58 protein-coding genes (1 of these 58 cut by a window edge) are annotated in these 55,477 nt (G+C 66.6%); 25 read left to right on the top strand and 33 right to left on the bottom strand.

Translation table 11 applies throughout. From position 1 onward, the window contains the following. Positions 1-817, top strand: partial view of a LysR family transcriptional regulator gene (locus WFK61_RS23635; protein ID WP_336814508.1) — the 3' portion only. It extends 143 nt beyond the left edge of the window; the window shows 817 of its 960 coding nt (coding positions 144-960); the start codon falls outside the window, past its left edge; its stop codon occupies positions 815-817. 62 nt (positions 818-879) lie between these two features. After that, positions 880-1,050 carry a hypothetical protein gene (locus WFK61_RS23630; protein WP_336814507.1) on the top strand — a complete coding sequence of 57 codons (171 nt, stop codon included), beginning with the start codon at positions 880-882 and terminating at the stop codon, positions 1,048-1,050. Positions 1,051-1,062: 12 nt separating this feature from the next. Here WFK61_RS23630 and sugE read toward each other — a convergent pair whose 3' ends face one another. The 7 genes from sugE to WFK61_RS23595 form a co-directional block, all read right to left on the bottom strand. Further along, positions 1,063-1,380: a quaternary ammonium compound efflux SMR transporter SugE gene (sugE, locus tag WFK61_RS23625; protein ID WP_336814506.1), complete on the bottom strand. Its 318-nt coding sequence runs from the start codon at positions 1,378-1,380 to the stop codon at positions 1,063-1,065. Positions 1,381-1,533: 153 nt separating this feature from the next. Next, positions 1,534-2,073 (bottom strand): MerR family transcriptional regulator, encoded by a 540-nt coding sequence (locus WFK61_RS23620; RefSeq protein ID WP_442896363.1) that lies wholly within the window; start codon positions 2,071-2,073, stop codon positions 1,534-1,536. Then, on the bottom strand, positions 2,070-2,384 hold the full coding sequence (locus WFK61_RS23615) for an integration host factor subunit alpha (RefSeq protein ID WP_047573001.1): 315 nt from the start codon (positions 2,382-2,384) through the stop codon (positions 2,070-2,072). Before WFK61_RS23615 ends, WFK61_RS23620 begins: the two co-directional genes overlap by 4 nt. Positions 2,385-2,573: 189 nt before the next feature. After that, the gene (locus tag WFK61_RS23610) at positions 2,574-3,551 is read right to left on the bottom strand and encodes a beta-ketoacyl-ACP synthase III (RefSeq protein WP_336814505.1); all 978 of its coding nucleotides are present in this window, start codon (positions 3,549-3,551) and stop codon (positions 2,574-2,576) included. 13 nt (positions 3,552-3,564) lie between these two features. Continuing rightward, the gene (gene plsX / locus WFK61_RS23605) at positions 3,565-4,623 is read right to left on the bottom strand and encodes a phosphate acyltransferase PlsX (RefSeq protein ID WP_336814504.1); all 1,059 of its coding nucleotides are present in this window, start codon (positions 4,621-4,623) and stop codon (positions 3,565-3,567) included. A gap of 114 nt (positions 4,624-4,737) precedes the next feature. Then, the gene (locus WFK61_RS23600) at positions 4,738-5,295 is read right to left on the bottom strand and encodes a YceD family protein (protein WP_336814503.1); all 558 of its coding nucleotides are present in this window, start codon (positions 5,293-5,295) and stop codon (positions 4,738-4,740) included. Then, positions 5,285-5,830 carry a ubiquinol-cytochrome C chaperone family protein gene (locus tag WFK61_RS23595; RefSeq protein WP_336814502.1) on the bottom strand — a complete coding sequence of 182 codons (546 nt, stop codon included), beginning with the start codon at positions 5,828-5,830 and terminating at the stop codon, positions 5,285-5,287. Before WFK61_RS23595 ends, WFK61_RS23600 begins: the two co-directional genes overlap by 11 nt. Before the next feature lie 138 nt (positions 5,831-5,968). Between WFK61_RS23595 and WFK61_RS23590 the strand changes: the two genes are divergently transcribed. Then, complete coding sequence (locus WFK61_RS23590; protein ID WP_336814501.1) at positions 5,969-6,463, top strand: outer membrane protein assembly factor BamE; 495 nt, start codon at positions 5,969-5,971, stop codon at positions 6,461-6,463. Positions 6,464-6,536: 73 nt separating this feature from the next. Here the strand turns inward: WFK61_RS23590 and WFK61_RS23585 are convergent, their stop codons facing one another. The 12 genes from WFK61_RS23585 to WFK61_RS23530 all read right to left on the bottom strand — a co-directional run bounded on the left by WFK61_RS23585 (position 6,537) and on the right by WFK61_RS23530 (position 18,693). Further along, on the bottom strand, positions 6,537-7,460 hold the full coding sequence (locus WFK61_RS23585) for a DMT family transporter (protein ID WP_336814500.1): 924 nt from the start codon (positions 7,458-7,460) through the stop codon (positions 6,537-6,539). A gap of 406 nt (positions 7,461-7,866) precedes the next feature. Beyond that, entirely contained in the window at positions 7,867-10,023 is a 2,157-nt protein-coding gene (locus tag WFK61_RS23580) for a sodium-translocating pyrophosphatase (RefSeq protein WP_336814499.1), read from the bottom strand. A gap of 213 nt (positions 10,024-10,236) precedes the next feature. After that, positions 10,237-11,037, bottom strand: coding sequence for a (S)-ureidoglycine aminohydrolase (allE, locus tag WFK61_RS23575; RefSeq protein ID WP_336814498.1), 801 nt, complete (start codon positions 11,035-11,037; stop codon positions 10,237-10,239). 30 nt (positions 11,038-11,067) lie between these two features. Beyond that, positions 11,068-12,270, bottom strand: a complete 1,203-nt coding sequence (locus tag WFK61_RS23570) for an MFS transporter (RefSeq protein ID WP_336814497.1) — start codon at positions 12,268-12,270, stop codon at positions 11,068-11,070. A gap of 36 nt (positions 12,271-12,306) precedes the next feature. Continuing rightward, positions 12,307-13,302, bottom strand: a complete 996-nt coding sequence (gene thiL / locus WFK61_RS23565; protein WP_336814496.1) for a thiamine-phosphate kinase — start codon at positions 13,300-13,302, stop codon at positions 12,307-12,309. A gap of 153 nt (positions 13,303-13,455) precedes the next feature. Then, on the bottom strand, positions 13,456-13,923 hold the full coding sequence (gene nusB, locus WFK61_RS23560; RefSeq protein WP_336814495.1) for a transcription antitermination factor NusB: 468 nt from the start codon (positions 13,921-13,923) through the stop codon (positions 13,456-13,458). Further along, positions 13,920-14,429 carry a 6,7-dimethyl-8-ribityllumazine synthase gene (gene ribH / locus WFK61_RS23555; protein WP_173046981.1) on the bottom strand — a complete coding sequence of 170 codons (510 nt, stop codon included), beginning with the start codon at positions 14,427-14,429 and terminating at the stop codon, positions 13,920-13,922. The genes nusB and ribH overlap by 4 nt, the downstream gene beginning before the upstream one ends. Before the next feature lie 34 nt (positions 14,430-14,463). Continuing rightward, positions 14,464-15,111 carry a riboflavin synthase gene (locus tag WFK61_RS23550; protein WP_336814494.1) on the bottom strand — a complete coding sequence of 216 codons (648 nt, stop codon included), beginning with the start codon at positions 15,109-15,111 and terminating at the stop codon, positions 14,464-14,466. After that, positions 15,111-16,280 carry a bifunctional diaminohydroxyphosphoribosylaminopyrimidine deaminase/5-amino-6-(5-phosphoribosylamino)uracil reductase RibD gene (ribD, locus tag WFK61_RS23545; protein WP_336814493.1) on the bottom strand — a complete coding sequence of 390 codons (1,170 nt, stop codon included), beginning with the start codon at positions 16,278-16,280 and terminating at the stop codon, positions 15,111-15,113. Before ribD ends, WFK61_RS23550 begins: the two co-directional genes overlap by 1 nt. Next, positions 16,273-16,767, bottom strand: coding sequence for a transcriptional regulator NrdR (gene nrdR / locus WFK61_RS23540; protein ID WP_257731624.1), 495 nt, complete (start codon positions 16,765-16,767; stop codon positions 16,273-16,275). Before nrdR ends, ribD begins: the two co-directional genes overlap by 8 nt. Before the next feature lie 41 nt (positions 16,768-16,808). After that, positions 16,809-18,107 carry a serine hydroxymethyltransferase gene (glyA, locus tag WFK61_RS23535; RefSeq protein ID WP_336814492.1) on the bottom strand — a complete coding sequence of 433 codons (1,299 nt, stop codon included), beginning with the start codon at positions 18,105-18,107 and terminating at the stop codon, positions 16,809-16,811. A gap of 133 nt (positions 18,108-18,240) precedes the next feature. Next, positions 18,241-18,693 carry a helix-turn-helix domain-containing protein gene (locus tag WFK61_RS23530; RefSeq protein ID WP_336814491.1) on the bottom strand — a complete coding sequence of 151 codons (453 nt, stop codon included), beginning with the start codon at positions 18,691-18,693 and terminating at the stop codon, positions 18,241-18,243. Positions 18,694-18,761: 68 nt separating this feature from the next. Between WFK61_RS23530 and WFK61_RS23525 the strand changes: the two genes are divergently transcribed. After that, positions 18,762-19,973 (top strand): MFS transporter, encoded by a 1,212-nt coding sequence (locus WFK61_RS23525; protein ID WP_336814490.1) that lies wholly within the window; start codon positions 18,762-18,764, stop codon positions 19,971-19,973. Positions 19,974-20,111: 138 nt separating this feature from the next. Then, positions 20,112-20,456, top strand: a complete 345-nt coding sequence (locus tag WFK61_RS23520; protein WP_336814489.1) for a hypothetical protein — start codon at positions 20,112-20,114, stop codon at positions 20,454-20,456. Positions 20,457-20,640: 184 nt separating this feature from the next. Here the strand turns inward: WFK61_RS23520 and WFK61_RS23515 are convergent, their stop codons facing one another. The 5 genes from WFK61_RS23515 to WFK61_RS23495 form a co-directional block, all read right to left on the bottom strand. Further along, positions 20,641-21,885, bottom strand: coding sequence for a L,D-transpeptidase family protein (locus WFK61_RS23515; protein ID WP_336814488.1), 1,245 nt, complete (start codon positions 21,883-21,885; stop codon positions 20,641-20,643). 305 nt (positions 21,886-22,190) lie between these two features. Next, a complete protein-coding gene (ldtR, locus tag WFK61_RS23510) occupies positions 22,191-22,703 on the bottom strand; it encodes a transcriptional regulator LdtR (RefSeq protein ID WP_336814487.1) in 513 nt (170 codons plus the stop codon). A 445-nt stretch (positions 22,704-23,148) separates the two neighbouring features. Continuing rightward, positions 23,149-23,589: a DUF6163 family protein gene (locus WFK61_RS23505; RefSeq protein WP_336814486.1), complete on the bottom strand. Its 441-nt coding sequence runs from the start codon at positions 23,587-23,589 to the stop codon at positions 23,149-23,151. 2 nt (positions 23,590-23,591) lie between these two features. Further along, positions 23,592-24,647 (bottom strand): enoyl-CoA hydratase/isomerase family protein, encoded by a 1,056-nt coding sequence (locus tag WFK61_RS23500; protein WP_336814485.1) that lies wholly within the window; start codon positions 24,645-24,647, stop codon positions 23,592-23,594. A gap of 84 nt (positions 24,648-24,731) precedes the next feature. Further along, positions 24,732-25,076, bottom strand: coding sequence for a hypothetical protein (locus WFK61_RS23495; protein ID WP_336814484.1), 345 nt, complete (start codon positions 25,074-25,076; stop codon positions 24,732-24,734). Between the two features lie 218 nt (positions 25,077-25,294). Here WFK61_RS23495 and hemB point away from each other — a divergent pair, with 218 nt between their 5' ends. The 11 genes from hemB (at position 25,295) to WFK61_RS23440 (ending at position 35,705) form a co-directional block, all read left to right on the top strand. After that, positions 25,295-26,344, top strand: coding sequence for a porphobilinogen synthase (gene hemB / locus WFK61_RS23490; protein WP_336814483.1), 1,050 nt, complete (start codon positions 25,295-25,297; stop codon positions 26,342-26,344). Between the two features lie 178 nt (positions 26,345-26,522). Continuing rightward, the gene (locus WFK61_RS23485) at positions 26,523-26,894 is read left to right on the top strand and encodes a GatB/YqeY domain-containing protein (protein WP_336814482.1); all 372 of its coding nucleotides are present in this window, start codon (positions 26,523-26,525) and stop codon (positions 26,892-26,894) included. Between the two features lie 159 nt (positions 26,895-27,053). Further along, positions 27,054-28,394 (top strand): branched-chain amino acid ABC transporter permease, encoded by a 1,341-nt coding sequence (locus WFK61_RS23480; RefSeq protein ID WP_336814481.1) that lies wholly within the window; start codon positions 27,054-27,056, stop codon positions 28,392-28,394. 43 nt (positions 28,395-28,437) lie between these two features. Further along, on the top strand, positions 28,438-29,682 hold the full coding sequence (locus tag WFK61_RS23475; protein WP_336814480.1) for a threonine ammonia-lyase: 1,245 nt from the start codon (positions 28,438-28,440) through the stop codon (positions 29,680-29,682). Between the two features lie 56 nt (positions 29,683-29,738). Then, positions 29,739-30,212, top strand: coding sequence for an RDD family protein (locus WFK61_RS23470; RefSeq protein ID WP_336814479.1), 474 nt, complete (start codon positions 29,739-29,741; stop codon positions 30,210-30,212). Positions 30,213-30,590: 378 nt separating this feature from the next. Further along, positions 30,591-31,355, top strand: a complete 765-nt coding sequence (locus WFK61_RS23465) for an arginyltransferase (RefSeq protein ID WP_336814478.1) — start codon at positions 30,591-30,593, stop codon at positions 31,353-31,355. A gap of 112 nt (positions 31,356-31,467) precedes the next feature. Next, on the top strand, positions 31,468-32,115 hold the full coding sequence (locus WFK61_RS23460; protein ID WP_336814477.1) for an RraA family protein: 648 nt from the start codon (positions 31,468-31,470) through the stop codon (positions 32,113-32,115). 154 nt (positions 32,116-32,269) lie between these two features. Next, on the top strand, positions 32,270-32,584 hold the full coding sequence (locus WFK61_RS23455; protein ID WP_336814476.1) for a UxaA family hydrolase: 315 nt from the start codon (positions 32,270-32,272) through the stop codon (positions 32,582-32,584). After that, on the top strand, positions 32,581-33,780 hold the full coding sequence (locus WFK61_RS23450) for a UxaA family hydrolase (protein WP_336814475.1): 1,200 nt from the start codon (positions 32,581-32,583) through the stop codon (positions 33,778-33,780). Before WFK61_RS23455 ends, WFK61_RS23450 begins: the two co-directional genes overlap by 4 nt. Before the next feature lie 280 nt (positions 33,781-34,060). Next, a complete protein-coding gene (locus WFK61_RS23445) occupies positions 34,061-35,014 on the top strand; it encodes a DUF2336 domain-containing protein (RefSeq protein WP_336814474.1) in 954 nt (317 codons plus the stop codon). Between the two features lie 91 nt (positions 35,015-35,105). Beyond that, a complete protein-coding gene (locus tag WFK61_RS23440) occupies positions 35,106-35,705 on the top strand; it encodes an outer membrane protein (protein ID WP_336814473.1) in 600 nt (199 codons plus the stop codon). A gap of 106 nt (positions 35,706-35,811) precedes the next feature. Here WFK61_RS23440 and parC read toward each other — a convergent pair whose 3' ends face one another. The 3 genes from parC to WFK61_RS23425 all read right to left on the bottom strand — a co-directional run bounded on the left by parC (position 35,812) and on the right by WFK61_RS23425 (position 39,506). Continuing rightward, the gene (gene parC, locus WFK61_RS23435) at positions 35,812-38,058 is read right to left on the bottom strand and encodes a DNA topoisomerase IV subunit A (protein ID WP_336814472.1); all 2,247 of its coding nucleotides are present in this window, start codon (positions 38,056-38,058) and stop codon (positions 35,812-35,814) included. Between the two features lie 121 nt (positions 38,059-38,179). Further along, positions 38,180-38,941 carry a DNA repair protein RecO gene (recO, locus tag WFK61_RS23430; protein WP_336814471.1) on the bottom strand — a complete coding sequence of 254 codons (762 nt, stop codon included), beginning with the start codon at positions 38,939-38,941 and terminating at the stop codon, positions 38,180-38,182. Between the two features lie 181 nt (positions 38,942-39,122). Beyond that, positions 39,123-39,506, bottom strand: a complete 384-nt coding sequence (locus WFK61_RS23425) for a tautomerase family protein (RefSeq protein WP_336814470.1) — start codon at positions 39,504-39,506, stop codon at positions 39,123-39,125. Between the two features lie 112 nt (positions 39,507-39,618). On the opposite strand from WFK61_RS23425, the gene WFK61_RS23420 reads away from it, so the two are divergent. Continuing rightward, a complete protein-coding gene (locus WFK61_RS23420; protein WP_336814469.1) occupies positions 39,619-40,458 on the top strand; it encodes a LysR family transcriptional regulator in 840 nt (279 codons plus the stop codon). 212 nt (positions 40,459-40,670) lie between these two features. Here WFK61_RS23420 and WFK61_RS23415 read toward each other — a convergent pair whose 3' ends face one another. From WFK61_RS23415 to WFK61_RS23405, 3 genes are all read right to left on the bottom strand, one after another. Then, positions 40,671-42,881: a RelA/SpoT family protein gene (locus tag WFK61_RS23415; protein WP_336814468.1), complete on the bottom strand. Its 2,211-nt coding sequence runs from the start codon at positions 42,879-42,881 to the stop codon at positions 40,671-40,673. Positions 42,882-43,042: 161 nt separating this feature from the next. Beyond that, positions 43,043-43,432, bottom strand: coding sequence for a DNA-directed RNA polymerase subunit omega (rpoZ, locus tag WFK61_RS23410; RefSeq protein WP_291651738.1), 390 nt, complete (start codon positions 43,430-43,432; stop codon positions 43,043-43,045). 103 nt (positions 43,433-43,535) lie between these two features. After that, a complete protein-coding gene (locus tag WFK61_RS23405; RefSeq protein ID WP_336814467.1) occupies positions 43,536-45,248 on the bottom strand; it encodes an ATP-binding protein in 1,713 nt (570 codons plus the stop codon). Positions 45,249-45,461: 213 nt separating this feature from the next. Here WFK61_RS23405 and WFK61_RS23400 point away from each other — a divergent pair, with 213 nt between their 5' ends. Together WFK61_RS23400 and acpS are read left to right on the top strand one after the other, a co-directional pair. Next, positions 45,462-46,214: a pyridoxine 5'-phosphate synthase gene (locus WFK61_RS23400; protein WP_336814466.1), complete on the top strand. Its 753-nt coding sequence runs from the start codon at positions 45,462-45,464 to the stop codon at positions 46,212-46,214. 70 nt (positions 46,215-46,284) lie between these two features. Continuing rightward, entirely contained in the window at positions 46,285-46,686 is a 402-nt protein-coding gene (acpS, locus tag WFK61_RS23395) for a holo-ACP synthase (RefSeq protein WP_336814465.1), read from the top strand. Positions 46,687-46,777: 91 nt separating this feature from the next. On the opposite strand, the gene aqpZ is transcribed toward acpS, so the two are convergent. Beyond that, positions 46,778-47,491 (bottom strand): aquaporin Z, encoded by a 714-nt coding sequence (gene aqpZ / locus WFK61_RS23390; protein WP_336814464.1) that lies wholly within the window; start codon positions 47,489-47,491, stop codon positions 46,778-46,780. A gap of 230 nt (positions 47,492-47,721) precedes the next feature. On the opposite strand from aqpZ, the gene lepB reads away from it, so the two are divergent. The 5 genes from lepB to WFK61_RS23365 all read left to right on the top strand — a co-directional run bounded on the left by lepB (position 47,722) and on the right by WFK61_RS23365 (position 51,466). Continuing rightward, on the top strand, positions 47,722-48,489 hold the full coding sequence (lepB, locus tag WFK61_RS23385; RefSeq protein ID WP_336814463.1) for a signal peptidase I: 768 nt from the start codon (positions 47,722-47,724) through the stop codon (positions 48,487-48,489). Continuing rightward, entirely contained in the window at positions 48,486-49,217 is a 732-nt protein-coding gene (gene rnc / locus WFK61_RS23380) for a ribonuclease III (RefSeq protein ID WP_336814462.1), read from the top strand. Before lepB ends, rnc begins: the two co-directional genes overlap by 4 nt. Next, positions 49,210-50,127 (top strand): GTPase Era, encoded by a 918-nt coding sequence (gene era / locus WFK61_RS23375; protein WP_257731593.1) that lies wholly within the window; start codon positions 49,210-49,212, stop codon positions 50,125-50,127. Before rnc ends, era begins: the two co-directional genes overlap by 8 nt. Before the next feature lie 17 nt (positions 50,128-50,144). Further along, entirely contained in the window at positions 50,145-50,690 is a 546-nt protein-coding gene (locus tag WFK61_RS23370; RefSeq protein ID WP_336814461.1) for a sugar O-acetyltransferase, read from the top strand. 140 nt (positions 50,691-50,830) lie between these two features. After that, the gene (locus WFK61_RS23365; RefSeq protein WP_336814460.1) at positions 50,831-51,466 is read left to right on the top strand and encodes a LabA-like NYN domain-containing protein; all 636 of its coding nucleotides are present in this window, start codon (positions 50,831-50,833) and stop codon (positions 51,464-51,466) included. A gap of 8 nt (positions 51,467-51,474) precedes the next feature. Here WFK61_RS23365 and smpB read toward each other — a convergent pair whose 3' ends face one another. Continuing rightward, positions 51,475-51,948 (bottom strand): SsrA-binding protein SmpB, encoded by a 474-nt coding sequence (gene smpB / locus WFK61_RS23360; protein WP_336814459.1) that lies wholly within the window; start codon positions 51,946-51,948, stop codon positions 51,475-51,477. A gap of 163 nt (positions 51,949-52,111) precedes the next feature. After that, the gene (gene dapA, locus WFK61_RS23355; protein ID WP_336814458.1) at positions 52,112-53,005 is read right to left on the bottom strand and encodes a 4-hydroxy-tetrahydrodipicolinate synthase; all 894 of its coding nucleotides are present in this window, start codon (positions 53,003-53,005) and stop codon (positions 52,112-52,114) included. Positions 53,006-53,273: 268 nt separating this feature from the next. Between dapA and WFK61_RS23350 the strand changes: the two genes are divergently transcribed. Beyond that, positions 53,274-55,349, top strand: coding sequence for a lytic transglycosylase domain-containing protein (locus WFK61_RS23350; RefSeq protein WP_336814457.1), 2,076 nt, complete (start codon positions 53,274-53,276; stop codon positions 55,347-55,349). Positions 55,350-55,477: the final 128 nt, after the last annotated feature.

Below are 55,477 nucleotides of genomic sequence, written 5' to 3'. Positions count from 1 at the left end.
GGCACTCGGCACCCGCCTGTTCGAACGCCATCGCAGCGGCTATGTCGCGACGCCGGCCGGCGAGGAGATGATCCAGCTCGCGGCCCGCGTCGACGACGACATCACCGCCTTCGCCCGCAAGCTCGCCGGACAGGAGATCAAGCCCGCCGGCGAATTGCGCGTCGCCACCAACGACTCCCTGCTGGTCGACCTGCTGACGCCGCTCTTCGCCCGTTTCCTCGGGCAATGCCCAGATATCCGGCTGGATATCCTGATCGGCAACCAGGCCGCCAATCTCTCGAAGCGCGACGCCGATGTCGCGATCCGCGCCACCGACAACCCGCCGGAAACGCTGATCGGCCGCAAGCCGGCCCGGATCGCCTGGGCGCTCTATGGCCGCGCTGCCGATTTCCCCGATGCGGAGACGCCCTCCCGCGAAAGCCTGTGGGAGCGCAGCTGGGTCTCGCTCGGCGACCAGTTCACCATGCTGAGCGCGGTACGCTATCTCGCCCGCCATGTCGCGCCGGAGCGCGTCGTCTACCGGCTCAACACCGTGCTCGGCCTCGCCGAGGCGGTCGAGGCCGGGATCGGCGTCGGCTTCCTGCCCTGCTTCATCGGGGATACGCGCCCGGCCCTGCGGCGCCTGGGGGAGCCGGACCCTGATCTGGCCGCCGACCTCTGGCTGCTGACCCATCCGGACATGCGGCACACCCCCCGCGTCAGGCTCTTCCTCGATTTCCTCGCGGTCGAACTCGGACGCTTGAAGCCGCTGGTGGAAGGCGGGCTGCCGATCAGGGGCGCCAAGGGGCCGGAGATTGCGTCCAAAGCCTCCGCCTGAGCAGCGATCATCGGACCAGCCGGTGATTGCAGCCCAACCACTCCACAGGTTAGGCTCCGGTCATGGAGATCGTCATCCCCCTCATCGTCGGCCTCAGCCTGATCTGGCTCATCGGCCGCGGCGTGCCCTGGAATGCGAAGCTCATGACCCTCGTGGTCACGCTGGCAATCATCGTCCTGATCGTGCTGGTGGAACGCGGCGGCTACTGGCCGGAATCCTGGCGCCGAAGCTGACGCCCAAGGCGTTCAGGCCGAAACCAGCTTGAGCCCGACGATGCCCGCAACGATCAGGCCGATGCAGGCCAGCCGCAACGCCCCTGCCGGCTCGCCGAGCAGGGCGATGCCGAGGATCGCCGTGCCGATCGTGCCGATGCCGGTCCAGACCGCATAGGCCGTGCCGACGGGCAGCGACTTCAGGGCAAGCCCGAGCAGACCAAGGCTGACGATCATGCTCGCGCCGGTGAACAGCGTCGGGACGAGGCGCGTGAAGCCTTGCGTATATTTCAGGCCGATGGCCCAGCCGACCTCGAACAGGCCCGCGACGAACAGATAAAGCCAAGCCATGTCGGCGCTCCCGAGTAATGAGACGCGACGATCCGCGCCGGATGGGACGCCGTCAGCGCGTCCCCGGCCTTGAAACTAGGGTCAGCAGTCGGGTGATCAACCGGCGCAACGCCTGCATCGGCGCAAACGCCGCAGGCGTACCCGCAAATCCGGTCAGGCCGCGTCAGGCGCGGGCTGCAGGGCCTGTTCGAGAATGCGTCGGCATTCGCCGAGCTCCTTCATGACCGCGGTCAGGATGGAGACGTCGTCGAGCCCTTCGGGCACGGGCTGCCGGTAAGGCGCCGTCCGCTCCGGCGAGGCCTCGGCCATGTCGCCCGGCATAGCGGCTGGGCCGCCTGGCGCGACAGCCGGCGCTGCGCCGCCCATGGCGCCGATCGGCGCACCGCGCCCGATCGCCTGGACATGGCGCGGCCCCTGTTCCTTCAGGATGCGCTGGAGGCCCTTGATCGTATAGCCTTCGCCATAGAGCAGGCGCCTTATGCCCTTGAGCAGGGCGACGTCGTCAGGCCGGTAGTAGCGGCGGCCGCCGCCGCGCTTCAGCGGCTTGATCTGGTTGAAGCGCGTCTCCCAGAAACGCAGCACGTGCTGGGGTATGTCGAGGTCTTCGGCGACCTCGCTGATGGTCCGGAAGGCATCAGGGCTCTTGGTGTCCAATTCGGCCTCGGTATCGCCGGCGTGGAACTCCAGGCTCACTCAGTCTCACCCTCACCCGTCTGCCCGTTGATGCGGGCCTTCATCACGTTCGAGGGTTTGAACACCATCACGCGACGCGGCTCGATCGGCACCTCAACGCCAGTTTTCGGATTACGCCCGATTCGCTCGCCTTTGTCTCGTACGACGAAAGAACCGAACGAAGAGAGCTTCACATTCTCGCCGCGCGCGACCGCGTCGCAGATCTCGTCGAGCACCGCTTCGACAAGCTTCGACGACTCCGTCCGCGACAAGCCGATCTTCTGGTAGACAGCCTCGCACAGGTCCGCGCGAGTGACCGTTTGCCCCGCCATTCATATCCTCCAAGGCGTATTGCAGGCAGCGGCTGAAACAGCCGGCCTTTCGCCATTACGGACGGCGGACGCTAGGCGCCCCCGTCGCGCGGGTCAATCCTCAAGCGGGGCCAATATGCCCGCTCAGGCCGGATTCGACCCGAAATGACGATGTTTCATGACAATTTTCGCGAATTCTCTACCGCAACGTCACCAGCGGATCAGGGCCGAGCCCCAGGTGAAGCCGCCGCCCATCGCCTCGATCAGCACAAGCTGGCCGCGCTTGATGCGGCCATCAGCGTGCGCCTCGGCCAAAGCCAGCGGAATCGACGCCGCCGACGTGTTGCCATGACGGTCGACCGTGACGACGACATTGTCGTGGCTGATGCCGAGCTTGTCGGCCGTCGCGTCGATGATGCGGCGGTTGGCCTGATGCGGCACGAACCAGTCGATATCGGCGCCCGACAGGCCGGTCTGCTCGAAAGTATGGCGTACCGTCTCGGCGAGATTGGTGACGGCGTGGCGGAAGACCTCCTTGCCCTCCATGCGCAGGAAGCCGACCGTCTTGGTCGAGCCGGCGCCGCCATCGACATAGAGCTTGTCCTTGTAGCGGCCGTCCGAGCGGATATGGGTGGTGAGGATGCCGCGATCGGCCAGCGTCCCCTCGCCCGGCATGGCCTTCAGCACGACGGCGCCGGCGCCGTCACCGAACAGCACGCAGGTGGCGCGGTCCTCCCAGTCGAGAATGCGCGAGAAGGTCTCGGCGCCGATCACCAGGGCGGCGCGGGCGCCGCCCGTGGTCAGGAACTTGTCGGCCGTCGCCAGCGCGAAGACGAAGCCGGAGCAGACCGCCTGCACGTCGAAGGCCGCGCCGCCGGTGATGCCGAGCGCCGCCTGGATCTGCGTCGCGGTGGCGGGAAAGGTGTGATCCGGCGTCGCGGTCGCGACGATGATCAGGTCGATCTCGTTAGGGTCGATGCCGGCGTCAGCGATCGCCGCCTGCGCCGCCTTCAGGCCGACGATGGAGGTCGGCTCGTCATCGGCCGCGACATGGCGCTGGCGGATGCCGGTGCGCTGGACGATCCACTCGTCGCTGGTGTCGACGCGCGCCGCCAGCTCGGCATTGGTGACGATGCGCGCGGGCAGATAGGAGCCGCAGCCGACGACTTGAGAGCGCAGGATGGACAAAGGAGGTTGTTCCTTACTCGGTCTCGGCAGGCTGCGCGGCCGGCAGTTCCGGGCGCGTGCTCGCTGCGACCATTTCGCGGACCTTCGCCATCAGGTCCTCGCGTGCCATTTCATAACCCAGTTCGGCGGCGCTGGCGAAGCCGATCGCATCCGTGCCGCCATGACTCTTGACGACGATGCCCTCCAGACCGAGGAAGACGCCGCCGTTCGACTTGCGCGGATCGAGCTTGTCCTTCAGCGCCGCGAAGGCGCCGCGGGCGAAAAGGTAGCCGATTTTCGACATCACCGAACGGCCCATCGCAGCGCGCAGATATTCGGCGATCTGTTTGGCGGTGCCTTCGGCGGTCTTGAGCGCGATGTTACCGGTGAAGCCCTCGGTAACGACGACGTCGACCGTGCCCTTGCCGAGATCGTCGCCCTCGACGAAGCCATGATAGGCGAGATGCGGCAGGTCGCTCTCGCGCAGGATACGCCCGGCTTCCTTGACCGCCTCGACGCCCTTGATCTCCTCGACGCCGACATTGAGCAGGCCGACGGTCGGGCGGTCGAGATCGAGCACGACGCGGGCCATCGCCGCGCCCATCACCGCGAGATCGACGAGATGGCGGGCATCCGCGCCGATGGTGGCGCCGAGATCAAGCACGATGCTCTCGCCGCGCGCTGTCGGCCACAGGCCGGCGAGCGCCGGCCGGTCGACCTGCGGCATCGACTTCAGGCAGAATTTCGACATCGCCATCAGCGCGCCGGTATTGCCGGCGGAGACCGTGACATCGGCCTCCCCTGTCTTGGTCGCATCGATCGCGCGCCACATCGAGGACTTGTAGCGGCCATAGCGCAGCGCCTGGCTCGGCTTGTCGTCCATCTTCACCGAGACCTCGGTGTGATGGAAGGTCGTGACCGCCTTGAGCTTCGGATGCTGGTCGATCAGCGGCAACACCTGCTTCTCGTCTCCGAAGATGACGAAGCGGCAGTCCGGGCGGCGCTCAAGCATCAGGGCGGCGCCGGGGATGACGACGGAAGGGCCGTGATCCCCGCCCATCGCATCGAGCGCGATTGTAACCGGTCTTGTCATGGAATTCTGGCGTGTCCCGGAAATGGCCGACCTTCGATCCGGGACGGCTCAGTGCCGGCCGGACAATAGCGACTTGGGCCAATGCCGCAAGCAGCGCAAGGGCCGGAGAGCGCTTCAGTCACCGCGTTTCAACTTTGCAAGCGCCGCGAAAGGCGATTCCGCGCCAGTGTCACCCGCAGATGACTCGAAGCTGGCTCCGGGCTTGCGCGGATAGGGATCGAGCGCCAGCGCGAGGAATTCCAACGTGATGCCGCCCAGGTCGATCACGCCGTCGACGATCGGCTCGGGCGGGTCTTCTTCGTTCAGCAGCACCTCGATGTCGATCTCGGCATCGTCGCGCTCGTTGCGGCGCGCGAAGGCTGCAACCTCCTCCTCGGGGGCGAAATCGAGCTGCACCGGCACGTCGAGCTGTACCGGGAACGGCTCGAGCGTCACCACGCAGGCCTGGTGCAGGCGGGCGGCGATGCGGCCGTCGAGCTTCACACGCTCGCCATTGCGCGAAAGCGTGTAGCGCGCCTCCAGCGACTCGATGGAGACGAGCCCGAGCTGCGCGGCGATGGCGGGCAGCTGCTCAGCCTCGGCCCGGACCACGACGTCGCCGCCGCGCGGGCGGATCGCCTCGACGCGGATCGGGTGCCTGAGCGGCGCAGCCGGCAGATGATCATGCGTCATGAGCGACCTCCGGGATCGAGAAGGCCGGGAACAGATCGTCCCGGTTCATGATGCCGTCGAGATCGACTGTAGCCAGCCTCTCCTGGGCAGCACGCACATAGGCAGCAAGCCCCGGCGCCGCCTCCGGCGCGCAGGCATTGCGGCCCAGCGCCTCGATCAAGGCCCCGGGGCCGGAATCTGCAAACGCCGCCTCATAGGCCTGCACGCGGCCATAGAACATCTGGCCGATCTTCTTCATCTTCTTGGGCACGGCGATGTCGCTGATGCCGCCATTGCGGAAGCCGAGTTCGAGATAGGCGAAACAGGCATCGACGAAGTCCTGCGCCAGATCGGCGGCCGGCGGCGGCAATTCGCGCAAGCGGCGCAGCACGAGAAAAACGTGCAGGGTCAGCGATTCGAAGCGCCCCTCGAAGCTGTCCGGAATCCCGCCCTCGATATAGAGAGCCGGCAGGCGCGAGGTCTCGGCGACCCGCGCGAACAGCGTGTCCACAGGGGAGCGCCGATTGGCGCGCTTGCCGAACAACCCGAAAATCACCTGTTTGCTCCCGCCCGCTCTTGCCCTGGGCGTCCTTGCCTTGCCAAAGCCATCCTCGGGCGTTACGCCAACCCTTACCCTTTTGACAAGCGGCTTGGGATCGTCCCGAGCCGTGCTCGCCTTTCGGATCGTGCCCGCATGACCCAGATCACCCGCCGCACGGCTCTGCTCGGAGCCCTCGCGACCACCTCCCTTGCGCTCGCCGGCTGCGGCCCCGATGCAGGCGGCTTCGTGCTGCCGACCTCGTCGGGCATCAACGAGGTGTTCAAGCGCGGCTTCGTGATGGACGAGGCGCTGATCGCGCAGATCAAGGTCGGCATGGACGTGCAGGCAGTGCTGACGACGCTCGGCACGCCCTCGACGACCTCGACGGTCGGCAATCGTACCTTCTACTATATCAGCCAGACGATGCGCCGCCGGTTCCAGTTCCAGGACCCGCAGATCATCGACCAGCAGGTGCTGGTGATCTATTTCAACAAGAGCTTCAAGGTCGAGCGCATCGCCCATTACGGCCTGCAGGACGGCGTGATCTTCGACTTCATCAGCCGCACCACTCCCACGGGCGGCGAGGAGCAGAGCTTCCTGCGCAACCTGTTCAAGGGCGTCACCAAGTTCAACCCGCTCGGCGCGTAAGCGCGGCGCGATCGCTCAATCAGAAAAGCCCGCGGCACCGGCCGCGGGCTTTTTGCTTTCAGGCAGCGTCGTATCAGGTCGTCGCGCGGCGGCGCAGCGGCAGCGTCATCGCCAGAACACCGCCGATGACGAGGACGAGCCCGGCCCAGGCCGTCGGCGCCAGCGTCTCCCCCAGGAAGACCATGCCGATCAGCACGCCCGCCGGCACCCGCAGATAGGCGACCGACGTCGTCGCGACCGAGCCCAGCCGCGCGATCAAGCGGAAATAGATCACGAAGGCCAGGGCGGTGGAGACCAGCGAGAGCGCGATCAGCGCCTGGATCGATTGCGTCGAGGGCGACAGCGTCCAGGGGCGATCCAGCAGGAGGCTGAGCGGCAGCAGGACGAGCGCGCCGCAGAGCAGCGATCCGGCTGCCGGCATGATCGGATCGAGCCCCTTGAAGCTGCGCCCGAACAACGCGGCGCCGCCATAGCAGAGGCTGGCTGCGACCAAGGCAAGCTGGGCCCAGAGCTGCTCGCCGAAGCCAGACATCGCCTGCGCACCGACGATGAGCACGGTGCCGGCAAGGCCGGCCGCAATGCCCGCGAGGCGCAGAGCCGGCAGGCGCTCGGCCGAGGCCGAGAGGCAGGAGAGCAGGACGACGAAGATCGGGCTGGTCGAACTCAGGATCGTCGCCAGCCCCGCATCGACGCTGCGCTCCGCCCAGGCGATCAGCGTGAAGGGCACGACGCTGTTGAGGCAGGCCTGCACGAGGAACAAGCGCCATGTCGCAAGATCGCGCGGCAGAGCGAGGCCGCGCCAGCGAATGACGACGAGCAGGACGAGGCCTGCGATCAGCGTCCGGGCGGTGATCAGGGTCAGCGGCGGGATCGTCTCCACGCCGAGCTTGATGAAGGTGTAGGAGCCGCCCCAGAGCCCCGCCAGCACGAGCAGCAGGGCAAGTTCCACGGCGCGGTTCGGCGCGGCGGCGGGTTGATCGAGCGTTTGCGTGGACATGGTTCCTCCCGGGTGTTGGCGGGACCATGCCAGCCGGGCGGCACCGAAGCATGCGGGAACGCTACGGAGCCGGCCGTAGCTTCGAAGCTTGATTCAAGAGCTTGCCGACTTGATTCAAGCGAAAGCCATAAATTATTGGCTTCAAAGGCTTTCTACCCTCGTCGGAGCTTTCTGTTTTCTGGCGGAACCGCGTCGTCATCCCGGACAAGCCGCGAAGCGGCGCCGATCCGGGGTCCATCGAAGAGTTCCGGAGCCCTCCGATGGATCCCGGGGCAAGCCCGGGATGACGCCGTGTTTCGGAGATGGATCGGGACGCTCTAGAGCTGTCGATCGGAGTCACGTTGCGCCCAACGAAAAGACCCGCGGCTTTCGCCGCGGGTCCGGATTGCATCGTCGATGCCTGCGCTCAGGAATGTGCCAGGATTGCCAGCAGCAGCAGCGCGATGATGTTGGTGATCTTGATCGCCGGGTTCACGGCGGGGCCCGCCGTGTCCTTGTAGGGGTCGCCGACGGTGTCGCCGGTCACCGAGGCCTTGTGGGCTTCGGAGCCCTTGAGATGGCGCACGCCGTCCTTGTCGACGAAGCCGTCCTCGAAGCTCTTCTTGGCGTTGTCCCAGGCGCCGCCGCCCGAGGTCATCGAGATCGCGACGAAGATGCCGGTGACGATCACGCCCATCAGCATGGCGCCGACGGCCGCGAAGGCGTTGTTCTTGCCGGCGATCCAGTAGATCACGAAATAGGTGACGATCGGCGCCAGCACCGGCAGGAGCGAAGGCACGACCATTTCCTTGATCGCGGCGCGGGTCAGCATGTCGACGGCGCGGCCGTAATCGGGCCGGTCCGTGCCTTCCATGATGCCGGGCTTCTCCTTGAACTGCCGGCGCACTTCCTCGACGACGGAGCCCGCCGCGCGCCCGACCGCCGTCATGCCCATGCCACCGAAGAGGAAGGGAATGAGGCCGCCGAGCAGGAGGCCGACGACGACATAGGGGTTGGACAGCGAGAAATCGACGGTGACACCCTTGAAGTATTGGAAGGCCGTCGAGCCCGCCTTGTTGGCCTCGGAGATGAAGAAGTTCAGGTCCGAGGTATAGGCCGCGAAGAGCACCAGCGCGCCAAGGCCGGCGGAGCCGATCGCATAGCCCTTGGTGACCGCCTTGGTGGTGTTGCCGACCGCGTCGAGCGCGTCGGTCGAGTGGCGGACTTCCTTGGGCAGGCCCGCCATCTCAGCGATGCCGCCGGCATTGTCCGTCACCGGGCCGAAGGCATCGAGCGCCACGACCACGCCGGCCAGCGCCAGCATGGCGGTGGTGGCGATGGCGATGCCGAACAGGCCGGCAAGGCTGTAGGAGGCGATGATGCCGGCGATGATGACTATCGTCGGCAGCGCCGTCGATTCCAAGGATACCGCGAGGCCCTGGATGACGTTGGTGCCGTGGCCGGTCACCGAGGCCTGGGCGATCGAGACCACCGGGCGCTTGCCGGTGCCGGTGTAGTATTCGGTGATGACGACGATGAGCAGCGTCACCGCGAGACCGACCAGCGCGCAGGCGAAGAGCCCGCCCGAGGTGAAGCTGACGCCCTGCACCGTCTTGAAGGCGGCCGAGAAGCCACCGAACATCACGTAGTTCACGGCCGCGATCGCGCCGATCGAGAGCACGCCGGCGGCGATGAAGCCCTTGTAGAGCGCGCCCATGATCGACTGGTTGGCGCCGAGCTTCACGAAGAAGGTGCCGATGATCGAGGTGACGATACAGGCCGCGCCGATCGCCATCGGATAGAGCATCATCGTGCCCAGCACCGGCTGGCCGGCGAAGAAGATCGCGGCGAGCACCATGGTCGCGACCAGCGTCACCGCATAGGTCTCGAACAGGTCGGCCGCCATGCCGGCGCAGTCGCCGACATTGTCGCCCACGTTGTCGGCGATGGTCGCCGGGTTGCGCGGATCGTCTTCGGGGATGCCGGCCTCGACCTTGCCGACGAGGTCGGCACCGACGTCAGCACCCTTGGTGAAGATGCCGCCGCCGAGACGGGCGAAGATCGAGATCAGCGAGGCGCCGAAGCCGAGCGCCACCAGCGAATCGATCACCGTGCGGCTGGAAGCCTCGAAACCGAGGAAGGAGGTCAGCACGCCGTAGTAGACGGCGACGCCGAGCAGCGCGAGGCCGGCGACGAGCATGCCGGTAACGGCGCCCGCCTTGAAGGCCACGTCGAGGCCCTCGCCCAGCGACTGCATCGCAGCCTGGGCCGTGCGGACGTTCGCGCGCACCGAAACGTTCATGCCGATGAAGCCGGCGACGCCCGAAAGCACCGCGCCGATCAGGAAGCCGATCGCCACCCATTTGCCGAGCAGCCAGGCGAGCGCGACGAAAAGCACGACGCCGACCATGGAAATGGTGATGTACTGGCGCTTGAGATAGGCCTGCGCGCCTTCGGCGACCGCGCCGGAAATCTCCTGCATGCGCTGGTTGCCGGCATCGCGCTTCATCACATCGCCATAGGCCCAGACGCCGTAGGCTATGGAAAGCGCACTCAATATGATGATGAGAAGCAGAGCTGACATTCGATTTCCTGACCCTAGAGCTTGCAGTCGGCGGGAGCGCTGTCGCTCCTCATTTTTGCAGCGTTGGACGTCAGGCAGCGAAAAAACGGGCCCTAAAGACTGAAGGCCCGCTCCGCGTCGCCAGTGTCAGGCGAATTTGTGGCAAGTTTCGGCGAGGAGCGCAAACGCCCCGGCTTACAAATTTCGTCGGATGTCAGGCCGTCTGGGGAAAGCTCAGAGGGCGAGATCGCGATTGACGTTCTTGTAGAGCAGATAGCAGGCGTCGCCATAACCGGTCGGATAGAACTGCTGCGGGCAAAAACCGCCCATCCAGATGAAATCCCGCACCCAGATCTCGTGCCAGTCGGCCCCGAGCAGGTAGAGCCCCTGCCCTTCCAGCATGTAGAGCCCGTGCTCCATCACATGGGTCTCGACCGCCGGGAAGCAGACGCCCGGCTTGAACCACATCAGGTTCATCTCGAAATCGAAGCGCATGTCGCCATAGGGTAGCAGGAACTGGAAGCCACGCCCCTCCATGCCGGTGTGATTCGCCATCGGCACGGCGTCCTGATGCGAGACGATCGGTTCGGGCACGGCGAGCCCCGGCGCGGCCTCGTAGCGCTTGCGCAGGGCGAGCACGCGGATCGCCTCGGTCGTCTCGTTGCGCAAGGTGAAGGCGGTCGCAGGCGGCAGATAGGCGAAGCCGCCGGTCGTGAGCGCCTGCGCCGCGCCGCCAGCAACCGCGATCCGGGCCTCGCCCGAGAGGACGTAGAAGAAATGCTGGATGCCGTCCTCGCTGAAAGCGGCCGGCGTGCCGCCGCCCGGCGCAATCTCGAGGACATACTGGGCGAAGGCAGCGCCCATCACAGGCCCGGTCAGGACACGCACGATCGTATCCCGGTACTGCGGCAGGCGGCTGACCAGCACGCCCTCCGGCGGCATGAAGGCGTAGTTGGATTTGATGACACCGCGATTATGCCCGATGGCGCCGGGCGGAACCTGGCCGGTCGCATGCGGGAAGGCGCGGTTGTTCATGGGTCTGCTCCGATCGGGAATGCCGGCCGTTCAGGCCGTGGCCGGGCGTTGGAAGCGCTGCCAGGCCACCAGCATGAGGGCAATCGCGACCGGCGGGAAGACCATCCAGTTCACGACATTCCAGCCGCCATGGCTGAGCAGGCCGCCCGACGAGAAGGAGGCGATGGCGACAGAACCGAAGACGAGGAAGTCGTTGGCAGCCTGCACCTTCACCCGCTCTTCCGGGCGGTAGCAGTCCGTCACCAGTGCGGTCGCGCCGATGAAGCCGAAATTCCAGCCGATTCCGAGCAGAATCAGGGCCAGCCAGAAATGGCCGACGCTGAGACCCGAGAGGCCGACGACGGCGGCCAGCGCCGTCAGGCCGAGGCCGACCGCGGTCACCGTGCCCTTGCCGAAGCGCGCGATCAGGCGGCCGGTGAAGAAGCTCGGCCCGAACATGGCCAGCACATGCCACTGGATGCCGAGCGTGGCGTCGCCGACCGAATGGCCGCAAGCGACCATCGCCATCGGCGCCGCCGTCATCACGAAGCTCATCAGGCCATAGGCGACGAGCGAGGCCGTGACCGAGGCGATGAACTTGGGCTGGCGCATGATCTCGCCGAGCGGACGCCCGCCGCCCGAGCGGACGGCAGCGACCGGCGGCGCGCGCAGGCGGGAGACGATCAGGATCGCGATCAGGGCGAGCGCACCCTGCGCGATGAAGCTCGCGGCAAAGGGCGCGGCCGGCGTCAGGTCGCGCGTCCAGTAGACCGATTGCGGGCCGATGACGCCGGCAGCAAGCCCGCCGATCATGACCCAGGAGATCGCGCGGGGGCGGAAGGCGTCGGTCGCGGTATCGGCAGCGGCAAAGCGGTAGCTTTGGACGAAGGAGCCGTAGAGCCCGCAGACGAAGGTACCGAGGCAGAACAGCCAGAACAGGCGCAGCGAAACACCGCCCGCGGCGATGCTCGCGCCGGCCGCGCCGACAAGCGCGCCGATCAGGTAGCCGTTGCGCCGGCCAAGCCGCCGCATGACCATCGCGGCCGGGATCACACCCGAGGCGATGCCGAGCTGGAGCAGGCTGACCGGCACGGTGGCGAAGGCCTGATCCGCAACGAGCTGCGCGCCGACGATGCCGCCGAGCGAGACGATGATCGCCGGATTGGCGCCGCCGAGCGCCTGCGCGCCTGCGAGCACCAGCGCATTGCGCTTGGCGAGCCTGTCGCCGTCGATAGCCGAGAAGTGCTGATTCATCACAACGCGCCTCGCGGCCGCCATGATGCGCCGCTGTCAGAAATGAGAGAAGGAGCCCTGCGCGAAGCTGCGCGCCTCACCCTTCTCGCGATACGTCACCACGCCGGCCTCGGCGGTGATCCGCCCGATCGGCGTCAGCAGAAGCATTGATCCTTCTGCCGCCGCGACCAGAGCAAGATATTCCTTTTCCGAGGCCGTGCAGAGAATTTCGTAGTCGTCTCCGCCGCTCCAGGCCAGTTCCGCCAGTGCGGGAACGGCCATGAGCGCGGCGCGGGCCGCGCCCGAAAGCGGAACCGCGTCGAGATCGATCTCGGCGCCCACGCCGGAGGCTTTCACGAGCTTGGCGAGATCGCCGACCAGACCGTCGGACACGTCCATAGCCGCCGAGGCATGGCGCTGCAGCGCGTCGGCCAGCACGTGGCGCGGCTGCGGATGAAGGTAGCGGTCGGCGAGGAAGGCGCGGTCCTCGGCGTTGAGTGCAGCGACCCAGCCCGGCTTGTCGGGGCCATGGGCCTTGAGGCCGAGCGCGCCGTCCCCGATGCTGCCGGAGACGAGCACGACATCGCCCGGCTTCGCACCGGAGCGCCTGACCATCCGCCCGGCAGCGACCGTACCGAAAGCGGTGATCGAGAGCGTGAGCGGCCCCGAGGTCGAGACGGTGTCGCCGCCGATCAGCGGGCAGCCGGCGGCTTCGGCCATGCGCGCCAGCCCGGCCGCGAAACCGGCGAGCCAGCCTTCAGTCCAGCCGCGCGGTAGCGCGAGCGTCAGCACGAAGCCTTCCGGCTTGGCGCCCTTGGCGGCGAGATCCGAGAGATTGACGGCCAGCGCCTTCCAGCCGATCGCATCGGGCGGGTCGTCAGGGAAGAAATGGACGCCGGCGACGAGCGCGTCGGCCGTGACCACGACCTCGTAGCCGCGGCCCGGCCGCAGCAGGCCGGCATCGTCGAGGAGACCAAGCCCGCCCGGCCCGGCGATCGGAGCGAAATAGCGGGCGATCAGCTCGAATTCGCCGGGGCGCTGGTTATCGGCCATGGGTCACCGAAGCTCCGCAACTATTCCAAGGTCATCCCGGACGAGCGGCGCAGCCGCGCCGATCCGGGATCCATTCCCGAGCCTTCATCGGAGGCGTTCCGGAATGGATCCCGGGTCTCCCTTCGGTCGCCCGGGATGACCGTTGAGGAAAACCTACGCCGCCGGGCTATCGAACTCGTCGGCGCGGAAGTCGCGGGCCATGCGGTCGAGCACGGCATTGACCATGCCGATCTCGTCGCCCTCGTAGAAGGCGCGCGCGACTGCGACATATTCGGAGATGACGGCGCGGGCCGGTACATCCTTGCGGAAGGCGAGCTCGTAGGCCCCGGCACGCAGGATGGCGCGGACCACGGCCTCGACCCGCTTCAGGGGCCAGTCCTTGGCCAGCAGTTCGTCGACGGTCCGATCCACAAGGCGCTGCTCGCGCACGACGCCGCCGAGGATATCGCGGAAGAAGGCGATCTCCGCCTCCGGCAATTCGATCTCCTCGACCTCCTTGCCGATCCAGAAATGCTCGAACTCGGCCATCGCCTCGACGACGCCGCGGCCGCCGATTTCCATCTCGTAGAGCGCCTGCACGACCGAGAGCCGCGCCCCGCGCCGCTTCTCGGCGCGGCTCATTGGGACGGCTCCGCCAGGGAGCGCTTGTAGCGCAGCACGGCGAGCGCCGCTTCGGCGGCGCCGCCACCCTTGTTCATGTCTTCGCGGTTGGCGCGGGCCCAGGCCTGCGCCTCGTTCTCGACGGTCAGGATGCCGTTGCCGAGCGGAAGCGCGAAGGCGACCGAAAGGTCCATCAGCGCGCGCGAGCTCTCGCCGGCGACGATGTCGTAGTGGCCGGTCTCGCCACGGATGACGGTGCCGAGCGCGACGACCGCCTCATAGGGATCGACGGCCTCGTCGGCGGCGCGCAGGCCGATGACGATCGCCGAGGGGATTTCGAGCGCACCGGGAACGGTGACGACATCGACGCGGCAGCCGGCTTCTTCCAGCACCGCGAGCGCGCCCGCCAGCAATTCATCGGCATAGTTGTCGTAGAAGCGCGCCTCGACCACGAGGACGCGGGCGCCGTCGATCTCGACGGCAGGAGTTGCGGCCTTGTCGGCCGAGGTCTGCCGGGGTCCGGCCATTTCTTTTGTCCTTCTTGGAATGTGATCGGGCTCGTTACCCTTGCGGGCGCGCCTCCGCAAGCCGCGCGGCATACCGTGCCATCAGATCGACCTCGACATGAACGGGGTCGCCCTCCCTCCGCTGCCCCCAGGTGGTGACCGCGAAGGAGTGCGGAATCAGCAGGACGGTGAAGACATCATCCTCCACCGAGTTGACGGTGAGCGAGGTGCCGTCGAGGCAGATCGAGCCCTTGGTCGCGATGAAGCGGGGCAGCCCCTGCGGCGCGCGAATATGAAAGCGCGCCGTCGCGCCCCAGGGCTCGTCCGGGTCAGGCTCGATCGGCTCGATCTTGAGGATGCGGCCGACACCGTCGACATGGCCGGTGACAAGATGGCCACCGAGTTCCTCGCCGACCTTGAGCGAGCGCTCCAGATTGATCCGCGTACCGGGCTCCCAGCTGCCGACGTTCGTCTTCGCCAGCGTCTCGGCGGCGGCCTCGACCTGGAAGATGCAGCCGGGCTCGCCATCGGTGCGGGGGCGAAGGGCGGTGACGGTCAGGCAGACGCCCGCGCAGGCGATCGAGGCGCCGATGGCGATGCCCTCCGCCTCATAGGGGCAGGCGATCGCGAGGCGCTTGAGGCTCGGCCCCTTGCGCTCGGCCTCCACGACCTCGCCGATGGCGGTGACGATGCCGGTGAACATCAGCCTCTCCTCGTGAAATGCTCGAAACGGTCCTGACCGATCTGACCGGCCTCGACAAGGGCGTATAGATCGGGGTCCGCCAACTGGGCGGCAAGCCCCGGTCGCACGGCAACAATGCCGGGCTGCCCCAGCGTTTTCGGGGAGGTCGAGACGATGACCTCGTCCGCCAGCCCTTCAAGCGCGAGCTTCTCGCCGATGCGCGGGCCGCCTTCCGAGAAGACGCGGTTGATGCCGCGCGTGCCGAGCAGCGTCAGCGCCTCGCGGAGGTCGAGATGGCCGTCGGGCCCCAGCGAGACCCGCATGACCTCGACACCGGCCGCGACCAGCGCGCGCTCCGGCGCGATCGGCGCCGTCTCGGCCGCGATGACCCAGACGGGCACCTCATGGGCCGTGCGGACCAGCTTCGAGGTCAAAGGCAGGCGCAGATGCGTATCGAGGATGACGCGGATCGGCGAGCGATCCGCCATGCCGGGCAGGCGCACGGTGAGCTGCGGGTCGTCGGCGAGCACCGAGCCGATGCCGAGCATGATCGCGTCATGATGCGCGCGCTGGAGATGGACCCAGCCCCCAGCAACCGGGCTCGATACGGCGAGCGGCACGCCTCCGGCCCCGCCGGCAAAGCCATCGGCGGTGCGCGCGATCTTGAAGGTCACCATCGGGCGGCCCTGCGTGATGCGCGTGAGATAGCCTCGATGCGCCTGCCGCGCCTCGTCCTCCAGCACGCCGACCGTGACCTCGATGCCAGCGGTACGCAGCAAGGCATGGCCAAGCCCGGCGATGAAGGGGTTGGGGTCGGACATCGCCGAGACGACGCGCTTCACGCCCGAGAGGATCGTGTATTCGACGCAGGGGATGCCGCCGCGCACCGAGCGGTGCGAGCAGGGTTCGAGCGTGACATAGAGCGTGCCGCCCATCGAGGCCGCGCCGGCCCGCGAAAAGGCATGCGCCTCGCCATGCGGGCGGCCGCCGGGCTGGGTATGGCCGCGCGCGACCACGACGGGACCGTCCGGCGTGTCGCGCGTGACGATGGCGCCGACGGAAGGGTTGGTCGCGGTCTTTCCGAGACCGCGCGCGCCATAGGCCAGCGCCTGGTGCATGAAGAGGCGGTCGGTCTCCCGCTTTCGTTCGGACGCGCTTTCGCTGCCCGAAAGCGCCTTGAGATCAGTCATCGACGCGGCGCGGCGGGGCGGAGACGCCCTCCTCCTCGATCGTGCCGAGCTGGCCGAGCAGTTCCTCGAAATCCTTGGCCTCGCGGAAATTCTTGTAGACCGAGGCGAAGCGGACATAGGCGACGTCGTCGAGGCCTTTCAGCCCCTCCATCACCAGTTCGCCGATGGCCGAGCTCTGGATCTCCGCCTCGCCCGAGCTTTCGAGCTGCCGGACGATGCCGTTGACCATGCGCTCGATCCGCTCCGGCGCGACCGGGCGCTTGCGCAGGGCGTGCGCGATCGAGGTTTCCAGCTTGTCGCGGTCGAAGGGCGTGCGCCGGCCCGAGCGCTTCACGACGGTCAGCTCGCGCAATTGCACGCGCTCGAACGTGGTGAAGCGGCCGCCGCAATCGGGACAGACCCGGCGGCGGCGGATCGAGGCGTGATCGTCGGTGGGACGGGAGTCCTTCACCTGCGTGTCGAGGGAGCTGCAATAGGGACAGCGCATTCCGGTTCGCCAGCCTTTCTCAGAGCCCCTTCAACGATGCCTCAATAGATCGGGAAGCGCGCGGTGAGCGCCTTGACCTTGGCGGTGACCGCCTGCTCGATGGCGGCGTTGCCCTCCTCGCCATGAGCGGCGAGACCGTCCAGCACCTCGGCGATCAACTCGCCGACCTGCTTGAACTCGGCGATGCCGAAGCCGCGCGAGGTCGCCGCCGGCGTACCCAGGCGGATGCCCGAGGTCGTCATCGGCTTCTCGGGGTCGAAGGGGATGCCGTTCTTGTTGCAGGTTATGTGGGCGCGGCCGAGCGCGGCCTCTGCCGCCTTGCCGGTCAGCTTCTTGGAGCGCAGGTCGACCAGCATCAGGTGGTTGTCGGTGCCGCCGGTGACGAGGTCGAAGCCCTTGGACTTCAGCGTCTCGGCCAGCGCCTTGGCGTTGGCGACGACGGCATGGGCATAGGTCTTGAACTCCGGCTGCAGCGCCTCGTGGAAGGAGACCGCCTTGGCCGCGATGACATGCATCAGCGGGCCGCCCTGGATGCCCGGGAAGATCGCCGAATTGACCTTCTTCGCGATCGTCTCGTCATTGGTCAGGATCATGCCGCCGCGCGGGCCGCGCAGCGTCTTGTGCGTCGTGGTGGTGACGACATGGGCGTGCGGGAACGGCGAGGGATGCGCGCCGCCGGCGACGAGCCCGGCGAAATGGGCGATGTCGACCATGAAATAGGCGCCGACCTTGTCGGCGATCTCGCGGAAGCGGGCGAAGTCCCAGTGGCGGGCATAGGCCGAGCCGCCGGCGACGATGACCTTGGGCTTGTGCTCGACGGCGAGGCGCTCCATCGCGTCATAGTCGATCATCTGGTCGACGACGCAGACGCCGTAGGAAACGACGTTGAACCACTTGCCGGACTGGTTGACCGGCGCGCCATGGGTCAGGTGCCCGCCAGCGGCGAGATCGAGGCCCATGAAGGTGTCGCCGGGCTGCATCAGGGCCATGAAGACGCCCTGGTTGGCCTGGGAGCCCGAATTCGGCTGGACATTGGCATAAGTGCAGCCGAAGAGCCGCGTGGCGCGCTCGATCGCGAGCTTCTCGGCGATATCGACGAACTGGCAACCGCCATAGTAGCGCCGGCCCGGATAACCCTCGGCATATTTGTTGGTCATGACCGAGCCCTGCGCCTCGAGCACGGCGCGGGAGACAATGTTCTCGGAGGCGATCAGCTCGATCTCGTCGCGCTGGCGACCGAGCTCCAGGTCGATCGCGCGGGCGATCTCGGGATCGGCATCATGCAGCGAAGCGCCGAAGAAGGAGTTCGAGAGGTGCTTGTTCAGCGCGGCGTCGGTCATGTCCGGCTCCTGAAGTTCAACGGCCGGTGGGCGCCCGGCTTCGTCGCGGCTCACCTATCATGTGGCGGGGGGCTGTCCAAGCGATAGATCGCGCCCGGGAAAAGCTGCATCGCCGCAGCGGTCGATTGTCCGGTTATCGCCGCTTCGACAGCAGTTTCTTCTCCTTGTCCGGGCGCGACGGCGTGTAGGCGAGCGGCCGGCGCGAAGCCGTGCGCAGCAGTGCCCGGAAGGTCGGGCACTCCAGATGAGTCGGCGCCCGGCAATCCGCGACATGGCGGAGCGCATCGCGCAGCGTCCGCAAGCCGATCATCTGCCGTTGCAATTCGTCGGCCTGCGCCCGCAACTGCTCGCGCGGGATGTTCGGCTGCCCGTCCGCCCCGAACATCGCGGCGATCTCGTCCAGCGAGAACCCCGCGGTCTTGCCGAGCCCGATCAGCGACAGCTTGAGCAACACGTCGGGATCGTATTGCCGCCGCAGGCCACGCCGCGCCTCCGAGCGGATGAGGCCGATCTCCTCGTAATAGCGCAGGGCCGAGGCCGGCACGCCCGAGCGCTCCGCGACCTCCCCGATATCCAGAAGAAGCATGCTTGACCTCAAGTCGGCTTGAATTCGTAGGCTCTGCCGAACGGATGATTTCGGCAAGAGGAAAAATCATGGAAAGCCTTGTACTGACACGGGAAAGACCGATCTGGCAGGAGCCGCGCGCCATCGCGCTCCTGCTGGCGGCATCGCTCACCACGATGGCGAACGCGACCATCAGCCCGGCGCTTCCGGGCATCGAGCGCCTGTTCGCCGACGACCCCAATGCCGCGCTGCTGACGCGGCTCCTCGTTCCCGCGCCATCGCTGAGCGTCGCGCTGTTCGCGCCGCTGGCAGGCCTCGCGACCGACCGCATCGGCCGGCGCATGATGCTGCTGGCCGGCGTCATGCTGTTTGTGGTCGCGGGCTGCGCGGGCCTCGTCCTGCCCGATCTGCCCGCGATCTTCGCGAGCCGCCTCGTGCTCGGCGTCGCCGTCGCTCTGATCATGACGGCACAAACGGCGCTGATCGGCGACTATTTCACCGGGGACGGTCGCAATGCCCTGACCGGCCTGCAGATCTCGGCGCGGAATTTCGGCGGCCTCGTCTTCATTTCGCTGGCCGGCTGGGCCGCCACCCTGTCGCCGCGCCTGCCCTTCGCGATCTACGGGCTCGCCGCCCTCTTCCTGCCGCTGATGTGGATCGCCATCGTCGAGCCGCCGCGCGCCGGCTCGATGGCCGGGGCCGCGCCTGCGAACGGCCGCGACGGTCATCCGTCCTGGCGCGGCCTGCTGGTTCTGCTGGTCCTGCTCCAGGGCGCCACGAACATGATCTTCTTCCTGATGCCGACGCAGATCTCGTTCTTCCTGGAGGCTCGCGGCTACGAGAGCGCGGTCATGACCGGAACCGTGCTCGGGCTATTGATGATCTCCGGCGGCTGCTCCGCCCTGCTCTACCGGCGCGTTCAGCGCCTTGTCGGCTATGCGGGTGTCTTCGCGATCGGCTATGGCGCGATGGCGCTCGGCTTCCTGCTGCTGTCGCAGGCGGCGACATCCCAATCCCTGCTCGCGGCTGCGCTCGCGATCGGGGCCGGCTATGCGCTGGTTTCGCCGAGTTTCGTCGCGGTCGCACTCGATCTGGCGCCGGGGCGTTCGCGGGGCCTGGCCGGGGGCATCCTCACCGCCTCGATCTTCATCGGCCAGTTCTGCTCGCCCTTGGCCAGCACGCCCCTGATCGCGAACCATGGCTATGCCGGGCTGTTTGGCGGCACCGCCTGGCTGCTCGCGCTGATGACTGTCGCGGCGACGCTGGCCTGGAGCCGGTCACTCGCTGCCCGGAAGAGTTGATCCCGGCAGAGCCTTCCACCGGTCGCCATCGAGAATCAGCACCCGAATCCCAGCCGAACCTTGCGGAAACGCATTGGTTAACAAATTATGGCTTGCGGCTTGCTGCGAAGGTCCCAGCGCAACACTGGATGCCCCTCGATGACACAGAACGCCCCAAAACAAGACGCGCGTCGCGCTTCGGCCTCGCCGATCTCCGCGCAGATCAAGAAGGTTTTTCTCGGCGGCGCGAGCGCCGTCGCCCTCTCGATGCCGATGATGAGCCAGGATGTGGCGGCGCAAGGCTTGCAGATCACCAGCCAATACTATCCGGGCGGGCACACGACGGTCATCCGCCGTGTCCAGGGCGGCCCGGGCAATGTCGCGAAGCTCAACGACCCCGCCCCTGGCAACAACTGCCCGGTGCCGGCTTTCGAGGTCCTGAATCCCGGACGCGGAGAGGCGCGCTGCGTCGGTTACGTCGTACCGTCCTGGCTCACGCGCTAGAGCACCGGACTGAACATCGCATTCAGTCCTATTCTCTAGCTCTTTGATCTTGCATCGGCTTTTCTCGAAAACCGCGCGCCACTTTTCGGGCCGATGCTCTAAGGCCTGCCGGCACGGCAGCCAGATACGAAAAAGCCCACCGGGGGCCGGTGGGCTTTTTCACTTTTGGCGTGACGCGAGCGCCTCAGATGTCCTGCTCGCCCTGCAGCGCGGCGACGGGCGCCGGTCCAAGACCATCCTTGTTGTAGATGTCGTCGCGGAACTGCACGCCGCCATCGGGCGTCGCCCAGGCGGTGACATAAACCCAGTAGCAGGCCACCGGATCGGCGATGCGAGCGTTGACGCGCTGGCCGGACTGGATGGTCTCGTCGATCTTGGCGCGGTCCCAGCCGGGCGTGTTCTTCAGGAGCCAGGCGACATAGTCGCGCACGTTCTGGACGCGCATGCAGCCCGAGGAGACGAAGCGGTAATCGTCGCCGAAGATGCCCTTCGAGGGGGTGTCGTGCATGTAGACGCCGTGCGGGCTCGGAATGTTGATACGCACGAAGCCGAGCGAGTTGAACTCGCCGCCCGGGTCCTGCCGGAAGGTGTAGCGCGTCGCCTCGTCCGAATTCCAGTTGACGCTGGCCGGCGCGATCTCGCCGCCGCTCTGCGAGATGATGCGGATCTTGTTCTCGGTCAGGTAGTTTGGCTGCTTGCGCATGGTCGGGATCAGATCCTTGCGGATGATCGAGGCCGGAACCGTCCAGGTCGGATTGAAATTGACTTCGGGAATCTTGGTCTGAAGCAGCGGCGACTGACGGTCGATCTTGCCGACGCCGGCGGCATGGCGCGTCGCGACATGGCGGTTCTCGACGGTCTCGACCATCGCGGCCGGGATATTGGCGACGACATAGCGGCCGCCGAGATTGCCGGACCAGCTGCGCAGCCGGACGACATTGGTCTCGAGCTGGCGAATGCGGCGATCGATCGGCACGTTGAGAGCGGCGACGGTCGCACGGTTGATCGAGCCGGTGGTCGACAGGCCCATGCGCGACTGGAAGCGGCGCACGCCCGCTTCGACATAGGAATCATAGACATTGCTGTCGCCGGCGGAAGCATCGAGATCGCCGGTGACGATCAGGCGGCGGCGCAGGGCCACCACGCCCGGCCCCTTGGCACCGACGCTCATGCGCTCGGGCAACTGAACCTGCGGCCAGCCACCGCGCGCGGCGAGATCGCGATAGGCCGCGATCGCCTGCTCCGTCGCCTGCAGCGCCTCGGCCGACAGCATCGGCGTCGAGGAGCGCTGCACGGCGTTGCGCGCGCCGGCATCATAGCTCTGGCGCCATTCGGCCTGCTGGGCGAGCGCCGGTGCGGCGGCGGCCGTGGCAGCGCCCGACAGCAGGGCCAGCACGGTTTCGCGGCGGGTCAGGCTCAAATGCGACATCTCTTCCCTCTTCAAGACTTCACGCATGCGCGCAGACCACACAAAAACGTCGCCGGAACGGGCGACGCTGGCGATGCACTGGCGCGACGGACAAGTTCACTGCCGCCGACGGTGTCCTAGCACAGTTAACGAGGCGTGATGACAGAGGCGAATTTAGGGCATGGCCTGCTTTTGCTGCATGCATGGCAGCAAAAGCACAGTGACCGGCGGCAACGGCCGGAAACGCGCCAGCGCGACCGGGAGGCTCTCCCGGTCGCGTCAGGGCAGGCGGATAGGCAGGCTGTCGTCGAAAAGCGACTGATATCTCAGAGCTTGTAGCGGATCTGGTCGGTCCAGAAGCGCTCCAGGCGCAGCAGGGCATTGTTCATCCGCTCGAAGTCGTCGGCCGCGATGCCGCCGATCTGCTCGACCGTGCGGACATGCTTGTCGTAGACGCCCTTCACGATATCGTGCACCGCAGCGCCCTTGTCGGTCAGGCTGATGCGCACCGAGCGGCGGTCGATGCGCGACCGGGCGTGGTGGAGATAGCCGAGCTCGACCAGCTTCTTGACGTTGTAGGACACGTTCGAGCCGAGGTAGTAGCCGCGGGTGCGCAGCTCGCTGGCCGACAGCTCGGCATCGCCGATATTGTAGAGCAGCAGGGCCTGCACGCTGTTGACGTCGTCCCGGCCGCGGCGCTCGAACTCGTCCTTGATGACGTCGAGCAGACGGCGATGCAGACGCTCCACCAGCGTGAGGGACTCAAGATAAAGAGGCTTCACGTTGAGGTCGGCATCGCTCGTCTTGGCAACATCCGAAGTCTTGACGCTCGCTTTCATGGTATATCCCGCCTGTTGTGTGTCGGCCAGGATTTGTCTCCCGGTCCGCTTCTGAAAAACACCATATGCCGAGGCGGATGAAAACGAGTTTAAATATCAGGATGAATCAGGGATTTACCCCTTTGGGTGAATCGTAAGTGAAGCCAGAAACGCTTAAGCTAAAGCGATTCTTACCATGACTCGGCGCAATCGAGCGGTCGTTCGGCTAACCCGCACTGTCATCCCGTGCGCGGTGCAGCGCGCAGCGGTGCGCCGCAGACACGGGACCGCGTGAGGAGAAAGGCGCCCCTTTCTGATGACGTTCCCGCATCTGCGCAGCAGCGTTTCACGCTGCGGCGCGCACGGGATGACAGGCACCTTTGCCGGGAGACGGTCCCGCATCTGCGCAGCGGCATTGCATGCCGCAGCGCGCGCGGGAAGACACCTTCTGCCGAACCGCCGCCAGCTATTCGGCCTCGTTCTCGGCCGCCCAGGTCGCCAGGAAGTAGACGGCGATCAGCCCGATATAGAGGCCGACGAGCCAGGCCGTCATCGGCACGAAGCGCGGGAAGAAGAAGCCGAGCAGCATCTGGCTGATCGCGGCGAGCAACCAGAGCACGCCGCCCCAGGTCGAGGTCAGCCAGAGGCCGACGGCAGCGACGAGATCGATCACCGCGAAATAGACGATGATCGCCTGATAACTCAGCAGGCGGTTCTCGAAGGGCGGCTGCGGGTTGCCGGGCAAGCCGAAGATCACCATCCAGGCCGTCAGCCCCTTGGCGAGCCAGAAGGCCGAGAGCAGACGCAGGAACCAGACGAGCACGAGCCGCCAGCGGTTCGCCCGCTTGGCTTCGGCCTCGCCCGCCCCGGCACCGCGCAGGGCCTCGCCGTCTCCGCCCAGACCCAAGCTCAGCCCTCCAGCTTCAATTCGTCCGCGCCGAGCGGCGCGAAATAGGCGTCGATATCAACCTGCTTCACGTCATCGAGCGTCGCCGGCTGCCAGCGTGGCGCCTGGTCCTTGTCGATCACCACGGCACGCACGCCCTCGTAGAAGTCATGTCCGCGGGCGATGCGCGAGACGATGCGATATTCGGTGCGCATCGCCTCGGCGAAATCTATCCTGCCGCCACGCCGCATCTGCTCGAAGGCGATGGCGACGCTGGTCGGCGACTTCACCGCGATGGTCTGCAGGAGCTTCCCGGCCAGCGCGCTGCCCTTCCCGGCGGCCCGGCGCAGGCGCTCCATCACCTCGGGCAAGGTTTGGGCGGTGAAGGCTTCGGCCATCATCGGCCTTTCGCCATGCAAGGGACCGGGTCCGCGCTGCAGCGTGAAGCCGGCGAGGATGTCGTCGACGGAGCCCGGCCGGGTCAGCGCATCGGCGAGCTCCGCCATGCGCTCGCTCGGAACGCCATGGGTCGCGAGCCCGGCCGCCAGCGCATCGGCCGCGCCGACCCGCTCGCCGGTCAAGGCCAGGAAGCTGCCGAAGCCACCATCCAGACGCGGCAAGGCATAGGTCGCGCCGACATCCGGGAAGAAGCCGATGCCGACCTCCGGCATGGCGAAGAGATAGCGATCCCCCGCGACGCGGTGGCTGCCATGCAGGGAGATGCCGACGCCGCCGCCCATGACGATGCCGTCGATCAGCGCGACATAGGGCTTGGGATAGGTCTTGATGCGGTGGTTGAGGATGTATTCCTCGCCCCAGAAAGCGAGCATCTCGTCGTGGCGGCCGGCCTTGCCGCAATCATGCAGCCAGCGGATGTCGCCGCCCGCGGAGAAGGCCTTCTCGCTCGTGCTGATGACGACGACGCGCGTGACCTGCGGATCGTTCTCCCAGGCATCGAGGGCGCGCGCGAGCTCGCGAACCATGCCGAGGCTCAGCGCATTCAGCGCCTTCGGCCGGTTGAGCACGACGACGCCGGCGGCGCCGCGAATCTCGCAGATGATCTCGCGATCTTCAGTCATGGTCCGATCCCGCTTCCGTGGGCAGCGGTTCTGGAAGGCGAGGCATGGCTTGTCAACGCGAGGGATCGGCGGTCCATCTGGGCATCAGCGCAGGATGATGCCGCGCCCGTAGCCGCCATGGGCGGAGGGCAGCACGGTGCAGACCATCGCCCGGCCATGCTGCTTTTCCACCGATTGCAGCGCCGCGACCTGCTCCTCATAGCTTTCGGTACGACGCAGGCCTTCCACCGTCCCCTTGATCGATTTCAGGTTCTGTTCGATCCGCTGCCGGCCGATCCGCAGCGACGGACAATGGCGCTCGGCATAGTCGGCGGAAGCCAGCGCGCTCGCGGTCTGCGCCTCGATCGCGTCCCGGCGCGTAACTTCGGCCAGGGCCGGCCGCGCGGCAAGGAAGAGAACGGGGACGATTGTCCAAAGCAGTTTCGGCACGCGGGAGATCCTTGCGGTCGGCAGGGCTGAGTTCGTCGCGAAAGGACGCGCAAGGCAAGAGCGGGATCGCCGCCATCCACGGCTGCGGCGATGCCCGCACGATTGCGACCATGCGCCCTGTTTTGGAATCGTTCCGATGTGATAAAGAAGCGATCGGCCGGTTTCGCCCGCATGACGAAAGCCTTGGCCTGTACCGTTCATCGCTTGAGGCAATCGCCATGGAATCCCCGGTCGTGCGGCCTTTCCCCACTCCGAAATCCCGTCATGACGACGTGCCGTCGCTTGGCCTGACGCGCCGCATGCGCCGCAACCGCAAGGCGGAATGGTCGCGCCGGTTGGTGCGGGAATCGGCGCTGACGACCGACGACCTGATCTGGCCGATCTTCCTGATGGATTCCGGCGAGGCGCGTTCGCCGGTGGAATGGATGCCCGGCGTCGACCGCCTCAATATCGATGAGGCCGTGCGCCAGGCGGCAGAAGCGGCCGCGCTCGGCATCCCCGCGATCGCGCCCTTCCCCTTCGTGGACAAGGCGCTGCGCGACCCCACCGGCTCGGAAGCGCTCAATACCGGCAATCTGATGTGCCGCGCCGTGCGCGCGATCAAGCGCGAGGTGCCGGAGATTGGCATCATCTGCGACGCCGCGCTCGACCCCTATACCTCGCATGGCCATGACGGCGTGATGGAGGGCGAACGTGTCCTCAACGACGCCAGCGTCCAGATCCTCGTCGGGCAGGCGCTTGCGCTCGCAGATGCCGGGGCCGATGTCATCGCGCCCTCCGACATGATGGACGGGCGCGTCGGCGCGATCCGGGCGGCGCTCGACGGCGACGGCCACGAGGACGTGCAGATCATGGCCTATGCGGCGAAATACGCCTCGGCCTTCTACGGCCCGTTCCGCGACGCGATCGGCACCAATGCCACGCTCGTCGGCGACAAGCGCACCTACCAGATGGATCCGGCCAATTCGGACGAGGCCATCGCCGAGGTGATGCTCGACCTCGAGGAGGGAGCAGACATGGTGATGATCAAGCCCGGCCTGCCCTATCTCGACGTGGTGGCGCGGGTGAAGGATCATTTCCGCGTGCCGACCTTCGCCTATCAGGTCTCCGGCGAGTACGCGATGATCATGGCGGCCGCCAATAACGGCTGGCTCGACGGCGACAAGGCGATGCTGGAAAGCCTGCTGGCGTTCAAGCGCGCCGGCGCCGACGGCGTGCTGACCTATTTCGCACCGCGCGTGGCGAAGAAGCTGAAGGCCGGCGCGTAAGCAAGCCAAGGCTGTCATCCCGCACGCGCTGCGGCACGTCGGTGCTGCTGCGCAGATGCGGGATCGTCCTCAGGAAAAGGCACTTTCTCGTCGCGCGGTCCCGTGTCTGCGGCGCATCGCTTACGCGCTGCACCGCGCACGGGATGACGCGTGCTCCCGGGAACACTATGGTTTCGACATGACGACGGATGAAAGCCAGAACTTCCTGGCCATGCTGAAGACTGACCTGCGGGCCGCCATGCGGGAGCGGAAAGCCGCCGAGATGACAACCCTGCGTGGTTTGATTTCCGCCATCGACAACGCACAGGCGGTGCCCGTCAGCGATAAGCACGACACATACGTCTTCCATGCCTTCGGCGACAGCGCCGTCGAGGTCCCGCGCCGGGCGCTTGGTCACGATGATATTCGCGCGTTGGTCGAGGCCGAAATTCGGGCCCGCAACGATGCGGCAGCGGACTATCGCCGTCTCGGCCGGGATGACAAGGCCCAGGAGCTGACCGGCGAAGTTCAGATCCTGAGCCGCTATCTCGGCCCGCACGGTTCGAGCTAGCCTGTCATCCCGCACGCGCTGCGGCATGGAATACCGCTGCGCAGATGCGGGACCGCCCTCCGGAAAGGGCGCCTCCTTCTACCGACGGCCCCGTGCCTGCATCGCGGCACTGCGCACGGGATGACACCCCTGCCCCGCAGGCGCTACCGTCGCGCCAGCATGCGCCCGCTCCTCCTGTCGATTCTGGCCGTCGTCACGCTCGCCCTCGCGGGCTGCGGCGCCGATTTCGATACCGACCAGATGCGCCTCTGCCGGCAGGCGATCCCACCGCTCAATCCGCCGAATGCCCGCATCGAGATCGAACGGGCCACCAAGGGACCGGTGCCGCGCGCGCTTCGATTGCTCTATCGGGTCCAGCTCGGCGATGGCCTGTCGCGCCACCGCAGCATCGATTGCCTGTTCGCGGGCGAAGGCAGCGGGCCGAGCCGCGGTGCCATGATCGGCATCGCCTCGGACGGGCGGCCGATGGCCGATGCGAGCTTCTACCTGCTGCGGCGCTTTTATCTGGAAGACCGGGCCTCGCCGCCGCCGGACCCGGCCGAACCGGCGGCCGAGAGCCTGCCGGCGATCCCCGCCAGCCTCGCTTACGGCCTGCAGCAGGGCCTGAGCGCCCTGCCCTCGGCGGCGATCTACGGCATGCTCGCGGCGGCCTATGCCCTCGTCTACGGGTTGACCGGGCGGATCATCCTGAGCTTCGGCGAATTCGCGGCACTGGGCGCGCTCGCTTCGGTCGTCGGGGTCGCGCTGCTGCTCTCGCTGGCGATCTCGACGCCGATCTCGGGGCTTGTTGTCGCCTTCGCGGTCGCGATCGCCGTCTGTGCCCTGCACGGCTTCGCCATGGGCCGCTTCGTGCTGCGTCACCTCGAACGCGGCACCGGCCAGCAAATGCTGATCGCAACGATCGGGCTTGCCATCGCGATGTCCGAATATCTCCGGTTGGCGCAGGGGCCGGAACTGCGCTGGCTGCCGCCGGTGTTCAACACGCCGATCCCGCTCGCCCATGCCGGCAATTTCATCGTCACCCTGAACCCGCTCGCGCTGGCGCTCGCGGCCATCGGCCTTGGTGCGACGCTCGGCGTCGTCCTGCTGATCCGGCGCACGGCCTATGGCCGGGCCTGGCGTGCCGTGTCGGATGACGCGAAGACCGCCGCGCTGTTCGGCGTCGATGCCCGCGCGGTCCATGACGTCGCCGTCATTATCGCCTGCGCCGCCTGCGGCATCGCCGGTGTCATCGTCACCGCGATCTATGGCGGGATGGGCTTCGCCGGGGGCTTCTCGCTCGGCCTGAAGGCGCTCGTCGCGGCGATCCTCGGCGGCATCGGCTCGGTCAGCGGGGCTGCGCTCGGCGGGCTCTGCATCGCCGCCTTCGAGGCGATCTGGTCGGCGACGCTGCCGATCGAGCAGCGCGACCTCGCGGTCTATTCGTTGCTGGCCATCGTGCTGATCTGGCGCCCCGGCGGCTTTTTCGGCGACGGCGAATTGACGCCGCGACGGGTGTGAGGCCCTGTTCTCCACCCAAGCTGATCGGAATCGAGACCCGAGCATGAGCGAGAGCTTCGCGATCACCCCCGAGGATATCGACGCCGCGGCTGGGCGCATCGCCGGGCATGTGCTGCGCACGCCCCTGGTGCCGGCGCCACGCCTCTCCGAACTCACCGGCGCGACCGTGCTGGTGAAGCACGAGAACATGCAGGCGACCGCCTCCTTCAAGGAGCGCGGCGCGGTCAACAAGCTGCTCTCTCTGAGCGAGGTCGAGCGGGCGCACGGCGTCATCGCGATGTCGGCGGGCAATCATGCCCAGGCGGTAGCCTATCACGCCAAGCGCTTCGGCATCCCCGCCACGATCGTGATGCCCGAGCCGACGCCATTGGTGAAGGTCGAGAACACGCGCGCCCATGGTGCCCGCGTCGTGCTGCATGGCGAGACGCTGTCGGAAGCCAGCCACAAGGCGCATGAGCTCGCCGGAGCCGAGCAGCTCACCTTCGTCCACCCTTATGACGATGCCGCCGTGATGGCCGGGCAAGGCACATTGGCGCGCGAGATGCTGGCCGATGCGCCCGATCTCGACACGCTGATCATCCCGCTCGGCGGCGGTGGATTGATGGCCGGCAACGCGGTCGCGGCCAAGGCGATCAAGCCGGGCATCGAACTGATCGGCGTCGAAGCCGGGCTCTACCCCTCCTTCTTCAATGCCGTGCACAGGCAGGACAAGCCGCTCGGCGGGCCGACGCTTGCGGAAGGCATCGCGGTGAAGACCGTCGGCCAGCTCACCCTGCCGATCGTCTCCAGCCTTGTCAGCGATATCGTCCTCATCGGCGAGGACCTGATCGAGCGCGCGGTCAACGCTTATGCCAGTCTTCAACACAGCCTTGCCGAGGGGGCCGGCGCGACCGGCCTCGCCGCGATGCTGAAGGAGCCCGAGCGCTATGCCGGCCGCAAAGTCGGGCTCGTGCTCAGCGGGGGCAATATCGATACGCGCCTGCTCGCCGCGATCATGGTGCGCGAACTGGAGCGCGACGACCGCATCGTCGCCTTCCGCCTGACCACCAACGACCGGCCGGGCCTGCTCGGCCGGATCGCGAGCCTGCTCGGCGAGGAAGGGGCGAACATCCTCGAGGTCAGCCATGGCCGGCTCTTCCTCGACGTTCCCGCCAAGGGTGTCACGCTCGACGTCACCGTGGAGACGCGCGGGGCGACACATTCGCGCGCGATCGAGGACGCCTTGGCCAAGAACGGCTTCGCACCGCGACGGATTCTGCCGCGCGGTCTTGCGGAACCGGCCCGCTGATCAAACATTACCTCATGGGCACGCATTCCGCGCGCCGATGGAGGATCGAAGTCCCGATGAGCGACACCCGTTATGGCCAGCCGCCGATCACGGCGCTGGAGCCGCGTCCCTACCAGAACGTCAGCGGCGTTCTCGGCTCGCGACTGTTCGCCTGGTTCGTCGATATCGTCGTGCTGTTCTTCCTGGGCTGGCTGGTCGTGTTCCTGCTGGCCCTGCTCGGCATCGTCACCTTCGGCGCGACCTGGCTGCTGATCCCGATCGCCACCGTCGCGACCGCACTCGGCTATGCCGCGCTGACGATCGGCGGGCGCAAGCAATCGACCTGGGGCATGCGCGTCGCTGGCCTCAGGGTCGAGACCGCCAGCGGCGGGCGCCCTGACGGACTGGCGGCGGCCGTGCATGCGCTGCTGTTCTATGTCGCGGCCGGCACCTTCCTGCTCTGGCTCGTCGATGTCGCCTGCGGCTTCGCCCGCGAGGACCGGCGCATGGGCCATGACCTGCTGACGGGGCTCGTCGTCGTCCGCACCTGAGCGATTGAGCTAGAGGCTGTTAGAGACCATGGGGCGAGTTTGATGAGGTCAAAACGCTGAAGATGGGAGGAGCATTGCGCAGCCGATACGTCTGTATCGGCAAGCGATGCGACGCTGCAGCTCCAGCGTTTTCACCTCACCCGCAGGGCGCGGCGCTTTTGCGCGACTGCGGTGTCGTTCTTCGTAGCAAGCCGGAAGGCTTGCGTCCTCGAACTCCTGGCATTCGCGCAAAATCGCCAGCGTCAAACCCGTCCCATGGTCTCTAACAGACTCTAGGTCAAAAGACCGCTCATCCACCCCTGATCGGCCGCGCCGCGCTTGTTGCCGGTGCGGCTGATGTTACATTCAGAGTCGGAAGCTTCCGGGGAGCCAGCCGACGTGACGCGCCCATTGCGGGATGCCCCGCAATTCTACCTGACCTCACCGACCACGTGCCCCTATCTGCCCGGGCGCGAGGAGCGGAAAGTGTTCACGCATCTCGTCGGGTCGCGGGCGCGCGAGCTCAACGACGTGCTCTCGCAGGGCGGCTTCCGGCGCTCGCAGAGCATCGCCTACCGCCCGGCCTGCGAGATTTGCCGGGCCTGCGTCTCGGTCAAGGTCTGCGTCGACGATTTCAGGATGTCGCGTGGCTTCCGCCGGGTGCTCGCCCGCAACAGCGACCTGATCGGCGAGGCCCTGCCGCCGCGGCCGCGCTCCGAGCATTATTCGCTGTTCCGCTCCTATCTCGATGAACGCCATCCCGATGGCGGCATGGCGACGATGTCGGCGCTCGATTTCGCGATGATGGTCGAGGACACCCATGTCGAAACCAGCCTGATCGAATATCGTCGCCGCGGCCCCGATTCCGGCTTCACCGGGCGGGGCGAAGGCGATCTTTTCGCGATGGCCCTGACCGATACGCTCAGCGACGGGCTCTCGATGGTCTATTCAGTCTATGATCCCGGCCTGGAGCTGCGTTCGCTCGGCACCTTCATGGTGCTCGACCATATCGCCCGGGCGCGCCGGCTTGGCCTGCCTTACGTCTATCTCGGCTACTGGGTCGAGGGTTCGCCGAAGATGGCCTACAAGGCGCGTTTCCTGCCGCAGGAGCGCCTAATGCCGCAAGGCTGGGAGCGCGTGGATCGGAACGATTCAACCGATTGAAACGCATCCGCGACGCGCAGAAAACGCGCTTGCCGCCCGCCGCTCCTGCCGACACTCTAGCGATAACGGCCATGGCACAGAGCCACGCGACAGAGGCCGATCCGGAGGAACGATGAGCCAGGAACTGACCGACCGGCTGGAGCGCTGCTATACCGGCATCATCCACGACACGATGCGGGCGATGGGCCTGAAGGACTTCGTCCTGCCGCCGGAACTGCGCCCGCTCCTGCCCGGCCAGAAGCTGGCTGGCCCCGCCTTAACCGTCGAGGGCAAGACTGGCGAATTCGACGCGCATGAGACGCTGCTCGGCTGGACCGGCCTGCTCTCGGCCGCCAAGCCCGGCCATGTCTGGGTCTGCCAGCCGAACACCAACGAGATCGCGCTGATGGGCGAGCTCTCGGCGGAGACCCTGAAGAACAAGGGCGTGCGTGGCTGCGTCATCGACGGGCTCTCGCGCGACACCGAATTCATGGTCGAGATGGGCTTCCAGGCCTATTTCAAGGCCTATACGCCGCGTGACATCGTCGGCGCCTGGCTGCCCAAGGCGGTCGACGAGCCGATCAAGATCGGTGAGGTCTGGATCCGGCCCGGCGACTATATCCTCGCCGATCGCGACGGCGTCGTCCGCATCCCCGCGGAGATCATCGAGGAAGTCCTCGACAAGTCGGAGACGGCGATCTCGGCCGAGAACAAGGTTCGCACCGCGATCCTCGCCGGCACCGACCCGCAGCAGGCCTATCTCCAGTACGGCAAGTTCTGAGACACTCCACCCGCGCCGTCATCCCGGGCGGAGCAAAGCGGAGGCCCGGGATCCATTCCGGAGCGCTTGCGAGTAATGTTCAGGCATGGATCCCGGATCGGCGCCGCCAAGGCGGCTTGTCCGGGATGACAGCCGGCGGGAAGGAAACAGGGCCATGACCCACGATCCGCGCCTCATCCTGCTCGATCCGCGTGACAACGTTCTCGTCGCGCGGGTTCGGCTGAAAGCCGGCGAAACGGTCGAAACCGGCTCCGGCCCGGCCGTGCTCGACCGCGACATCGCGCTCGCCCACAAGGTCGCGCGCCGTGCCATCGCCGCCGGCGAGAAGATCCTGAAATACGGCGCACCAATCGGCGTCGCGACCGAGGCGATCGCGCCGGCCGCGCATGTCCATGTCCACAACATGCGCAGCGACTACACGCCGACCTATCATCTCGAAGACGAACGCAAGACGGGAGCCTCGGCATGAGCACGATGCGCGGCTATCTCCGGTCCGACGGGCGCAAGGGCATCCGCAATACCGTCGCGGTCGCCTATCTCGTCGAATGCGCCCATCATGTCTCGCGCGAAATCGCCCTGCCCTGGCGCGAGGAAGGCGTCCACGCCATCGGCTTTCCCGGCTGCTACCCCAACCCCTATGCCGAGCGGATGATGGAGCAGCTCTGCACCCATCCCAATGTCGGCGCGGTGCTGCTGGTTTCGCTCGGCTGCGAGAGCTTCAACAAATACGCGCTGGAGCGAGCGGTGCGCGCCACCGGCCGGCCGGTGAAGACGATCATCATCCAGGGCACGGGCGGCACCCGCGCCTCGATCCGCGAGGGCCGCGCCTGGGTCGAAGAGCAGCGCGGCCTGCTCGACGCGCAGGAGACGGTGCCGATGGCGGTCTCCGAGCTCGTCGTCGGCACGGTCTGCGGCGGCTCGGACGGCACCTCCGGCATCACCGGCAATCCGGCCGCCGGACGCGCCTTCGACCAGCTCATCGCGGAAGGCGCGGCCTGCATCTTCGAGGAAACCGGCGAGTTGATCGGCTGCGAGCACATCATGGCGGCGCGCGCGATCACGCCCGAGCTCGGCGCCGAGCTGGAGAAATCCGTGGCCAAGGCGGCGCGCTATTACGCGACGCTGGGCTATGGCTCCTTCGCGGCCGGCAATGCCGAGGGCGGGCTCTCGACCATCGAGGAGAAATCGATGGGCGCCTATGCCAAGTCCGGATCCTCGCCGATCTCCGGCCTGATCAAGCCCGGCGACGTGCCGCCCCATGGCGGGCTCTATCTGCTCGACGTCGTGCCGGATGGCGAGGTTCGCTTCGGCTTCCCCAACATCAACGACAATGCCGAGATCGCGGAACTGATCGCCTGCGGCGCGCATTGCGTGCTGTTCGTCACGGGGCGCGGCTCGGTCGTCGGGTCGGCGATCTCGCCCGTTGTGAAGATCTGCGCCAATCCCGAGACCTATCGCCGGATGTCCGAGGACATGGATGTCGATGCCGGGCGCATCCTCGAAGGCCGCGCCGGGCTCGACGAGGTCGGCACCGAAATCCGCGATCTCGTCGTCTCGCTCGGCCAGGGCGGCCGGACGAAATCGGAGGAGCTCGGCCATCAGGAATTCATCCTGACCTACAAGAGCTTCGAGCCGCTCGGCCCCGCCTGCCTGCCGGCCGCTTGAGTTGGCGCAGGTAAGATCAGGATGCCCGATAACGGATATGCAACTATTGGTTGCATATCCTGCATCACCTGCTGCCGAGAGCAGTTGGTTCACCACGGACTGAACAACGGAGCCCAACGCTCCGTTGTTCAGAAACGGGCGTCGTCGCCTTAAGAGTAAATCAAGCTGGACCTGCGCAGAGTGCCGCCACTGCTTTGTCGCGGGGGCCCTCATGCTGCGTAACCTGACCCGAATGCCGGCGGATATGTCGTCGGATTCGCGCCGGCAGCTTCTCCATGCCGTGACCGACCTGTTTCTGCTCGACCACGACCCGAACGAGGCCGTGAAAGAGCATTACGGCGAGATCGCCGCCGGCTCGCTCGGTCATCTCGGCGACGAGGACCGCAAGGGCTATGCCGACCGCGTCGCCGCAATCCCGACCCTGCCTCACAATGTCGCGGTGACGCTGGGCGGCGACAGCAATGCCGAGGTCGCGCGCCTCGTGCTGTCGCTCTCCCCTGTCCTGACCGACACCGATCTCGCCGCCATCGCCGTCACCCAGTCGCAGCAGCATCTCGTCGCCATCGCCGAGCGCGCCCGCCTGTCCGAGGGCGTCACCGACATCCTCGTCGAGCGTGGCGACCAGAAGGTGCTGCACACTGTCAGCGCCAATGAAGGCGCGGCCTTCTCCGACCGCGGCTTCGATCGCCTCCTCGAGCGCAGCGAAGGCGACGCGGCCATCACCGGCGCACTCGCCCGCCGTTCCGACCTCGCCCCGAACCGAGCCCAGCGCGTGCTGCGGATCGTCGAGCAGTTCTCGGACGGGGGCAATGCCGCGCCCGCCACCGACGCCAATGTCTCGCTCGCCCGACAGGCGCGCCAGCAGCGCCTCGAAGTCAAGCTGCTGCTCTCCGACCTTGCCGCGAAAGTCCGCGAGGTCGACGACGTGCTGACCATGCTGGCCGACGAGGACCGCGCCTATCACCTCTCGCAGGTTCTCGCCGAAATCGGCGGCATCTCGATCGAGCAGGCGCTGCGCGTGCTGATGCAGAGGGATTCCAGCGGCATCGCCGTCGCCTGCCGTTCGCTCGGCGTCGGGGCCACGGCCTTCCGCGCCATCCTGCAGCTGCGGGCGCGGCGGCTCTATTTCTCCTCGCGCGACGTCGACGATGATGTCGATGCCTATGACAAGCTCGATCTCGCGACGGCGGAGCGCACCCTGCGCTTCCTCAAGCTCAGGACCAAGATCGCCTGAGCGAGCCAGACGGCACGCCACAAAACCGCGACATTCGCCCCGCTCCATGCTAGCTTCCGACGGGGCACGCTGTCGCGAGGACGCTTTCGACGTGAGATTTCCGCTTCTTTCCGCCGCGACGCTCGCCGTTCTTCTTGGGACGGGCGCAGCGGCGCAAGCGCAGGCTCTCCTGCCCCTCTCCGGCTTTGCCCCGCTGCCGTCCTTCGCCTGGGACCAGCCGAGCCTGTCGCCGCGCTGGGAGGGCTCCTATGCCCGCATCTCCTCGGGTTTCCAGGTCACCAGCAGCAAGCATATGAGGACCAGCGCCGGCCCGACGATCGGGCTTGAGGCCGGCACGATGCTGCGCGAAGGCAATTTCATCTACGGCGTTGCCGGCGCGATCGACTACATGCCGGCGGTCGGCGGCTATGGCTACCCGAGCTTCGGCAATGTCGCCTATACCCGCGATTTCGCCGGGGCCTTCAAGGTCAAGGCCGGGGTTCTGGTGACGCCGGACGTGCTGCTCTACACGACGGTCGGCATGAGCGCGGCCAATGAGACCTGGCGCTTCGGCGCGACCGATTTCTCCTCGCCCTTCAGCCGCAGCAGCATCGCCGTGCGCCCCGAGGCGCGGGCCGGCGTCATGTGGGCCGTCACCGACAAGATCACGATGGGTCTGGAAGTCGGCGTCGTCGGGCAGGCGATCCGCTGAGAATGTGATTCAGGCGGCTGCGGGCTTGATTCCAGTTTTGCGCGCAAGCGCCTGATCTTGCGTCACTCTCGGGCTTGGCCCGAGCATGACGCGCGAACCGATACCCTCACCCGCCGAACGTATTGCTCTTCGGGAAACCCTTGGGCGGCAGGCGGCCGGCTTCGGCGCGGTGGCCGAGCCATTCGAGCAGATCGGCCTGCGTCACCGTCCAGGTCCGGCCGGAGGTGTCGAGCCAGGTCAGGCCATCGGCGAGGTTGAACGTCCTGGCGTCGGAGAGGCCGCCATCCTTGTAGCGCTGCAGGCGCACGCCCTTGCCGCGGCCCATCTCCGCCACTTCAGAAATCGGGAAGCAGAGCAATTTGCGGTTCTCGCCGATGATCGCGACATGGTCGCCATCGGCCGGCACCGCCAGCATCGCGACATGCGTGCCGTCGACATTGAGCACCTGCCGCCCCTTGCGCGTATTGGCGACGACATCGTCGGCCGGCGCCACGAAGCCCCTGCCCTCGCTCGACACCATCAGCAGCTTCGAGCCCGGCTTGTAGGGGAAGGCAGAGACGATCTCGGCCGTCTCCTCCAGCTCGATCATCAGGCGGATCGGATCGCCGAAGCCGCGCCCGCCGGGCAGCTTGGACGCATCCAGCGTGAAGACCTTGCCGTTCGAGGCCAGCACCAAGACCTTCGCCGTCGTCTCGGTGAAGAAGGCCGTCTGGAGCGCGTCATCGCCCTTGAAGGAGAAGCTCGACTTGTCCTGGACATGGCCCTTCAGCGCCCTGATCCAGCCCTTCTTCGAGATCACGACCGTGATCGGCTCGCGCTCGACCATGGCCTGGGTCAGGTCGATATCGGCGGTCTCCGGCATATCGGCGAAATCGGTGCGGCGCTTGCCGATCGCGGTTTCCGGGCCGAAAGTCTTCTTCACCTGCCGGATGTCCCAGGCGATCGTCTTCCACTGCGTCGCCTCGGAGCCGAGCAGCGTCTCGATCTGCTCCTTCTCCTTGGTCAGTTCGTCGAGCTCGGTCTTGAGCTGCATCTCCTCGAGCTTGCGGAGCGCCCGCAGACGCGTGTCGAGGATCGCGTTGGCCTGAATCTCGGTGAGCTCGAAGACCTTCATCAGTTCGATCTTCGGCTCGTCCTCCTCGCGGATGATTTTGATCACCCGGTCGAGGTCGAGATAGACGATCAGCAGGCCGCGCAGGATTTCGAGGCGCTTGTCGATCTGGCCGAGACGGAAGCGCGAACGCCGCTGCAGCACCTCGCGGCGATGGTCGAGCCAGGCGCGCAGCGCCTCGGCAAGGCCGAGCACGCGCGGCACCAGCCCGCCGGTCAGCACGTTCATGTTCATGGAAATGCGCGCTTCCAGCTCGGAGAGCCGGAACAGCGATTCCATCATCAGGTTGGGATCGACATTGCGGGCGCGCGGCTCGATGACGATGCGGATATCCTCGGCCGACTCGTCGCGCAGATCCGCGACCAGCGGCAGCTTCTTGTCGTTGAGCAGTTCGGCGATCTTCTCGATCAGCCGGCCCTTCGAGACCATGTAGGGGATCTCGGTGACGACCGCGAGCCAGGTGCCGCGGCCCTGGTCCTCGACATGCCAGCGCGCGCGGGTGCGGAAGGCGCCGCGGCCGGTACGGTAGGTCTCCGCCATCGAGGCGCGGCTCTCGACGATGATGCCGCCGGTCGGGAAATCCGGGCCGGGCACGAAGGTCATGAGCTGCTCGGAGGAGGTCTCCGGATGCTGGATCAGGTAGAGCGCGGCGTCGCAGAGCTCGGCTGCATTATGCGGCGGGATCGAGGTCGCCATGCCGACCGCGATGCCCTGCGAGCCGTTGGCGAGCAGGTTCGGGAAGGCGGCGGGGAGCACGACCGGCTCCTCGTCCTCGCCATTATAGGTCTCGCGGAAATCGACCGCATCCTCGTCGATGCCGTCGAGGAGGAGGCGCGCGACTTCGGTCATGCGCGCTTCGGTATAGCGGTAGGCGGCGGCGTTATCGCCGTCGATATTGCCGAAATTGCCCTGCCCGTCGACGAGCGGATAGCGCTGGGCGAAATCCTGCGCGAGGCGCACCAGCGCATCATAGACCGACTGGTCGCCATGCGGGTGGAACTTGCCGATGACGTCGCCGACGATGCGGGCGCATTTCTTGTGGACCTGGCCGGGGTCGAGCCGGAGCAGCCGCATGGCGTGCAGGATGCGGCGGTGGACCGGCTTCAGGCCGTCGCGTGCGTCCGGCAGGGCGCGGTGCATGATCGTGGAGAGCGCATAGGCGAGATAGCGCTCTTCGAGCGCCGATTTCAGATCGATACGCTCGGACTCGTCTTCCGGCGGCGGATCGACCGGTTTGCCCATGCTGCGTCAGCCCTCGTCTCGTCGAAATTCGCGCGGCTTCTATGGCACAGCACGAATCAGCCCGCCAGAACAATGCAGGTACGAAGCCCCCCGCGCAAACGCAGGGAGCGCCTTTTCGCGCTTAGGCGGTGGATGATTCGGCGGGCGGCGCATTCGACGCGGCCCGTGTCGCCATTTCGACCAATCGCGCCCGCTCGGGAGGCTCGCGCAGGCCGCGCGGATCGAGGATATGGCGGCGCAGGAAGAAGCCTGTCAGGGCGAAGCCCGAGAGGATATCGGCCGGGGATGGCCGCCGCCCGCCCTGCCCCTCGACGAGGAATGATGGCAGCTGCAGCAGGCGGTCGAGATAGGGCTCAGCCGCCCGCCGGCTGACCGCCTTGCCGGACTTCGGCGAGACATGGCTGAGATCATCGGGCGAGCCAGTGACGGCGCAGCGCGCCAGATCGAGCCCGAAACCCAGCTCCGTCAGCATCGCCAACTCGAAGCGGATGATCAGGGCTGGCGCCATCTCCGCCTCGTCGAGATGAGCGACGAGGACGGAAAGCCCTTCGTAGAGGCCGGGATGCGGATCGCGCTCCGGCAGCAGGCGCAGCAGGCCCGCGATGGTGCCGAGCCCGTAAAGCGCGACCGGAGCCGCGATCAGGCGGGCGGCATGGGAGGTCAGCAATTCGACCTTGTATTCGCCGAGATGCTCGTCGAGCCGGGCGCGCCAGGTCAGCGAGACATTGTTCCCGGGCTGGAGCGAAGCCTGCGCCTTGGACGAGCGCCCGCCCCTGACGAGACCGAGATGACGGCCGTGCTCGCGCGTCATCACCTCCAGGATCACGGCGCTTTCGCCATGAGCCTTGAGGCCGATGATCGTGCCCTCGTCGGTCCATTCCATGAGGAGGGTTTAGGGCGTGACGCGCGGCGCCGCAATTTCACGCGCGCCGTCATCCCGGCCGCAGCGAAGCGGAGCGCCGGGATCCATCATAGGGCTCCGGCGCTCTACGATGGATCCCGGATCTGCGCTGCTCCGCAGCTTGTCCGGGATGACGACGCGGTTGGTGAAGACGGGGCGTGCCTCACGCCACGTATTGCGCGATGCCGCCGCCGAAGGACCAATCCTCGCGCTTGACCTCGACGAGGTTGATGAAGATGTCGTCCGGTTTCAGGCCGGGCTCCTTCGTGAGATTCTCGACGATCGCGGCGTAGAGCTTCTTCTTCTGCGTGACGCCGCGCGTATTGGCGACGGTGAGCTGGATGATCACCAGCCTGTCGCTGCGATTGAAGCCGAAATAATTGGCGTCGAAGACGAATTCGTCGGCATCGTGCTGGTGGACAACGGCGAAGAGATCCTTCTCCGGCACTTCGAAAGTCTCGCGCAGCGCCTTGTAGACGCCATCGATGATGGCGGCGGGCTCGGAAGCCGGGCGACCGCGGCGCATGGAAATCCTGATCAGGGGCATGGTCTGTCTCCGTGTCGAGGCGCAACCGCGCCTGTCGAAGGAGACCATAGATCGCTCGATTCAATCTGAAAATCGTATCTATGATGATATCAGTGATATGGTATTATGATTTATGAGCACTCTGGATATCGACGCGGTCGCCTCGTTCCTGCGCGCGGCCGAACTGAAAAGCTTCACCCGCGCCGCCGAGGCACTCGGCACGACGCAATCGCTGGTCAGCACGCGGGTGAAGCGACTGGAAGACGGGCTCGGGCGCCTGCTACTGCAGCGCCATCCGCGGCTCGTCCGGTTGACGGCCGAGGGCGAGCGCTTCCTGCCGGCCGCCCGCGATCTGCTCGCGGCCCATGGCAAGGCGCTCGCAGCCTTCACGACGACACCGGAACATATCGCGGTCGGCATCAGCGAACAGGCTGTCGGCGCCGAGGTTCCGGCGGTATTGGCGCGCCTGACGGCACATGATCCCGGCATCGTCATCAATCTCAGGATCGAGCCGTCGCGGATGCTGGAAGAGGCGTTCGAGCGGGGCGAGCTCGATGTCGTGATCGTGCGCCGGCTCGCGGCGGGGCGAACCGGCGAGGTGCTGCGCGACGATGCCGTCGGCTGGTTCGCGGCGCCCGGTCTCGTACGGCAGGCCGATGCGCCCGTGCCGCTCGTCAGCCTCGTGGCCGAATGCCGCCTGCGCCAGCACAGTATGGATACGCTCGACCGCGCCGGCATCTCATGGCGCGAGGCCTTCGTCGGCGGCGGCATGGCGGCAGTCGCGGCAGCGGTTCAGGTCGGTCTCGGCGTTTCGCCGCTCGCCGCGCGGATCGCGCCGGCTGGCACGGTCGATATCGGCCCCGCATGGGGGCTACCACCGCTTGGCGGGTCGCAGGTTGTGCTCAGGAGCAATGTCGCGACGCCGCGCGCTGGCGCGTTTGTCCGCGAGCTGGCTGCGGCGTTCCGGAGGTAATGGCTGATCTGACCTGATTATGGTGGCTTGGAAGCCACGCCTGTCATTCCGGGGCGCGCCACAGGCGCGAACCCGGAACCCACGACGGGGTGGGACAGCGCGTACTCGGCTGCAATCGGTTCACCCGGTCGTGGGTTCCGGGTTCTTCGCTGCGCGAAGCCCCGGAATGACAAAGCCCGTGTCGACCGGAAACCGTCGAGCTGTTGCCCGCCTTACCCGACCACCCGCTCCACGCGACTGATCACCCGCTTCTCGCGCAGCTCGCTGATGATCGCCGAGAGGTGCTTCAGGTCCCAGACCGTGAGGTCGATGGTGACGTCGGTGAAGTCCTGGTTCGGCCGGTTCATCGCGACGGAATCGATGTTGCCGTCATGCTCCGCGATCGTCGTGGTGATCTGGGCGAGCGAGCCCGGCTCGTTGATCGATTTCAGGGCGATGCGCGCCGGGAAGCGCTGCGGCGCCTTGTCGTCGAGGTCCCAGCGGACATCGAGCCAGCGATCCGGCTCGTTGTCGAAGGCGGCGAGCGCCGGGGACTGGATCGGATAGATCGTCACCCCCTCGCCCGGCGTCAGGATGCCGACGATGCGGTCACCCGGCACAGCCCCGCCATGCGGCGCGAAGCGCACCGGCAGATCGCCGCCGAGGCCGCGGATCGGGATTGCATTGTCCGGCGCCTCGCCCGGCAGCTTGAACTTGAGGTTCTCGCCCTGGCGCAGTTCGAACCAGCCCTTGCCATTGGCGGCAGCGCCCGGCTTGCCATCGGCCGAGCCGCGCTTCTCCGGTTCCAGGTCCGGATAGACCGCCTTGACCACGTCGCCGGAATACATCTCGCCGCGCCCGACTGCCGCGAGCACGTCATCCACGGTGTTACGCGCGAGGCGCTTCAGCGCCGCCTTGAGCTTGTCGTCGGAGAAGGCGCGCTCGGCACGCGAGAAGGCGCGTTCGAGAATCTGGCGGCCGAGGCCGGCATATTGGCGGCGCACCGCAGCGCGGGTGGCGCGGCGGATGGCGGCACGGGCCTTGCCGGTGACGACGAGCGATTCCCAGGCGGCCGGCGGGGCCTGCCCGTCGGCGCGGGTGATCTCGACCTCGTCGCCGTTCTGCAATTCGGTCAGCAGCGGCGCGATGCGGCCGTTGATCTTGGCGCCAACAGCGCTGTTGCCGACATCGGTATGGACGGCATAGGCGAAGTCGATCGGGGTCGCGCCGCGCGGCAGGGCAATGAGCCGCCCCTTCGGCGTGAAGCAGAAGACCTGATCATGGAAGAGCTCGAGCTTGGTGTGCTCGAGGAACTCTTCCGGGCTATCGCCCTCGGCCAGCAGGTCGACGGTGCGGCGCAGCCATTGATAGGCGCGGCTTTCGTCGGCAAGGCCCATCGGCTCGCCGGCCCGGCCGTCCTTGTAATGGGCGTGGGCGGCAATGCCGTATTCGGCGATGCGGTCCATGTTGTCGGTGCGGATCTGCAGTTCGACGCGGCTATGGCCGGGGCCGACGACGGTTGTATGGATCGAGCGGTAGTCGTTCTGCTTCGGCGTCGAGATGTAGTCCTTGTAGCGGCCCGGCACCATCGGCCAGGTCATGTGGACGATGCCCAACACGCGGTAGCAATCCTCCGGCCTGTCGACGATGACGCGGAAGCCGAAGATGTCGGAAAGCTGCTCGAAGGAGACGGATTTCCGCTCCATCTTCTTCCAGATCGAATAGGGGCGCTTGCGCCGCCCGAAGACCTCTGCCTGGATGCCGCTCGCGGCGAGTTTGCCCTTCAGGTCCTCCTCGATCTCGCCGATGACCTTGCCCTCGCGCTCGGTCACCTCCTCCAGCCGCTTGGTCACGGTGGCGTGGGCCTCGGGCTTGATATGGCGGAAGGAGAGCTCCTCCAGCTCCTCGCGCAGTTCCTGCATGCCCATGCGGCCGGCGAGCGGCGCATAGATCTCGATCGTCTCCTCGGCGATGCGCAGGCGCTTTTCGGGTGGGACGAAATGGAGCGTGCGCATGTTGTGCAGGCGATCGGCGAGCTTGACCAGCAGCACGCGGATATCGTCGGCGATGGCGAGCAGCAGCTTGCGGAAGTTCTCGCCCTGCGCCGCCTTCTTCGAGACGAGGTCGAGCTTCTTGATCTTGGTGAGACCGTCGACGAGCCGGCGGATATCCGGCCCGAACATGGTCTCGATCTCTTCCAGCGTCGCGGCCGTGTCCTCGACCGTGTCGTGCAGGACGGCAGCGACGATGGTGGCATCGTCGAGCTTGAGATCGGTCAGGATCGCCGCGACTTCGAGCGGATGCGCGAAGAAGGGATCGCCGGAGGCGCGCTTCTGCGTGCCGTGAGCACGCATGGCATAGACATAGGCCCGGTTGAGCAGGTCCTCGTCGGTATTCGGATTGTAGCTCCTGACCCGGTCAACGAGCTCATATTGCCGCATCATGCCCATGCGGACCCCAACCTCATCCTGCAATCATTGCAACACATTATTATTTGCACAGGCATTGGCGGCAGCAAGGCGTTTTCCGGATAGCGGGCATGAAAAAGCCCGGCACTGCCGGGCTTTAACGGGAAACAGTGAACAATCGATTCACGCGACGGGAATCAGTCCTCGTCGTCGGCGCTCTCGGTCGGCGGCACAAGGCCGTCGAGGCCGCGCAGCAGGTCTTCTTCGCTCATGCGGTCGAACTGCACTTCGCTGTCCGGGGTCGCGGCGCTCGTGGGGCTGGCGAGCAGCGGAACGGTCTCCTGCTCCGGCTCGTCGACCTCGACATGCTTCTGCAGCGAGTGGATCAGGTCTTCCTTGAGATCCTCAGGCTTGAGCTTCTCGTCGGCGATCTCGCGCAGCGCGACGACGGGGTTCTTGTCGTTGTCGCGAGGAACGAGAATCGACGAGCCCGACTGGATCATCCGCGCGCGATGGCTGGCGAGCAGCACCAGCTCGAAGCGGTTCTCGACCTTGTCGATGCAGTCTTCAACGGTAACGCGAGCCATGGCCGGCTTCTTCCGATCTCAGCGATGCAGGGAAATGGATTGAGCACGGCCTTACAGGCAAAGCCACCGCGATGCAAGAATTTCGCGGCTTCGTCGCATGGCGTCAGGCGCGCATGCGCCTGACCATGTCGTCCAGCGTCGGCTCCAATCGGCTGGCGCCCTCGCCGCCGCGCGCGCCCATCGCGGGCAATTCATGCGGCTTGAGCTCGGCGAAGCGCATGCGCATCGTCGTGGCGACGCCCTCGCCGAAGGCGATCGCCTCGCGATTGCCGATCGAGGACAGGAAATTGATCGTGCTGGCGGAGGCATCCGAGATCGCCGAGCGGATGATCTGCTGGTCGCGCTCGTTGGCCAGCCGCATCGCGAAGACGGTGGAGCACTGCGACAGGATCGTCGGATCGAGCTCGCCCGGGCGCTGCGTCACGATGCCGAGATAGGCGCCGTATTTGCGGCCTTCCTTGGCGATGCGGGCGAGCGCCTGCCGCGTCGGCGCGAAGCCGAGCGAGGTGTCCGAAGGCACGTAGCGATGCGCTTCCTCGCAGAGCACGAGGATCTCGCAGGCGCCCTGGCTCGCGGTCGCAAGGTCAAAGGCCAGGCGCGACAGCACCGAAGCGACCGCGTTGACGACCTCGCCCGGCAGGCCGCCTAGCTGGAAGGCCGTGATCGGCCGGCCATGCATCGGGATGCGGAAGACCTGGGCCAGGATCGGCGCGACGGTCTCGTACATGTTGGCCCGGCCGAACATGAAGCGGTAGCGCGGATCGGCATGCAGCGATTCCAGCCGCACCTTGAGCGAGCGCAGGGCGGCGCGGGGCCAACGCTGCTCGTGCAGGCCGATCATCTCGTCGATGACGGAGAAAGCGTCCTTAAGACGATAGGGCGTGGCCGCATCGACGCCGGCCGTCGGCGCCGCCTCGGCCGGCTGGCGCGATGTGCCCAGATCGAGCGGGCGCTTCAGCAGGCTGGAGCCGAGATCGCGTGCCAGCTCCTGCCCGCTGCTGGGCATGCGATATCGCGTCCGCGCGGCCGCAACGACCTCGCGCAGGATGTCCGGCTCGTCGTCGAGGGCTGCCCGCCCCCGGAACACGACCTCGGCCAGTTCCTCCTGCTTGAACATCCAGAAGGGCAGATCGAGGCTTTCGCCGTCGATGGTGAGCGCAAGGTCGGGGAAGGCGCTGGAATATTCGTTATGCGGATCGAGGATAAGGACGCGCAGGCGCGGGCGCACCGAAACGGCGCGGCGCAGCAGCAGCGAAACCGCGCTCGACTTGCCGACGCCGGTGGTCCCGACCAGAGCGAAATGGCGCGACAGCATGTCCTGAATGCTGACGGTCGCTGGAATGCTCGTATCCTGCGTCACATGGCCGATCTCGACGCCCGAGCGATCCCCGAGATCGTGGACGAGCGCGAGGTCGCCCGCGCGGATGCGATGAGCGACGGCCCCGATCGGCGGAAAGGTGCTGATGCCGCTCTGGAAGCGCGTGCGGCCTTCAGGGCTTTCCAGGACTTCGCCAAGGAACTCGACCTCGACCTGGATCGGGTTCTCCTCGGCCTCGTTCCAGGCGGGCTCGACGGCATGCAGCTTGTAGACCAGTGCAACGATGCGGCTCGATCCCAGATTGATCGACACCATGCGGCCGATGGCCCAGGCATCCCCCGCCAGCCAGCTCCCGGTCGAGACCGAACTGAGAATCGTGGCGCGCGAACCGTCGCAGGCGATGACGCGGCCCAGCGCGCGCTCGGGCGGTTGGTTGGCATCACGCCTGTCCGGCAGGACATCGGTGTGAAAGGCCGCGTTCTTCAGTGGAAGTTGCATGAGATCAACTGAATTCTGCCATGACGTATCTCGACACTACGAAGCGTCGGTTACGATTACCTTCACGGCGAACCGTCATTCCGCTTTATCGTTTCGTAAAGATTTCCAACGCGACCACACCGATCACATTTCGTGAGCCCGGCATCACAATCCCTGCATTGAGCCGGTGCGCCGCTTTCGTCTAAGCAAGACTCAAAGAAACGAGGGGGATGCATGATGGCCGACCGGCTGCGCCTGGGCGTCAATATCGACCACGTCGCCACGGTGCGAAACGCACGCGGCGGCGCCCTGCCCGATCCGGTGCGTGCCGCGCATCTCGCCATCGCCGCCGGCGCCGACGGCATCACCGCCCATCTGCGCGAGGATCGGCGCCATATCCGCGACGCCGACATGGAACGTCTCGCGGCCGAACTGACCAAGCCGCTCAATTTCGAGATGGGCGCGACCGAAGAGATGATCACCCTGGCCGAGCGGCTGAAGCCGCACGCGGCCTGCCTCGTCCCGGAAAAGCGCGAGGAGCGCACCACCGAGGGCGGGCTCGATGTCGTCGGGCAGGAAGCCCATCTCACGCCCGCCATCGCGCGGCTCAAGGCGGCCGGCTGCCGCGTCTCGCTGTTCATCGAGCCGGACGAAGCCCCGATCGTGATGTCGGCCAAGCTCGGCGCGCCGGTCATCGAGCTGCATACCGGCAGCTGGTGCCATGCCGTCATCGACGGTCATGCCGCGAAGGCCGAGGCGGAGTTCCAGCGGCTGGCCAATGGCGCAGCGCTTGGCGTCAAGCTCGGGCTGGAGGTCCATGCCGGGCATGGGCTCGACTACGACACGGCGCGCACGCTCGCTCGCGTGCCGGCCTTCGTCGAGTTCAATATCGGCCATTTCCTGGTCGGCGAGGCGATCTTCATCGGCCTCGAAGAAGCGATCCGCCGGATGCGGCAGGCGATGGACGAGGGCCGCGCCGGCCGCTGAGCGTCCGGGCACAGCTCTTCCCAGCCCCAAGGCGGTTCCTGTCGGGCGCAAAGCGCGCTACATCGCGGGGATGATCCTCGGCATCGGCTCCGACCTCTGCGACATCCGCCGGATCGAGCGCTCGCTCGAGCGCTTCGGCGAGCGCTTCACGCACCGCGTCTTCACGGAAGGCGAGCGGACGAAATCGGACCGGCGCGCCACCCGCGCTGCGTCCTATGCCCGCCGCTTCGCCGCCAAGGAGGCCTGCTCGAAAGCGCTGGGCACCGGCATGAGCCTCGGCGTGTTCTGGCGCGACATGGAAGTGGTGAACCTGCCGGGCGGGCGCCCGACCATGCGCCTGACCGGCGGTGCCGCCGAGCGACTGAAGGCCATGACGCCGGCGGGCTTCGAGGCCTTCGTCCATGTCTCGCTGACGGACGATCCGCCGCTGGCGCAGGCCTTCGTGGTGATCGAGGCGCGGCCGGTCGCCTGAACCGCCTTCCCTTCAAACGAAAACCGCCGCCATTCCGGAGCACCGCGGAGCGATGCGCCGGAACGACGGCGGCTTTTGACGTCTTGACCGCTCAGCGACCGGTGACTTCGCCCGCCGGCTCGTCGCTCAGCCAGCGATAGATCACGCCGCCGAGCACGCCGCCGATCAGCGGAGCGAGCCAGAACAGCCAGAGCTGCTGGATGGCCCAGCCACCGACGAAGAGCGCCGGGCCGGTGCTGCGGGCCGGGTTCACCGAGGTGTTCGTCACCGGGATGCTGACGAGGTGGATCAGGGCGAGGCCAAGGCCGATCGCGAGCGGCGCGAAGCCGGCCGGCGCCTTGCCATGGGTCGAGCCCATGATGATGAAGAGGAACATCATGGTCATCACGACTTCCATCAGGAAGGCCGAGACGAGATTGTACTTGCCGGGCGAATGCTCGGCATAGCCGTTCGAGGCGAAGCCGCCGGCGAGATCAAAGCCCGGCGCACCGCGCGCGATGAGATAAAGGACGCCCGCCCCGACGATCGCGCCGATCACCTGCGCGACGATATAGGGGACGACCTGCCCGGCCGGAAAGCGCCCGCCGGCCGCGAGGCCGACCGTCACCGCCGGGTTGAGATGGCAGCCCGAGATATGGCCGATGGCATAGGCCATCGTCACGACCGTCAGGCCGAACGCCAGCGAAACGCCGAGCAACCCGATACCGACATTCGGAAATCCCGCGGCGATGACCGCGCTGCCGCAACCCGCAAAGGTCAACCAGAATGTGCCGATGGCTTCGGCGGCGAGTTTCTTCGTGCTCATGAGTGATTCCCCCAGTGTCGCGCGACTGTGATGCTGTTGGCGAAAATGCAGGCCGTCAATCTGCGGGGAGAGCGTAAACTACCCCAATCCTGCCATTTTCCCGCTTTGCATTTGCATTTGACATCCTTTCGCCATCCACTGATGCCCTCCCCATCGCCGCTCTTGCGCGTTGTCGCAGGCGCGATAGTCGGCTAGACCGCGCGCTGGATCGCAGTCTCAGGAGCGCCCGCGTGGCCAACGACGTCGACAGCAAAAGCAAGGCGGCCAAGGAAGAAGGTGGCGTTCTCGAGACGATCAAGGTCGTCGTCCAGGCGCTGCTGATCGCGCTGGTCATCCGCACACTGCTGTTCCAGCCCTTCAACATCCCCTCGGGCTCGCTGATCCCGACGCTGCTGATCGGCGACTACCTGTTCGTATCGAAATACACCTATGGCTATTCCAAGCACTCGATCCCGTTCAGCCCGCCGCTGTTCTCAGGCAGGATCTGGGCGGCCGAGCCGAAGCGCGGCGATATCGCCGTCTTCAAGCTGCCGAGCGACAATTCGACCGACTACATCAAGCGCGTGATCGGCCTGCCGGGTGACCGCATCCAGATGATCGACGGCATCCTGCACATCAATAACCAGCCGGTGAAGCGCGAGCGCATCGCCGACTACGTAACCGCCGACAACTGGGGCCGCAGCGTGCCCACGATCCAGTATCGCGAGACGCTGCCTAATGGCGTCAGCCACCAGATCATCGAGCGCGAGGGCGATACCGGCACCTTCGACAACACGCAGGTCTTCATCGTGCCGCCCGGCCATTTCTTCATGATGGGCGACAACCGCGACAACTCGCTCGACTCGCGCGACCGCAGCGTCGGGCCGGTGCCGTTCGAGAACTTCGTGGGCCGCGCCGAGATCATCTTCTTCTCGATCGAGGACGGCGCCTCGGCCTGGAAGATCTGGGAATGGCCCTACACGGTTCGCTGGAACCGTCTGTTCAGCACGATCAAGTGAGCAAAGCGGGCGAAGGCGGGCGCAAGGCCCCGGACACCGCGCGGCTCGAAGCCGTGCTCGAGCACCGCTTCGCGGACCAGAGCCTGCTCGCCACGGCGCTGACTCATATGAGCGCCGAGGACTCGCGCCTCGCCAGCTACCAGCGCCTCGAATTCCTCGGCGACCGGGTGCTCGGCCTGTCGGTCGCCGAATTGCTGTTCCGGCAATTTCCGCAGTCCGAGGAAGGCAATCTCTCGCGCCGGCTCGCCGATCTCGTCCGCAAGGAGACCTGCGCCGAGGTGGCGCTGGGCTGGAATCTCGGCCAGTTCATGCGGCTCGGCGAGGGTGAAATCCTCGGCGGGGCCCGCAAGAACAAGGCGATCCTGGCCGATGCCTGCGAGGCGATCATCGGCGCGGTCTTCATCGACGGCGGCTATGAAGCTGCCCGCGCCCTGGTCGAGCGCGCCTTCGGCGAGCGCATGCTGAAGCCGGTCCGACCCCTGCGCGACGCCAAGACCGCGCTGCAGGAATGGGCGCAAGGACGGGGCTATCCGACGCCGACCTATAGCGAGCGCGGCCGTTCCGGCCCCGACCACGCGCCGGTCTTCGTCGTGGCCGCCAAGATCTCGGGGCTCGCCGACGCCGAGGCGCGCGGCCCCTCCAAACGGCTGGCCGAGCAGGCCGCGGCCGAAACGTTCCTGAGGCGCGAAGGCCTGTGGAACGACAACCCGGAAGGCGAGAATGTCTGAATCCGATCAAGCCACGCGCTGCGGCTTCGTCGCGCTGATCGGCGCGCCGAACGCCGGCAAGTCGACGCTGCTGAACCAGCTCGTCGGCGCCAAGATTTCGATCGTCTCGCGCAAGGTGCAGACGACGCGCACGCAGGTGCGCGGCATCGCGCTTTCCGGCACGGCGCAGATCATCTTCGTCGACACGCCCGGCATCTTCGCGCCCAAGCGCCGGCTCGACCGCGCCATGGTCACGAGCGCCTGGGGCGGCGCCACCGATGCCGACCTGATCGGCGTGCTCGTCGATGTCGCGCGCTTCGACCATGAGGAGAACACGGCGCTGTTCGAGAAGCTCGCCGAGCTGAAGCAGCCGAAATTCCTGATCCTCAACAAGATCGACACCGTGCCGAAGGAGAAGCTGCTCGAAATCACCGCCAAGGTGAACGAGCGCGGCAGCTTCGAGACGACCTTCATGGTCGCGGCGCTGACCGGCTATGGCGTCAAGGACATCCTGGCCTGGCTGGAGAAGCGCCTGCCGCTCGGCCCCTGGCTCTATCCGGAGGACCAGATCTCGGACGCGCCGCTGCGCTTCCTTGCCGCCGAGATCACCCGCGAGAAGATGTTCGAGCGGCTGCATGACGAACTGCCCTATCGCTCGACCGTCGAGACCGAGAGCTGGCAGCAGAAGCCGGACGGCTCCGTCCGCATCGAGCAGACGATCTATGTCGAGCGCGAGGGCCAGCGGAAGATCGTGCTCGGCGAAGGTGGCCAGACGATCAAGGCGATCGGCCAGAAGGCGCGCGTCGAGATCGCCGAGGCGGCCGAGGCCAAGGTCCATCTCTTTCTGTTCGTGAAGGTGCGCGAGAACTGGAGCGACGATCCGGAGCGCTACCGCGAGATGGGGCTGGAATTCCCCAAGGGCAAAGGCTGAGCCCCGCAGAGGCCGCGATGCGCAACGAGAAGGACAAGATGCTGGCGGGCGAGCTCTACCGGGCCGACAGCCCCGAGCTCATCGCCGACAACCGCCGCATCAGCGCCTGGATGGAACGCTTCAACGCGACCGGGGCGACGCCGGAGGCGCGTCTGCCGCTGATGCAGGAGGCCTTCGGCCATGTCGGGCGTGATGTCGTCATCCGCCCGCCCTTCCATTGCGACTACGGCTACAACATCAGTCTCGGCGACGGCGTCTTCCTCAACTTCAACTGCATCATCCTCGATGTTGTCGCGGTCACGATCGGCGACGGCACGCAGATCGGCCCCGGCGTGCAGATTCTCACCGCCGATCATCCACGCGATCCCGAGCAGCGCCGGCAGATGCTGGAATTCGGACGGCCGGTCGTGATCGGCCGCAATGTCTGGATCGGCGGCGGTGCGATCATCCTGCCCGGCGTCACGATCGGCGACGATGCCATCATCGGCGCGGGCAGCGTGGTTACGCGCGACGTGCCTGCCGGAGGTACCGCGGTGGGCAATCCCGCGCGCTTGCGGCCCTGACGCAGAGGCATTGTCACACTGCGTCAAGGTGACACGGTCACCCCTTGTAACTTGTCAAATTTCAGTCGTGAAACGACATTGTTCGAACGCGTTTTGCGTCCATTTTGATGCCTTAAGATATTTCAGCAGGAGTGATTGCCATGAGCGCCGCACCGCGCATCGCGCTGTTCATCGATGGCGCCAATCTCTACGCCACTTCGAAGCAACTCGGCTTCGACATGGATTACCGGCGCCTGCTGCGCGAGTTCCAGGGGCGCGGCAACCTGATCCGCGCCTTCTATTTCACCACATTGGTGGAAAGCGAAGAGTATTCCTCGATCCGGCCGCTGGTCGACTGGCTCGACTACAATGGCTACCGAGTCATCACCAAGGCGGCGAAGGAGTTCACCGACGCCACCGGCCGGCGCCGCATCAAGGGCAACATGGATATCGAGCTGGCGATCGAGATGCTGGAGCTCGCGCCGCATCTCGACCAGATCTACCTGTTCTCCGGCGATGGCGATTTCCGGCCGCTGGTCGAGGCGGTGCAGCGCAAGGGCGTGAAGGTCTCGGTGGTCTCGACGATCTCCACCAACCCGCCGATGGTCTCGGACGAGTTGCGCCGCCAATGCGACGAGTTCGTCGACCTCGCCCAGCTCATGCAGAAGATCGGCCGCGACCCGGCCGAGCGGGCCAGCCGCAGCGGCGCGGCCTCCGGGGCACCGGTCACGCCGGGCAACCCGTCGCTCGAGCGCCGCTACGGCATCCGCCAGGGCGACGAGCCGGCCGAGGGGTAGGCCGAAACCTACCCGCCGGTCTTCAGCAGGCGCTGCTTGTCGCGGTTCCAGTCGCGCTCTTTCTCGGTCTCGCGCTTGTCGTGGAGCTTCTTGCCCTTGCCGAGGCCGAGCTCAACCTTCGCCCTGCCCCTGTCGTTGAAGTAGACCTTGAGCGGTATCAGGGCCATGCCCTCGCGCTGGACCGCGCCCATCAGCTTGTTGATCTCCCGCCTGTGAAGCAGGAGCTTCCGCGGCCGACGGACCTCGTGATTGAAGCGGTTCGCCTCCAGATACTCTGGAATATGGGCGTTGAACAGAAAGAGCTCCGTCCCCATCGGGCCGGCATAGCTCTCTCCGATCGTCGCCTTGCCGCCGCGCAGCGACTTGATCTCGGTCCCCTGCAGGGCGATGCCCGCCTCTACGGTTTCCTTGATCTCGTAATTGAAGCGCGCCTTGCGGTTATCCGCCGCCAGACGATAGCGCTCCGTATTAGGTTTCTTCATGCCGCTCAGCTGAACCCATCTTGTATGGCCAGCGCTGCCAAAGCTTGAGAATCCGATTCGGAATCGGCGACCAAGCCTCTGGAAACACTGATCTTATCTTCTGACGCCCACCGCGATCGGCCAGGCGAATGACCGCGCTTTCCGGCGCGGCCACCTGTCCTATTTAGGCATTCAACAGCCCGGCGAAAACCATGGCCTCGCGAATGACCTTGCCCGTCGCCGGGGTCACCGGCATCAGCGGCAGGCGAACCTCCTCCTCGATGCGGCCGAGCAGGGCAAGGCCGTGCTTGGCCCCGGCAAGGCCGGGCTCCTTGAAGATCGCATCATGGAGCGGCACCAGGCGGTCCTGCACCTTCAGCGCGCCGGCATAGTCTCCCTTCTGGACAGCTTCCATCAGGTCGGCGCAGAGGCGCGGCGCGACATTGGCGACAACCGAGATGCAGCCATGGCCGCCGGCCGCCATATAAGCGAGCGCGGTCATGTCCTCGCCCGAGAGCTGGATGAAATCCGGCCCCATGGCGTGGCGCTGCTGCGAGACGCGGGCGAGATTGGCGGTCGCATCCTTCACGCCGGCGATATTCTTCAGCTCGTAGAGCCGCGTCATCGTCTCGACCGACATGTCCACCACCGAGCGCGGCGGGATGTTGTAGATGATGATCGGGATACCGATCGCATCGTTCACCGCCTTGAAGTGCTGGTACATGCCCTCCTGGGTCGGCTTGTTGTAATAGGGCGTGACCACGAGCACGGCATCGGCGCCGGCCTTCTCGGCATGGACGGCGAGGTCGATCGCCTCGATCGTGTTGTTCGAGCCGGCGCCGGCGATGACCGGGACGCGGCCCTTGTTCTGGTCGATGACGATCTCGACGACGCGCTTGTGCTCGTCATGCGACAGCGTCGGGCTCTCGCCGGTGGTGCCGACGGGCACGAGCCCGGTCGAGCCGTTCCCGATCTGCCATTCGACCAGCGCGCGCAGCGCCTGCTCGTCCACCCTGCCGGATTTGAACGGCGTGACCAGAGCGGGCATCGAGCCGGTGAAGGCAATGTGCTTGGTCATGGGACGATCCTGGGACGAAAACGCGGGTTACGGGGCCGCCACACATAAACCGTCGTCTCGCCAAGGCAAAGCCGGCAAGTCATGAAAATGCGTGGCCTCATAGTTAAGCCTCTGTAAACCCCCTTCCTCGACCATTCCTTGATGCCCGCCCTAGATCGCCGAGCGCCCTGAGGGGCGCGAAGTGGCGATCTAGTCCTTTGTCCGGCATCGGGTTGTTCCGAAAAGTGGATTCCACTTTTCGGCCCGATGCCAAGCCAGGAGCCGCGCCATGGCCTCGCCTGCCGCTGCGAGGAGACTGATCTGCCTGCTGCTGCCCGCCCTGCTCTCGGCGTCTTCGACGCGGGCGGGCGATGACGGCATGCTCGCGACCCAGCGCAAGCTCGCCATGCTCGGCGATGTCGAAGCCACGGGCGCGCTGCCCTATCCCGCCAATGCGCTGCGGGGCGAGGACGCCATCAATGTCGAGGCCGTGAAGACGGCTGTCGCCGCCTATCGCCGCGGCGCACTCACTGAGGGCGACGATCTCGCAGCGCGGATCGACGATCGCTCCGTGCGCTCGCTGCTCGAATGGGTGGCGATCCATGCCAATGCCGGCACCGTCTCCTTCCTGCGGATCGACGCCTTCCTGCGCGAGCATCCGAACTATCCGGCCACGACCCGTTTTCGACGCCGCGCCGAAGAGGCGCTGATCGCGGAGAAGAAGAGCCCGGCGATCGTGCGCGCCTTCTTCCATGGCCAGCAGCCGGTCTCGCCGGCCGGGCGGATCGCGCTGGCGATCGCGCTCAAGGAAGAAGGCAAGGCCGAGGAGGCCAACGCCCTCATCCGCCAGAGTTGGCGCAAGGACCCGTTCGGGCAGGCGCTCGAAAAGATCGTGCTCGGCGCCTTCGAGACGGTGCTGAGCAAGGACGACCATCGCCTGCGGGCCGAGCGCTTCCTGTTCCGCGAGAATGGCGAGGCGGCCCTGCGCAACGCTGTCCGCGTCTCGGCCGATTATGTCGTGCTGGCCAAGGCACGGCTTGCGAGCGCCAAGGCGCGCCGACCGATCTCCGAGAAGCTGATCACGGCCGTACCGGCCTCGGTGCGCGGCGATGTCTCCTTCGCCTTTCTGCAGGCCCAGCAGGCGCGCCGCGGCGACAAGCTCGACGATGCCGTGAAGGCGCTGACCGCGATCCCGCGCGACCCGGCCCTGCTCGGCGACGGCGATGGCTGGTGGGAAGAGCGCCGCATCATCGCGCGCAAGCTGCTCGATGCCGGCCAATCGCAGAAGGCCTATGAGGTCTCATCCGGCCACGGCGCGGAGGACGCGGCCGAGCGGATCGAGGCCGAATGGCATGCCGGCTTCGTCGCGCTGCGCTTCCTCAAGAAGCCGGATGTCGCGCTCAGGCATTTCGATGCGGCAGCGGCCATCGCCGAGACGCCGATCTCGGTCGCGCGCGCCGCCTATTGGCAGGGCCGCGCCTATGAGGAACTCGGCAAGGCCGAGGAAGCCAAGGCCGCCTTCGGCAAGGCCGCCGAGCAGCCGATCGCCTATTACGGGCAACTGGCACGGGCGAAGCTCGGTTTCTCCGATCTGCCGCTGCGGCGCACGGTTGCCGCCGGGCTTGAGACGCTCCCGGGCCATCGCGCCGTGCGCCTGCTCTACCGCATCGGCGAGCGCGACCTCGCGACGCTGATGCTGAACGATCTGGCGCAGCGCCTGCACACGACCGAAGCCCTGGAGGCGATCGCGGCCATCGCCCGGCGCGAGACCGATGCGCGCGCGCAGGTCGGCATCGGCAAGGCTGCGCTGCAACGCGGCTTCCCGCTCGACATGGCCGCCTATCCGGTCAACGGAATCCCGGAATTCGACGTGCTCGGCGACCCGATGGAACGCGCCATCGTCCATGCCATCGCCCGGCAGGAAAGCGCCTTCGACCCGACCGCGATGTCGCATGCCGGTGCGCGCGGACTGATGCAGATGATGCCGGCAACCGCCCGCGAGACCGCCCGGCGGGCGAGCCTGCCCTTCGACTGGGACAAGCTCGGCAAGGACCCGCTCTACGCGGCGCGGATGGGCGCGGCCCATCTCAACGACCTGCTGAAGGAGTGGCGCGGCTCCTATATCCTGACCTTCGCCGCCTATAATGCCGGCTCGCCCAATGTGAAGAAATGGATCGCCGCTTATGGCGACCCGCGCGATCCCGAGGTCGACGCCGTCGACTGGGTCGAGCGCATCCCGTTCTCCGAGACGCGCAACTATGTCCAGCGCGTGATGGAGAACCTGCAGGTCTATCGCGAGCGCCTGAATCAGCGCACGGCCTATCTGATCGACTACGACCTGAAGCGCGGCGGCAAGCGGGATTGAGGGTGTTCAAACCACCTTTGTCATCAACTCAGTATTTAGCGTCTCTGAGCCTTGCGTTTGCGACGACGATGATGCGTCGCATGATGGCGACGATAGCGACGATTGGCTTTTTCTGGCGCTTGATGAGC

The organism is Allobosea sp. MMO-172, assembly GCF_037147855.1.
Taxonomy (GTDB): Bacteria; Pseudomonadota; Alphaproteobacteria; order Rhizobiales; family Beijerinckiaceae; genus Allobosea.
This window is presented reverse-complemented; position numbering and strand designations above follow the sequence as displayed.

Bases quoted from the DNA above. Each gene is read 5' to 3' on its own strand.
- WFK61_RS23630 (WP_336814507.1), top strand. From the start codon at position 880: ATGGAGATCGTCATCCCCCTCATCGTCGGCCTCAGCCTGATCTGGCTC.
- sugE (WP_336814506.1), bottom strand. From the start codon at position 1,380: ATGGCTTGGCTTTATCTGTTCGTCGCGGGCCTGTTCGAGGTCGGCTGG.
- WFK61_RS23615 (WP_047573001.1), bottom strand. From the start codon at position 2,384: ATGGCGGGGCAAACGGTCACTCGCGCGGACCTGTGCGAGGCTGTCTAC.
- plsX (WP_336814504.1), bottom strand. From the start codon at position 4,623: ATGACAAGACCGGTTACAATCGCGCTCGATGCGATGGGCGGGGATCAC.
- WFK61_RS23600 (WP_336814503.1), bottom strand. From the start codon at position 5,295: ATGACGCATGATCATCTGCCGGCTGCGCCGCTCAGGCACCCGATCCGC.
- WFK61_RS23590 (WP_336814501.1), top strand. From the start codon at position 5,969: ATGACCCAGATCACCCGCCGCACGGCTCTGCTCGGAGCCCTCGCGACC.
- WFK61_RS23585 (WP_336814500.1), bottom strand. From the start codon at position 7,460: ATGTCCACGCAAACGCTCGATCAACCCGCCGCCGCGCCGAACCGCGCC.
- WFK61_RS23580 (WP_336814499.1), bottom strand. From the start codon at position 10,023: ATGTCAGCTCTGCTTCTCATCATCATATTGAGTGCGCTTTCCATAGCC.
- allE (WP_336814498.1), bottom strand. From the start codon at position 11,037: ATGAACAACCGCGCCTTCCCGCATGCGACCGGCCAGGTTCCGCCCGGC.
- WFK61_RS23570 (WP_336814497.1), bottom strand. From the start codon at position 12,270: ATGAATCAGCACTTCTCGGCTATCGACGGCGACAGGCTCGCCAAGCGC.
- thiL (WP_336814496.1), bottom strand. From the start codon at position 13,302: ATGGCCGATAACCAGCGCCCCGGCGAATTCGAGCTGATCGCCCGCTAT.
- nusB (WP_336814495.1), bottom strand. From the start codon at position 13,923: ATGAGCCGCGCCGAGAAGCGGCGCGGGGCGCGGCTCTCGGTCGTGCAG.
- ribH (WP_173046981.1), bottom strand. From the start codon at position 14,429: ATGGCCGGACCCCGGCAGACCTCGGCCGACAAGGCCGCAACTCCTGCC.
- WFK61_RS23550 (WP_336814494.1), bottom strand. From the start codon at position 15,111: ATGTTCACCGGCATCGTCACCGCCATCGGCGAGGTCGTGGAGGCCGAG.
- ribD (WP_336814493.1), bottom strand. From the start codon at position 16,280: ATGACTGATCTCAAGGCGCTTTCGGGCAGCGAAAGCGCGTCCGAACGA.
- nrdR (WP_257731624.1), bottom strand. From the start codon at position 16,767: ATGCGCTGTCCCTATTGCAGCTCCCTCGACACGCAGGTGAAGGACTCC.
- glyA (WP_336814492.1), bottom strand. From the start codon at position 18,107: ATGACCGACGCCGCGCTGAACAAGCACCTCTCGAACTCCTTCTTCGGC.
- WFK61_RS23530 (WP_336814491.1), bottom strand. From the start codon at position 18,693: ATGCTTCTTCTGGATATCGGGGAGGTCGCGGAGCGCTCGGGCGTGCCG.
- WFK61_RS23525 (WP_336814490.1), top strand. From the start codon at position 18,762: ATGGAAAGCCTTGTACTGACACGGGAAAGACCGATCTGGCAGGAGCCG.
- WFK61_RS23520 (WP_336814489.1), top strand. From the start codon at position 20,112: ATGACACAGAACGCCCCAAAACAAGACGCGCGTCGCGCTTCGGCCTCG.
- WFK61_RS23515 (WP_336814488.1), bottom strand. From the start codon at position 21,885: ATGTCGCATTTGAGCCTGACCCGCCGCGAAACCGTGCTGGCCCTGCTG.
- ldtR (WP_336814487.1), bottom strand. From the start codon at position 22,703: ATGAAAGCGAGCGTCAAGACTTCGGATGTTGCCAAGACGAGCGATGCC.
- WFK61_RS23500 (WP_336814485.1), bottom strand. From the start codon at position 24,647: ATGACTGAAGATCGCGAGATCATCTGCGAGATTCGCGGCGCCGCCGGC.
- hemB (WP_336814483.1), top strand. From the start codon at position 25,295: ATGGAATCCCCGGTCGTGCGGCCTTTCCCCACTCCGAAATCCCGTCAT.
- WFK61_RS23485 (WP_336814482.1), top strand. From the start codon at position 26,523: ATGACGACGGATGAAAGCCAGAACTTCCTGGCCATGCTGAAGACTGAC.
- WFK61_RS23480 (WP_336814481.1), top strand. From the start codon at position 27,054: ATGCGCCCGCTCCTCCTGTCGATTCTGGCCGTCGTCACGCTCGCCCTC.
- WFK61_RS23475 (WP_336814480.1), top strand. From the start codon at position 28,438: ATGAGCGAGAGCTTCGCGATCACCCCCGAGGATATCGACGCCGCGGCT.
- WFK61_RS23470 (WP_336814479.1), top strand. From the start codon at position 29,739: ATGAGCGACACCCGTTATGGCCAGCCGCCGATCACGGCGCTGGAGCCG.
- WFK61_RS23460 (WP_336814477.1), top strand. From the start codon at position 31,468: ATGAGCCAGGAACTGACCGACCGGCTGGAGCGCTGCTATACCGGCATC.
- WFK61_RS23455 (WP_336814476.1), top strand. From the start codon at position 32,270: ATGACCCACGATCCGCGCCTCATCCTGCTCGATCCGCGTGACAACGTT.
- WFK61_RS23450 (WP_336814475.1), top strand. From the start codon at position 32,581: ATGAGCACGATGCGCGGCTATCTCCGGTCCGACGGGCGCAAGGGCATC.
- parC (WP_336814472.1), bottom strand. From the start codon at position 38,058: ATGGGCAAACCGGTCGATCCGCCGCCGGAAGACGAGTCCGAGCGTATC.
- recO (WP_336814471.1), bottom strand. From the start codon at position 38,941: ATGGAATGGACCGACGAGGGCACGATCATCGGCCTCAAGGCTCATGGC.
- WFK61_RS23425 (WP_336814470.1), bottom strand. From the start codon at position 39,506: ATGCCCCTGATCAGGATTTCCATGCGCCGCGGTCGCCCGGCTTCCGAG.
- WFK61_RS23420 (WP_336814469.1), top strand. From the start codon at position 39,619: ATGAGCACTCTGGATATCGACGCGGTCGCCTCGTTCCTGCGCGCGGCC.
- WFK61_RS23415 (WP_336814468.1), bottom strand. From the start codon at position 42,881: ATGATGCGGCAATATGAGCTCGTTGACCGGGTCAGGAGCTACAATCCG.
- rpoZ (WP_291651738.1), bottom strand. From the start codon at position 43,432: ATGGCTCGCGTTACCGTTGAAGACTGCATCGACAAGGTCGAGAACCGC.
- WFK61_RS23405 (WP_336814467.1), bottom strand. From the start codon at position 45,248: ATGCAACTTCCACTGAAGAACGCGGCCTTTCACACCGATGTCCTGCCG.
- WFK61_RS23400 (WP_336814466.1), top strand. From the start codon at position 45,462: ATGATGGCCGACCGGCTGCGCCTGGGCGTCAATATCGACCACGTCGCC.
- acpS (WP_336814465.1), top strand. From the start codon at position 46,285: ATGATCCTCGGCATCGGCTCCGACCTCTGCGACATCCGCCGGATCGAG.
- aqpZ (WP_336814464.1), bottom strand. From the start codon at position 47,491: ATGAGCACGAAGAAACTCGCCGCCGAAGCCATCGGCACATTCTGGTTG.
- era (WP_257731593.1), top strand. From the start codon at position 49,210: ATGTCTGAATCCGATCAAGCCACGCGCTGCGGCTTCGTCGCGCTGATC.
- WFK61_RS23370 (WP_336814461.1), top strand. From the start codon at position 50,145: ATGCGCAACGAGAAGGACAAGATGCTGGCGGGCGAGCTCTACCGGGCC.
- WFK61_RS23365 (WP_336814460.1), top strand. From the start codon at position 50,831: ATGAGCGCCGCACCGCGCATCGCGCTGTTCATCGATGGCGCCAATCTC.
- smpB (WP_336814459.1), bottom strand. From the start codon at position 51,948: ATGAAGAAACCTAATACGGAGCGCTATCGTCTGGCGGCGGATAACCGC.
- dapA (WP_336814458.1), bottom strand. From the start codon at position 53,005: ATGACCAAGCACATTGCCTTCACCGGCTCGATGCCCGCTCTGGTCACG.
- WFK61_RS23350 (WP_336814457.1), top strand. From the start codon at position 53,274: ATGGCCTCGCCTGCCGCTGCGAGGAGACTGATCTGCCTGCTGCTGCCC.